Genomic DNA, 57671 nt, shown 5'->3' with positions numbered 1-57671 from the left:
TGAGAGCCGGCGACTGGAAGTCGATGAAGCCAATATCGAGCGTGAAAAACAGCGCCAGATTGAAAAAATCAAAGCGCAGACGGAACGACAGATTCGGACCATCGAAGACCGCATCCGCTGGTATGCGATCCTCTTCCCTCCGTTTCCGGCCATTTTGCTGGGGATCTGCTTCCTGTTTTTCAGAATGAAAAATGAAAACCAGAATATTTCTCCCGACCGGAGACTGAAGAAATAATGCATGCCTGCCATGCAGAAATCCGGTCAGGAAATAAATTTAGAATTCCCTTTAAATCACTGTTTAATAAGTAAAATCGTTTGCCATGAATGAAACGACCCGAACACTGACATTTGCAGGAATCGCGGCGGTTGCTTTAGTCGCCGCCTATATCACCGATCGTGCCTCACAGCCGGTGCAACTCACCGGTTATGAAAATGTAGGTAAAGAATTCTATCCCGATTTTACAGATCCGACGCAGGCCAAATCGCTGCGTGTAGTGAGCTACAATGAAGATTTAGCAACGTTGAAAGTCTTCAATGTCGAGTACAAAGATGGTTCCTGGATCATTCCTTCGCACCACGATTATCCGGCCGACGCTGAGGATGAACTGGCAGAAACCGCGACTTCACTGGTGGGCGTGGTTCGAGGTGCCCTGGAGAGTCGTCGCAAGAGTGACCACGAACGCTTCGGTGTGATTGATCCACTGGATGATTCCAATACCAATCTGAAGGGACGCGGACAGCGACTGACTCTCTCGAAAGAAGGAGGCGCCCCCCTGGTGGACTTCATCGTCGGTAAAAAAGTTCCTGAACAGTCTGATCAATATTATGTTCGCAAAGTGGATGAAGATGCCGTCTATCGTACGAAACTGAATGTCGATCTCTCGTCCGAATTCTCTGACTGGATTGAGCCCGATATTCTGAAAGTCGACCGCGATCGACTGGTGGAAATTCTGATCAGCCACTATTCGATTGATGAAGCACAGCAGAAAATCGTCTATGAAAGTGACAAACGAGAAGAAAACGTGACGGTGCTCACACGCAAAAATTCAACGACTCCCTGGGAGATGCAGGGGCTGGATACAGCAACGCAAAAGCTGAATACCGCTGACGTCAACCAGCTGGTGAATACCCTGACAGACCTGAAGCTCCAGGGGATCCGACCCAAGTCAGGCGATCTCGCAGCAGGTCTCAAAAAATCGGGATCTTTAAAACCAAAGACCCAACTCGATCTGTTCGACCTGCAGAGTAAAGGCTTTGTTCTGGCGCGAGGCCCCCAGGGAACTCCGCAGCTGGCTTCCAATGAAGGTGAAGTGGTTCTGGCCACCAACGAGGGCGTGGTATATTCCCTGTACTTCGGCGAAATTTTCACGGGTAGCACACTCGACATCGAAGTCGGTAACAGTAACGAAAAACAGGATGAGAAATCAGAAAAGAAACAGGATGATTCCAAATCCGGTGACTCAAAACCGGCTGAGAAAAAAGAATCCGAAAATGGCAACGACAGTGCGCTGAAAACCAGCCGTTATCTGCTGGTAACCGCTTCCTTTGACCCTTCCTTCCTCGGCGATCCTCCACAAAAACCGGAAGCACCGGAAAAACCGGCCGGACTGAAAGAAAAGCCAGACGCAGATAAAAAAGAAGCAGACAAAAAAGAGACCAAGGCAGATGAAAAACCCACTCCGGAAGCAGCTTACGAGAACGCCATGAAGGCCTATCAGTCTCAACTGAAGACCTATGAGCGAAAACTGAAAGAATACGATGACAAGGTGGTTAAAGGGAGTGAACTCGCGCAAGAGCTCAACGAGCGATTCGCAAACTGGTACTATGTCATCTCTGCAAACAGCTTCGAAGCATTAAAACTGAAACGTAAAGCGTTGGTGGAACCGATCGAAAAAACAGAAGGCGACCCGGCTAAACCGGGTGCTGCCACTCCACCAGCTGGTAAACCGGCTTCTCCGCCGACGGTTAATAAACCAGAACCGGCGCCTGCGAAAAAACCGGCTCCCACAAAGCCAGCCGTAAAGAAACCTGAGACCGGGACACCGGGAAAAGAGGCTGATGCCACGAAAAAACCCGAGGCTGAAAAACCAGCCAGCAAACCCGAGGCCCCACCCAAAGCGGCACCGACGCCGGAAAAGCCGGAAAAAACGCCCGACAACTGACCATAAGACCAGATCCAGCGATTTAAAGCCAAAGCTGCGACAGATTTCCCATCAATTCTGTCTGCGGCTTTGGCTTTTGCTGCTTTCTGAGTCAACTCTGTTCCGGTTAGGTAAACTTTACCGGCGATGTTCCTGTTATTCAGGTGATTCCGATCGAATCGGTCATAGAAGTTCCCCGCTTCACTCCGATAAAGCTTAATGAATGATTTATGACGATTCGACCTGAGTTAAGGCTGTTCGTCACGGCATACAGACATTTCAGATTGAGCAAAATCTGCGACTGTCCTGCCTTGAATCAATCAATTGCGTTCAGATCAGTTGCTCACTCTTAACCGGGTCATCACGTTTTTACTACATAAGTTCAGCTGTCAAGGATGACAGTTCAGGCTTGTGAAGGAGTCACAGAAATGAAAAGACTTCCCAAACAGATTCAATGGGGCATTATTGGTTTTTCGGTCGTTGCCCTCGTTGGCATCTCAATTGAATTATCGAAAGCCGAGACTAAGACAGCAGATACGATCAATTGGCATACTGATCTGGAATCCGCTCACCGGGCCTCACTCAAGAGCAACAAACCTGTTTTCATCGTGTTTGACGCCAGCTGGTGTACTTACTGCCGTAAACTGGAACAGGATACGCTTTCTGATCCCCGGATGTCCCGCTACCTCAATCAGGCTTTTGAACCGGTGCACCTGGATTTTGATAAAGACCGTAAGATTGCCGATGTTTTGAAGGTCAAATCGATCCCCTGCACAGTGGTTTTGAGTTCAGAGGCAGATCTGCTGGCCCGCCAGGTAGGGTATGCGAAGGTTCCCCGCTACCATTCCATGCTGGAAAAAGCGCGTAAATTGCAGGCTGTGATTCACCATATCGAATACTCAGACAGTCACTGATTTCCCTGAGATATAAAAATTCGGTACAGGCGCAAATCTTGAAAAAACTCTACGGAATGTGTACTTTGCGCATATGAATAAAAGCAAAGAGCCGTTTGGCATCAATCCGTCGGGTGAAGGTGACTCCTGGGAGTCTCTCGCAGGTGATCTGTTTGGTATCGATTTTGACCAGCAGGTTGAGCCGCTGCCCATCGACTTTGAAGATGATCTCGCAGAAGACGAGGAGACCTCGGAACAGGCTGAAAAGTCTGAACCCGTTGAAACGGAGCAAGTTGAAACTCCGGTAGCTGCCCAATCTGTGGAAAGCGACGACGACGACGACGATCAGTTCTTCGGTGCTTCGATCTTCGAAGATGACGATCCGGTACCTGCCTCTCATCGTGCAAACAAGGTCCCCGTCGAGCAGTTGGACTCTGGAATCGACTTCGACGACGAAGAAGAGGATGACGAAGACTTTGAAGAGGAAGAAGATGATGATGATGACATCATCGCTGCTTTTGATGACGACGATGAGGATGACGAAGAAGACGAAGTCGAAGAAGACTTTGCCCCCGCCGCCTCTCTGAAGGAAGAAACGTCAGCCGATTCGAGCGATGATGAGGAAGACACCTACTGGGACGCACTGGACGGCTGGAACTGGGACGAAGACGATTCCTCACATTCCCGAAAAGCCGTTGCAGCCAGCGATGATGATGACGAAGAAGACGAAGAAGACGAAGAAGACGAAGAAGACGAAGAAGACGAAGAGGAAGTCGCTGAAGTCCAAAAGCCTGCAGTAACAGAGCAGAAGAAACCGCGTCCTGAGAAGAAACCGAAAGCTGCCCCCCGACAGATCACTGCCCGGACTGATGAGCGACTTGATGATGACAATGAGTTTGGTTTCGGGCTCATATCAGAAGAGGTCGCATTCCAGCAGGAAGCGTTCGCTGCCGACGAAGACGACAACGAAGAAGAAGAGCAGAGTGAAGCGGTAGCAGAAACGGCTGCAGAAGCATCCAGTGAAACCGAGGGCGAAGAAGAAACAGGGGAAACCAAACGTCCCCGCCGCCGTCGACGCCGACGACGGTCTCGCTCCCGCAAGCCTGAAGAAACGACCGATTCTGCAGAAGAAGAAACGGACGACAGGAAGCAGGAAGTCCAGGCGGAAAGTAGTGAAACTGATGAGGACGAAGAAGAGTCCGAAAGCGATTCCGAACAGAAACCAAAACGTTCGCGCCGTCGATCACGTAGACGTAAGAGCGAAGTGACTGCGGAATCTGATGAAGGTGAAGCTGTTTCTGAAACAGCAGACATCGAAGAGGTGGAGTCTTCCAATCCGACAAAACAGGTCGTCGAAAACAAATATCCGAACGTCCCCAGCTGGGAAGAAGCGATTTCCTATCTGCTCAACCCGAAACTGGTTGGTGGTAGCAAAAGCGATAAGGATGAAGATCCTAAAAATTCGTCAGCAGCCGAGTCAGACGATCAGAGTCGCAGACGGCCCAAAAGAAGGCGATCTTCCAGCAAACGGAGCGGAGGCGGAAGCGGAAACCGAAGCCAGGCTCCTAAAAAAACATAATCAAAACCAAACAGTATCCAGCAGGTTGGGTCTCCAGGCCTGAAACGGTGCCTGGGTCCGTTCTGAAAGTTTTCGATCATGTCTGACCAGGCTCTGGAAACCGTCAGTGAAATTTCGGCCTTGCGGAAGCTGGTCGCATCACGCCGCCAGCAGGGTGCAACCATCGGCTTTGTGCCTACCATGGGAGCCCTGCATGCAGGGCATACCAGTCTCATTGAAGCCGCTGACGCTGACTGCGATTTTGTGGTCGTTTCCATCTACGTCAACCCGACCCAATTTGGGCCTGATGAAGACTTTGAAAGATACCCGCGCGTGCTGGAACAGGATCTGGCAAAATGTGCGGCGGCCGGCGCAAACCTCGTCTGGACTCCGGATACCAGTATCATGTACCCGGACGGGTATTCAACCGATGTGACGGTCAAAGCTCTCTCGCGCATTCTGGAAGGCGCCACCCGCACGAATCATTTCCAGGGCGTGACTACCATCGTCACCAAGCTGCTGTTAAGTTGCCTGCCGGACATCGCTTATTTTGGCGCGAAAGATTTCCAGCAACAGGCTATCATCAGACGGATGTGCCTCGACCTGAATATTCCGGTTGAAATTAATACCTGTCCCATTATCCGGGATACGGACGGACTGGCACTCAGCAGTCGGAATGCCTATCTCTCTGCGGAAGAACGTGAAGCAGGCTTATCCCTTTCACGGGCCCTGCGACTGGCGGAAGAAAAAGTCGCGGCCGGCGAAACCGATATCGCGCAGATCAAGGCCGCCATGCAGCAGTTGTTAAATGCGACACCATTGCTCAAACTGGATTACGCCACCATCGCTGATCCCACCACGCTGGAAGACATCTCCACAGTTCAATCCGAGATGGTCGCGCTGATTGCCGCCCGGGTAGGCACTACGCGACTGATTGATAACTGCCAGTTGGCCCCTGCTGCTACAGAAAAAACCTGAAACGACGACTGCACGCGCAGATTGACATTGACGTAAGCTACTGAAAAGTAAGAAGATAGACGTTAACCTAATCGTTTTTCGCGGAAAATCCCGGTTTTTGACAAACCACGGGAACTTCATTTCCCCCCGGATCGTCCAAGAGGTACTGTGACCAACAATGATCAATACCTGATTCAAGAATGTTTGGCAGGTCGTACCGAGGCGTTTGATCAACTGGTCCTGAAATATCAGGACCGCCTGTTTCGAACCCTGGTGCGAGTTCTGGGCTCCAGCGACGATGCGCGCGATGCCGCCCAGGAAGGGTTTACCCAGGCCTTTTTTAAATTGAAAACGTTCCGAGGAACTGCCGCCTTTTATTCCTGGCTGTTTCGCATTTCTTTTAATGCCGCGATTACTCAGAAACGAAAAACAAAACGAACTTCCGCAACGATCGATCCACAAGAGAACCCGGCCGGTACCTGGCTGGTTGATACAAACCCCGCCAATCACCCTCCCGAAGTCGCCGAACTCGCCGAGCGAAAAAAGCTCGTTCACCAGGCATTGAATGAACTACAGGAAGAATATCGCACGCCTTTGATCCTGCGGGAACTGGAAGGTATGTCGTACGGGGAAATTGCCGAAATTACGGAGATCCCACTGGGAACAGTCAGAAGCCGAATTTTCAGAGGAAGGAATGAACTAAAACAGAAACTGAACACGCTGTTTCAGGATGCCCCTGTCACACGTGTTTCCGAGTCTGACCATGAGTCATCGATAAGTGAATCAAAATGAGTAGCCAACCCCCCTTTAACGAAAATCTGTCCGCCTACTTCGATCATGAAGTTTCCCCCGAGGAACGTCTTGAGCTGGAGTCGCGACTGGAACAGTCTGGTGCCGCACGGCAGGAACTGCACGAGTTCGGTGAACTCTCCCGCCTGCTGCAGGAGACCGCGACGGAATCGGCGCCTCCCGAACTGGCGCCATCCATCCGTCGCCGTATCGAACAGGAAACCCTGCTGACTTCCCCTGAGACGGTCCCGGTCACACGCGTACCTTCGATGCTACGTTACCGGATTGCGGTTGCCATCAGCGCCTGCTCTTCCGTAGCTGCTCTGGTCTTATTTGTGTTGCTGTTGAATACCAGCCCCCCGGAAAGCAGTTGGCAACTCTCCCAGGCAGATCGCATGGTACTGCAGCCAGAGTCAGAACTATCCTTCAACACGCCAGCTGTCAAGAATGATAAGCTGGTTGCCGCTCGATCAAACCAATTCAATTACCAGGCAGGTACGGACATTGGAAAACCCGGCCAGCCTCATCCTGTTCCCTCAGTCGAACTTCAGTTGGACAAGCGGGGAATGCAGCCCAGCAATGTTGAATTAAAAGAGAAACTGGCGATGCGGCCTCACATGGAAAAAACGCCCGCCGACTTTTCCGTTCACAATACGCTGGCCGAACAGAATTCCGCGGCGAAACAACTCAAATTGACCGAGCAGGGTCTGGCCGCCTCCTCCGGGATTCCCAGTCATATTCCACTGGATTCAATCCGCATTGGGGATGTGCTGCCTTACTTCCGTGATATTGATGGCAAAGTGGCTGTAATTGAAGTCCGCGTCGTCGATGTCAAACAGGCTCTGGGTACGATGGAACTGCTGCTGGCACAAAATAATATCCCCGTCGATCAACAGAAACAGTCGGAAGTCGAACGTCAACTGAAAGTCACACAAACACTGACATATAATACTACTGACGCCAAGGCACTGCAGGGCCCAAGCAAAGCTGAAAAAGACCAGCAGTTGTTTGCCGTCTACGTGGAAGCCACCGATGCGCAACTGGCTTCCACCCTGGAAGAATTTCAACGCGGTCTCAAACAGGATCAGATGTTAAGCCTGGCATTGCAGCCAGCGATTACCGAACAATCTCTCAAAGAAGAAGTGGCCAGCCTGCCTCAACTGCTGGCACGACAGTCAGAGCCCCTCAAAGAACGTGAAGCAGCAAAATCATCTTCCCTGGCGGTGCTGCCGGAAGAAGAGAAGTCTGACCAGTACATTAAGAACCCGGCAGGCCGTAAAACAGTAACGGATGAACTTGCTCAAACCAAGCCTCGGGCCAAAGGTAGCTCGCAACGCTCTTACCAGATGCGCTATCGGATGCAGGTTCCTGCGGAGAACGAACCCGATCCCAAGCAGATGGCGCGATCCAACCTGCTTAAGAAAAAGGATTCCGCGCAGCCATTCAAATCAGCAACGGATGCGCCCCTGATGGCTTCTAAGCCTTTCGGCGACAGTCCTGCAAAGCCCCGCAAGGTGATGCATCAGTCCGCCGGGACATTGATCTCAGAGGCACCCGTTAAAGTCCTGTTTGTCTTTAAAAATCCGGAAACTCCCGCGCTCCCCACCGCTCCCCAGTAACGGGCAGCGGTGCAGCAGCGGAGAACTTCGTTTCTGAACGGGCTTATTTCGCAGGACCAACGCGTCCTTTGGTTTTTGTGGGAATCCGAACCAGGTAGGTGTCTGCGGTCAGATACAGAACCGTACCGTCGTTCCCCCAGGCACAGTTGGCTGTCCGTTCGCCCGTGCTGATGCGTCCCAGCAGTTTGCCTTCAGGAGTGAAGATGTAACAGCCTCCCGGTCCGGTGGCAAACAGGTTTCCATTAACGTCTGTTTTGAGCCCATCAGGCAGCCCTGGCAGTTTGCTGACCTTGTCTGTGACATCATAAAAAACTTTGCTGGCTCCCAGTGTGCCATCCTGGTTGACGGGGAACGCTTTCCAGAGTGCCGCCTCGGGATCAGACTGGGCAACGTACAATGTTTTTTCATCAGGTGAAAACGCAATCCCGTTCGGACGTGTCATTTCTTTGGTCAGCAAAGTCAGTGTGCCATCCTTCGCCAGACGATAGACGCCACAAAAATCCAGTTCGCGGCGCGGGTCGTCGTAGCGGTTGGGCAGCCCGTAAGGGGGATCAGTGAAGTACAGATCCCCGTTGGATTTGAACACCCCATCGTTGGGACTGTTCAACCGTTTGCCCATGTAGTTGTCGACCAGCGTTCGTTTGCCGCCTTTTTTGGTCAAAACAGAGACGCGGCGATCGCCGTGCTCACAGGAAACCAGACGTCCTTCGGGATCGAGAAACAGACCGTTGCAGCCCGGTTCATTTCCATAGGGAGTCACTCCTGTATAGCCTGACGGTTTCATGAACAGTGAGGCTCCTTCCCCTTCTTTCCATTTCATGACAGAGTTGCGGGGAATGTCAGAAAACAACAGAAATCCGTCTTTCGCACTTCCCATCCAGACCGGACCTTCCGACCAGTCGAAGCCGGACGAGAGAACCTCAATCCGGGCATCCTTGTCTATCAGAGCATCCAGCCCGGGATCGATACGGACGACTTCTCCCAGCGTGGGGTAGTTGGTGGAATCCTGAGCAGATAGCTCTGTCTGACAAAGGCTCAAAACGCAGGTTGCTAGAATCATGCAGGTGAATCTAATAGTTTTCATGCTTTTTCCCTGTTTTTCAGATAGATCAGTGTGACTTGATACGGGAACTAAAGAAGGTTCAATTCTACAGATTCTCCGCAGGAGATGCACGTATAGAGGAAATATTCCTGATTCCGGGGCTTGGAATACTTGCATCCCGAAAACAGCTTCGATAACGTAGCACATGCTCCAGTTGTCGCGAATCAGAGGCTTTTCAGCGGCACGACAATTGGTTAAAATCAGGTCGACCCTGATACAAAACACTGTTATGGTGGGTATAGCTCAGTTGGTTAGAGCGCCGGATTGTGATTCCGGAGGTCGCGGGTTCAAATCCCGTTACTCACCCTTTTCTTCTTCCGGTCTCAGGCTGCATACCTGACAGCTATCCGGCCCCCGAGAGTTTCTGTTCTGATGTCTGCCTCGCCAGAATTCTCATCACAATTCTGAATCCACGCGATTCCCTTTCTAGAGCGCATCACATTTAACCATGGCGTCTCTCAATCTGAGATACTCGGCCCAAATGGCTCTGGTGACGCTACAGTAAAACTGGGCACAGTCTAAACTCCTGCTTTGAATTGACTTATCAGTATCTGAAGACTCTCTTGAAATACGATCATGAAGGCAAATTTAGAGATCGTTCTCTCAAACACTTCACGCCAGCTCACCTGAAGAAACTGCTATTACCACAAAAAAAACAATAAAAGTGCACGCGCATCACAGATTACCCATCCGTTCACTAACAGACAGCCTGTTTTGCACTGTCGCCGCTGCCTCAACGTACAAAACTTATATTGCCCCTGTTTTTCGAAATGAAGTATACTGTCTGATCGATTGAAGTGATCACCATTCAAAGTGGCTCTCGGACGGTCCATAGGACGGACCGCTGCGGAATTTTCGTGATTTCGAAAGAGCATATACCAGGGACGGAGAGCTGATCTCATGCATCAAGCCAGAAAAATCATCTGCCGCAATTTGGAACGATCGATTGCTGCCAAAAAACAACTGCTGGAAAATGTCGAAATACAGCAGGAGTTTTCGAAAGCCGTAGATCTCATCCTGCAGAGCTATCAGCAGGGTGGCCGATTGTATCTCGCGGGAAACGGAGGTTCTGCAGCCGATGCTCAGCATCTGGCAGCAGAATTTGTCTGTCGACTGGGCAAGGATCGCGCTTCTCTGCCGGCAGAAGCATTGACGACCGACAGTTCGATCATCACTGCCATCGGAAATGACTATGGTTACGATGTGGTGTTCTCCCGGCAACTGGAGGGCAAGCTGACAGCCAATGATGTTTTCCTGGGAATTACAACTTCTGGCAATTCACCCAACATCGTAAAAGCAGTAGAGGCCTGCCGGGAAAAAAATGTTCCCAGCATTATCTTTACCGGGAACGAGGGGGGAACAGTCCGCCGGTTATGTGATGTGTGTGTGATTGCTCCCGGTCAGTTGACCAGCCAGATTCAGGAAGTACATCTCGTGCTGGAGCATACGCTCTGCGAATGTGTGGAAGCAGCCCTGTTCAATTTTGATCTGGATTGCGGCTCATCCGATCTGAATCAGACCAGTCGCCCCAGGCTGGCAGCCTGATTGAATCATGCAGATACCGTCATCACGTAAAAAGTCGCTGTTTCTCGACCGTGATGGAGTGATCAACGTCGAAAAAGACTATCTGCACCGCATCCAGGACTTCGAATTCATCGACGGCATTTTTGAATTATGCCAGGCAGCCTCAGAAGCAGGTTACGCGCTGATCATCGTCACGAATCAGTCAGGCATCGCCCGCGGTTACTACACAGAACGACAATTCCAGCACCTGATGACCTGGGTACTGGCCGAGTTTGCCCGACGCGGCTTGACGATTACCGATTATTTCTACTGCCCGCATCATCCCACTAAAGGGACAGGGCATTACCGGGTCGATTGTGACTGTCGAAAACCGGGCCCGCAAATGCTGCTGGATGCGGCACAGAAGTATGATCTGGACCTGTCACAGTCAATCCTCGTGGGAGATAAACGGACCGATCTCCAGGCAGGACACGCAGCCGGCATCGGCACGAAAGTGCTGGTGGGAACCGGACATGCTGTGAGCCCTGAAGATCAACAGGCGGCCGACATGTATGCGGAGACGCTCACCGCGTTGAAAACACTTTTATTTCCAGAATCACCTGGCAGTCACTGAAGGAAACCTCAAGACCATGTCAAACCCGACCCGTGTGATTGGAGTCATCGGAGCCCGGAGTCCGGTCGGACAGTGTCTGTTCTCAAATGAAATCCCCCACGCAACTGACCGCGTAGAACAGTTTGTGGCTTTCACCAGAGGAGATCTTCCAGAAGAACAGAATACTGGCACAACGGTTGAATGGCGAAGTTTAATCGATTCTTCCCGACAGCCTGCTCAAGCGGAGCCGATCACAGACTGGATCAGCCTGGCACCGATCTGGGCACTTTCTGAACATTTTAAGCTGCTCTCTGAATACGGCGCCCGCCGGATCGTCGTCTTAAGCTCTACGAGCCGCTTTACCAAAACAGAATCGATTGACGCCGGCGAGCAACAGATGGCCCAACAGTTGATAGAGGGGGAATTGGAACTGCAAACCTGGGCGGAAGCCAGTCAGATTTCCTGGATCATCCTGCGACCGACTTTGATCTATGGCTTTGGTCGCGATAAAAACATTGCTTCTGTCGCCCGATTCATCAGGCGCTGGAACTGTTTTCCCCTGTTAGGAAACGCACAAGGTAAGCGACAGCCGATTCATGCGGCTGATGTCGCAGTCGCCAGCCTGCAGGCATTACGAACAGAGACGGTCGCGAACCAGGCCTATAACATTTCCGGTGCGGAAACCTTGACTTACCGCGAAATGATCGTGCGTGTCTTTCACGCTCTGAAGCGAAAACCACGCTTTGTGCGGATCCCGTTGACACTGTTTCGTGTGGGTACCGCCATCGTTCGCATTTTGCCCCGTTTCAGGAATCTGACTGCGGGGATGGCCGAACGCATGAATGCGGATCTGGTCTTTGATCATTCTGAGGCAGTGCATGACTTCGGATTTCAGCCACGCCCGTTTGAACTGAACAGTGATGATGTCGCAGGCCCCTAGATCAAAGTGCAGGAATCCTGCTTAAGTTTCGAGCGAGACACCTTCCTGCAATTCGATTTTTTTAGAATGTTTCTGCTGATGCGGTTCGATATTTCCCGGTTTCCCTGCCCCGCAACTGACCGCCAGCAGAACGAGAGGTGACCAGGCGGCAGCGACTGTCAGCATTCCCCAGGCAGGCCAGTATAAAGCAATCACTGACAGCGGAAACAACCAGAAGACATTGATGCAGAGCGTTCCCAGGCTCACCCTGCGATGTGCACGGTGCCTTGCCCAGGTTCCGACTTGCGTTGCCTCCAGAAATCGTGAGAGTCTTTGATAGGCGTGGCACTGATGCGCCTGGTACCAGCAGTCGCGTCGCATCATCCGTCTGAGCAGTGTAAACGTGGCATCGACCCAGAAGACACCGGGTAGAATCAGCCAGACCCAGAGATTCAATAAACCGGAGTTGAGAGAACTCAAAGCGAGTATTCCCACCGTGAACCCCAGATAAGTACTGCCGGCATCACCCATGAAAATTTTCGCGGGAGGCCAGTTGAATGCCATAAACCCCAGCAGGGAAACGGTCAGCAGTAGCATGAGTGACTGTTCGGTTGTTGCAAAGGAGTCCACCTTGAAGGAAATCAGCAGCGTTGCAGCGACCAGAATACTGGTGGCCTCTCCCCCGGCAAGTCCATCGATGCCGTCCATGAAATTAAACAGGTTCAACCACCAGATCAGGGCGACGGTGACGATTCCCCAGGTGACCAGAGTAGCATCCAGCTTCCATCCCCAGAATTCCAAAGCAGGTAAGGGAGTCAGTGCATATACAGAGGCAGCGATAATCGCAGCCTGGGCAAGCAGTCGATACCTGACAGGGACATTATAGAGATCATCCCAAAATCCCAGAGCAGCAATCAGAGTACCGCCACAGAGTATGACTGGAATGGCAGCCCCAGAAAGGGAGCCTGACACATACAAAAACAGAAATGCGATCAGACTCGATACGACAAACGAGACCCCACCGCCTCGAGGCGTGGGCATCACATGAGAACAGCGACTGGTCGGAGACTTCACCAGACCCAGCACGGGAGCCAGTTTGAGCATGACACAGGTACAAATTAAAGATACCAGAAACACGCCGACAGCGATCAGGCATGGTACCATCAAGTTGCCGAACATCATTTGTCAACGATACCTTTTAGAAAATGACATGGACCTGATGCACATTGAAATACAGGCTACCGTAGAGCGCGGAAGAGTTATTGTATCCGAATTCTTTGAGCACGTTCCTGTTTACAGTTCTCCCAACTGAAGAGAGTACTGGTTTGTAAAATATTTGATACTCAACCGCGGCGGAGTATACAGGGAAGGGAAAAATGGGTCAATCCGTTATAAAACCCCTCTTTTTAAGGGATAAATTGAATGCAAATTACTCCAGTAAAGTACCGTCCTCCCGCCTGGCTGCACCAAACGCTGAACATTAAGCCAGCAAAAAGAATTGCTGGCGCTCGCTCTTTATTTGAACAGAGGTGATCTGTTCCCGGCTTGCAATCATTGATTTTGCCTCTCGCGAGAATTATCGTCGAACTGTAATGCGATACCTGTCTCGTCAACTTGCCTGGATCCTGGCAAGCCTGGGGCTGCTGGGGATGATCCTCCAGAGCCTGCAGGTTCAGGTGGAACATACGCACTCAGCTGGAAATGTGGACCACAGCCATTCACACGGTCACAATCATTCACACGGCCACGGTCACTCGCACAGCCACGGCCATTCGCATTCGCATGGACACAGCCATTCCCACAGTCATCAGGGGCATGCGCATTCCCCTCAGTCGGCTGCTTCCGGCATTCCCCAGACACACATTCACGTTTCACTGCTCTGGTGGGAATTCACGTTGAATGTGGATTCAGTTCAGAGCCAACCAGCGACTGTTGTCACCAGCCTGGAACAGCCAGGCGATGAGCCTTCAGAACCACGAATCCACGGGCATCAGACCAGGCGATCGACCGGACCACTCTTCACATCAGTCTCCTGGGGTCAGATCCTTGCGGAACTGTATGCGGGCTGGAACTCGGTCCTGCCCCCTGACAAAAACCGGATGCCTGCGCAACAGGGTCTGTTCTCGCTGCTGTCTCTCACCGCCTGCTGTTATGAATGGCTGGCAGAAGCGCCTCCTGTCCCCCCCCCTGAAACTCCACTTTCTGTCTCATTCACGTAATTCGCCCTGAAATGTCCACGTGCGACATTCCGGTCAAAGTGCGTATGCATTTTGCTGCGCCCATTTTCTACTCGAATGATTTTCAGAGACCGATCTCTGTCCGCGCAAATTTTACGGACTGAGCGAGTGTCTCTGTCAGAAAGTTGGATACCTTTCCATGAAAAATAAACGTTTTGTTTACAGGGGGTTCACTCTGATTGAACTCCTGGTGGTGATTGCCATCATCGCCATTCTGATTGCCTTACTGTTGCCTGCCGTCCAGCAGGCACGGGAAGCAGCCAGAAGACTCTCGTGTAAAAATAATCTGAAACAGCTGGGCCTGGGATTGCACAATTACCAGGAAACCCACGGCTGTTATCCCCCCGGTTATGTATATAAGCCGGGAACCAGTGGCAACCAGTCCGGCTTTGGCTGGGTGACAATGATTCTGCCGATGATCGATCAGGCCAATCTGTACAACCAGTTTGACCTGGAAGAACCGATCTTCAGCCCCGTGAATCTGGTTCCCCGCGAACGTCAGATTCCGGGCCTGCTTTGTCCCTCCGATCCGGTTTCCGAAAACGGTTTTATCGAAATGGGGAGTGCTGCCGAGCGTTATGCCATGGGCTGCTATGTTGCCAGTTTCGGTCCTCCCGATCTGGATGCGACACAGGAAAAACGCGCGGGCATGTTCAGCCGCAACAGTTCGACACGCCCCCGTGATGTGATCGACGGTCTCTCCAATACACTATGTGTGGGAGAACGGCAGAACGGCGTATTCAGAAATGGTGCCGCTCATGGAAACCATTTTGAATACGAGACCACCTGGGCCGGCGCCGTCCGTGAAATTACCGATGCCACCGATGACCACGGGCATATGATCCTGTTTCAGACAGGTCATGTCCCCAACAATCCGGCCAGTGATGACCGCGATGTCTCAGCTCCGCATGTGGGGTTCGCGCAGTTTTTGCTGGGAGATGGATCGGTCAGATTGATCGGCTCCAGCATCGATTTCGGGCTTTACAACGCACTGGGTACGATTGCCGGCGGTGAGGTGATCGGCGAGTATTGATTCTCACAAGTTAACAGGAGAAACGATGCAGGCTCACATCAAGGTGGTGTGAGCCTGTTTCTTTTTTAGTCTTATATGACCACAGCGGTCCGGAATTGAACCTGATCGAATTCGAGACTCTGCACTGAGCTTGAAACGCGACGCTGGCAGTTTCCTGTTGTCTGCGACAACCTCGAATTGCATTCGAGGCCACCCGGTTCTGGAGCATGACCGCCTGCGGAAAAGGTTTATTCTTCTGCGGTTTTTTCGAAGACGAGAATGTGCTGGCGGGGCAGAATGCCGATGGTTTCTTTCCACTTGAGATTCAGTTCTGGCCGGGCGACCTCTTTTTTGGCCTGGGTCTCCGACATCTTGTGGACGAGCTTAATAGGAACGGCCGGATCTTCTTTGCGGTATTCGACAAGCACAACGCGGCCCTGGGGTTTGAGGGCTTTGGAAATTTCCTGCATCATCTCATAGGGAAATTCGAACTCGTGGTAGACGTCGACCATGATCGCCAGGTCGATGGACTCGGGTTTAAGGCCCGGTGACTTCTGTGTGCCCAGCACGGGCACAATGTTGTCCACCCCCTGCTTCTTCATCTTCTTATCCAGCAGATCCAGCATCTCCTGCTGCACGTCGACGGCATAGACTTTCCCGCCTGGACTGACATGTTCGGCGAGGATCACGGAGATCACTCCGCTGCCGGCACCAATGTCGGCAATCGCCATACCGGGTTTGAGCTTGAGTGCTTTGGGAAGCAGTGAGAGTCGTTCTTCCTGCTCGCGGGTCCTGCGCTCCAGCCAGGGCGCACCCTGGTAACCCATCACGCGGGCGATTTCCCGCCCCAGGTAAAACTTGCCGATCCCATTCCGATCGTGATCGCGCAGGTTATAAAAATACCGGTCTTTCTCGTCTGCTGGTTTCGACTTCTCCGACGCCGGCTCGTCTGCCTGCAGAGAGGATGTCTGCAACAACACCATCAGCAGGCAAGTGAGAATTCCGATGAAACAGTTTTCAGACACGAATTTCTTCGACGCAGTTCTCATCAGAGCTCCTCAGGCGGGGAAACGTTTCAGGAGACGAGTTCTCCTGATTCAGGATTCCGCTGGTGACGCTGCATGATCTCGGCCCACTCAGACTGTGGGACTTCAACGGCTTCGTCAACCAGCATCACTGGAATTCCATCTTTAATCGGGTACTTGAGTCGTGTTTCAGGATCGACAGAAATCAGAAACTCACCTTCGCAGATCAGTTTCGCCTTGGTTTTCGGACAGGCAATAATATCCTGCAGATGCTGTGGATCAAATAACATTATTTTTACTCTCGAACAACTTTCACTTCATTGTAGCGATTGAGACAGCAAATCGACAGTTTTCTTATCAAGCTGACGTTCCTGAAACACGCAACCCACTCAGACTGTCTGTACCTCTCAATTAGAAACCACGCAATTCCTGGATATCTTTGAAAGTTCGCAGATCATAGTCGATGCCGACATAATCCAGCACAGAGCAGAGCGCCCGGACAGCCACACCGATTCCATCGGGACCGCTGAAGCCGCCAAATTGTCCGCCCCCCTTCAGATGGGGTTCGACTTCCAGGAAGACACCCGGCACGCCGAGCTTCTTCATTTTCTTTTCCATTTTGGGAAGCATCTCGCGTAGTTCACGCAGAACGAATTCATGACCGGCGTCACCCACGTTGGCGGGCACGAAATTCTTGAGGCGTTCTTCATCGACGACTCCCGTCCATTCCAGATCGTTATCGACGGCGTAATCTTTGATGTGCAGCCAGCCCATGGATTTCTTCATGTCGTTGAATTCGCTCAGGCACTGCATGGCATCTTTATTCTGAGCAGCAATGTTACCGCCATCATAAATGGTGACCATGTTCGGCCGCTTGACTTTGCGGGCCAGTTCTGCCAGCAGCGGGCCGGTTTCCCCGATCAGGTTGGGTTCGATTTCAAGACCGTACACAAGACCTTCCGCGGCACACAGGTCGACAATCTGGCCGATCTGGTCCACGGCCTGGTTCATGTAAGGTTTGGGGTCTTCGCCTTTGGGGGGATAGAATGAGAAACCGCGAATCAGTTTGGTTCCCAGGGTCGTCGCCGCGTTGATGGTGTTGGCGACTTCTTTTTTCAGGTACTCTTTGAAGGGGACGAAGACATTGTGTGAGCCATCGTCTTTGTCTACGAGTTTGATCTTACCCACGCGGGCACCAATGCTGGTCACGTTGATGCCATACTCGTCGTGCAGTTTGAGCAGTGACTTGTATTCGGATTTATTCAGATCGACCACATGCTTGATGTTGCCATCGCTGTTCACATCAATAAACCGGGGGCTGTAATAGCGCAGTCCTAATGCCGAAAGTGCTACCATCTGCTCAACGGCCGTTTTATGGTTTGCTGCTTCATCTGCAAAAGCACTTAAAATCACGCGTGGGTTATCTGACATGACGGATGTTTGCCTTTTAAATCTAAATCGTAAGCGAGTGAGAAGAGTCCAATGCATTGATGCATGCGGCATGGACTGTGCGGGAGTCATTTTTGACAGGTTCGGGTCAAGTTTCAAGAGCTACGCGAAGTTCGACGTCTCTTTTTCAAGTTCATTTCACAAATCATTCCTTAAAGCGAGCAGGAACGTGATTACACAATCAAACGATCAGGTCGCATACGGGACGCATTTCTGAGATGCATGGTCATCGCGGCGGCAGCAGTCTCGGCATCGTGCTGTTTCAGCGCATCCAGCAGCACCAGATGATCATACAGTCCCCGGGTCATGATCTCCGGCGTTTCCCCTGCTGCGGAATACGAAACCCGTTTGTAGCTCCAGCATTTATGAATGGCCTCTGAAATAGGGAGATTTCCACAGTGATCAGCGATGGTAAGATGCAGTGCATAATCGAAGGAACGGGAAGCGGTTCCCCATTTCTGCAGGTGTTCGGCTGACTGATCGCCGTCTTCATACTGTTGCTGACAGGCTTTGACTTCCGCCGCCATCTCCTGCAAACGTGTGATTTCTTCCTCACTGATGTGTTGCGCAGCCATGCCTGCGGCACTCGGCTCCAGCAGTAGACGCAGTTCGTGGATTTCGACCAGCCAGTTTTCCGCCCCTTCCCGCACGACCGCGCGGTGATTTTTCTGCTGAATGACGATCCCATCGGCCTGCAGACGGGCCAGAGCCTGCACGACAGGGGTACGGCTGACGCCAATTTCCCGGGCCAGACGCGTACTTTTCAGCTCAGATCCGCCAGGTAGCTCACAACGAATGATCCGCAGCAGCAGCTTCTGATAGACCTCATCCACCAGGGATAGACTATCGTCCTCCTGCTGAAGTTCCTGTTCCTCAGGTTCCGTTAATAAAGAGATCTCTTTTTTCACATGAATCTCGATTCAAGGGCTTGACAATTCTGCTCCCGACCCATAAAGTGAATTCACTTTTGAGCCATACGGACACATTCCACAGCAACATATTGCTCATTATAGCAATAAAACTGAAATCCACACCCATAAAACCAAACATTTTTGAATTCACTTAGGGATACTACTATGAGTTCTGCGGGAAACGAAAAAACCCTGAAAGCCGGCCTGGTCGGATTCGGCATGATTGTCGACGAAACCTATCGCCCTTTCTTTGAAACGGTTCATGAAACAGCACTTTACCAGAGATCCACGGGCCCGGTTGAGGTTTCCCTGGACGCCGTCGCGACCCGTACTGGGTCACGGGCGGAGAAGTATCTGGCAGAACGTGGTGACAAAGTGGGTGGCTTCCAGAGCTTCGCTGGCGAAAACGCGATCGAAGAGATGACATCGACCGGCTTGAACTTCGCCTGCGTTGCTTCTCCCGACGACCGTCACTTCGATTCCTGTAAAAGACTGCTGGAAGCGGGCACACACCTGATTGTGGAAAAGCCGTCTGTCCTCAAACTGCAGGAACTGGACGAGCTGGTCGCGCTGGCTGATAAAAATAATGTCACTGCCAAGGTGGTGTACCACAAACTGTTCGATCCCGATCACAAAAAGATGCGGACACTGGTCTATGACAACATCCTGAAGCACGTGAACAGCGGCTATTGTTCTCTGCTGGAGCCCAAGGCGATTTCCGGCAAACAGTTCGCGCAGTGGATTACCGGCCGAAACCCTGGAACCTATGTTGCCGTCCACTACATCAAGCTGATCGACTACACGTTCGGCGGAAAACTGAAGACAGTCACAGCCACTGGTCAGCGCGGCCTGGTCGGCGACAAGGATGGCCCCACCTGGGACAGCTGCCAGCTGCGGATGATTTACGAATACGATTCCGGCCGTGAAGCTGCCTTCGATATTCATACATCCTGGGTTACTCCAGACAACTTCCCCGGCTACGTCGAACAGGAAGTCTCTTTCCGTTTCGACAACGGCTTATGGAATGGCCATTCACGCAAGCGTGGTGTGGAATGTACGGTTGAAGAAAAAACGCCGTTTGAGCTCAAGAACTCCATGAACAACCACTTCAATGCGACCTTCATCGAACCCTGGAACGAACGTTCGCAGCGTGGATATGGGATTGAAGTGATTGAGCAGTTTGCCAAAGAAGTCGCGGAGATCGAATTTGGCGGCCCTGAATCAGAGCGTCAGGCACGACTCGAGAAGATTCGCTCGCTGGGCTACAACGATTTATCCGCCGACCGCCAGACGGTCGCCACCGTGCAGGCTCTGGAAGCGATTCTGGAACACCAGGCTGCCGGCGATCCTGACTGTGTCGTGCGTGTAAACGATGAAAAAGGCGGACTTGTCCTGTATCGTCCCGGTTCGGACGAGGCAGAAGTCCTTTACGACGGAACCGTGTAAGTAAAAAATCATGCGAATCACTTCGGAACCATTCTGACGTTGATTCAACTTCATTCAAACTGTTCATTACCTGATTTGTAAAAGAGAAAATCATGACCACAGCCATTCACTTCGACAATGAAAATCAATCCAACGCCGTCCGCGACGATCTGTTTCAGACCGAGCCACTGGCACTACGTACCTTTACCCCCAGCCAGGCTGTACTGGCGAAGTCCGCCGGCTGTTACCACTGGACTCCGGAAGGACGTCGGCTGTACGACTTCACATCGGGCGTACTGGTGGCCAACCTGGGACACAATCCCCGCAGCTGGATGAAACGCTTCAGCGATTACATGGGCTGGAAACCGGAACATGTAACTGGTGAAGGAGAAGGCGAGTACTTCGACGCTCTTACCCTGACTGCTTATAACGCCGTCACTCCGATTGAAACCGAAGCCAGCAAACGACTGATTGCCAGTATTCAATCGTTTAAAGGTGGCAATCGCTGCGACAAAGTCATGTGGGCCGCCTCCGGTTCGGAAGCCGTCCAGAAAGCACTCTGGGCCTGTCTGCATCGTGATTCGGAACGCGATATCATTCTGGCAACTCGCTATGGTTTCCACGGGAAAAAAGGTCTGGCCGGCGCTGTCACCGGTTCCGAAACCGATGCCGACCGTGATCCACGCGTGAAGTTCATCAGCTTTCCCCGCACGGAATGCGATGACATCAGCAAAGCCGATGATACGCTTGACGTTTCTGTCTATCAGAAAGAACTGGAAGAGATGTGGACCGAATATGGTACACGGATCAACTGCCTGATTACCGAGCCTTACCTGGGTGGCGGGGGCAGTTATCATCCTCAGGTCGCTTATCACAAAGTGCTGCAGGATTTCTGCCGTGCCCATGACATTATGCTGATCCTGGATGAAGTCCAGGCCAATTTCGGTCGCACCGGCTGCATGTACGCTTTCGAGAAATATCAGATCGAACCGGACTTTGTCGTCCTGGGTAAAGGCCTGGGGAACGGTGTACCTGTCGCCGCTGCCGTCGGTCGCAACGATGTGATTGCCAGCCTGAAATACGGGGAAGCGTCTGACACCTGGAGTGCCAACCCGCTCTCTTCTGCCGCCGTACTGGCAACTCTGGATGAGTTCGAAGGGACTGATGTGATGGACAACACCCAGAAACTGTCCCAGCTGTATATCGATGGACTGAATGCGTTGAAAGAAACCGGCATCATCGCCAAAGTGCGTGGCGAAGGCATGGTCTTCGGGATCGAGTGTGCCGAGCTGGGTGGCAAGACCAGCCAGGAAGTCGCCATTGAGCTGGTGAAGACCTGCTACCTGGGTGAAACGGACGGCGATGGCATCCATCTGCTGGGTGCATTGGCTGGAAACGTGTTACGCATCAGCCCGCCGATGACGATGACCGAAGCCGAAGCCGAAGCCTCGATCGCGCTGCTAAATCGCATGTGCGTCAAACTGGCTGAACAGTTGCAGGGTGCGACTGCATCTGCATAAGCAGCGTTGAAGTTCGAATTAAAAAAACAGGCCCCGGATTCATTCGGGGCCTGTTTTTTATTGATGACTTATTGTCTCGATCAACGATTACAGCTGTCGCTGGTTGCGCCACTGCTCCAGCTGTTCGGCAGTCAGATTCGCAGGTGCCTTCGCTGTCTGTGTGGTACTTGCTGAGGGCGAGACATTCGCTGCCTGCATGCCACTTACCTGGGCCCGGGTTTTGACAGCCGCTGTCTTTTTGGGTTTGGCCTGTGAATAGGAAGCCTGTTTTGCTCCCTGGTTCAGACCGGCGCTGGCATCGGAAGAGACACCGGCCAGCATCAGGCGGTTTTCTTTTTCGCGGCGGATTTCATCGAGCCAGTACTGAGCTTCGTTGAATTCCGGCTTGAGCAGTACGGCCTGCAGGAACTGAGACTCACTGGCCTGCAGTTCTCCACGATCCCGTAAGATGTAGCCAATGTTATAGTGTGCTTCCGCTTCACCGACCGCACGAATCAGGTGAGGCATGGCTGCCTGGTAATCGCCGGCAGAAGCCATCGCGATTCCCAGTTGATAACGGATATTTTTGTCGGCAGGTGCTGCTTTGCTGGCTTCACCCAGCAGGGCGATTGCCTGATCCCATTTTTTCTCAGCAGCATAGAACTGACCGATGCTGGCACGCACCTGGGGATCTTTGGGAGACATCTCCAGTGCTTTCTGGAATCCTTTTTCTGCTTCGATCTTGCGACCGGCAACCTGATCCAGGCGGGCCAGTCCCAGTACGGCTTCGACCGATTTGGGATTCTCACCCAGCGCAACTTCATACGAATTGCGGGCCGAATCCATATCTCCCATTTTTTCCTGAAGCTGTCCGTGAGTCACATAGAATTTATCCGGGTCTTTAAGTTTGTTTTTCGCGACAGAGATTTTGTCTTTCAATGTCGTGGGTGCTTCATCTGATTTTGCGACAAACTTATCCCGCATCGAGCTGCAGCCGTTACATAAAAGCAAGGCACAGGTGATGACAGCCATCCATGTCTGTTTGGTTAATAATCCGGACATTTTATTACCTCCATGAGGTCCACTTGTAAGACGTGATATGAGTACTTCTCACTTGACGCTCAAAAGAACACGCCTTTGAATTCTGCCAGTTCCGATTACAGCCTATCTGTGATATCACACGGATATTGCTGAAACGGTCATATTAGAAACGAGTGATCATGAGTGAATCAGGTTGCTTTTTCAGTCTGGTCCATTTCAGTCTGAAAAAGATATTCGGGAAAGGACTTTATAATTGACAGAAGAAACGTTGCGCTGCTTCTGAAATTAATTCAGCGGATAGAACGGGTTTCTTTCCTTTAAATCGACAAATTGATTGAATAATCTCCAGTAAATCTCGCGGGTCACTCGATCGGGGCGCTTTTCCCTGCTTGTAGAAATTGTCATACAGGTAATTTACAAAAACTGGGTCATATTCAATATCACGTTGCCGACAACAGAGTCTGGCAATCTCTGTGAACACATCTTGAGGCGGGGCAGTGATTTCGATCTTATGACGTATGCGTCTGAGGAACGCTTCGTCAACCAGTTCCTTCGGATCGAGGTTGGTTGAAAAGACGATTAATTGTTCGAACGGAACCGCAAATTTCTTTCCGGTAGCCAGTGTCAGGTAGTCAATCCGGTCTTCGAGCGGCATAATCCACCGGTTCAACAGGTCTTTTGGACTGACGAGTTGTCTACCAAAGTCGTCGATCAGGAACACGCCCCCATTGGCTTTGATGTGCAGGGGCGCTGTATAAAAGTTGCTGACTTTGTTGTAACGCAGGTCCAGCATTTCCAGATTGAGCTCTCCGCCGGTAATCACAACAGGACGTCTGATGCGTCTCCAGCGGAGGTCGGTTTCGGGCTTGGCCCAGTCCTTCATTTCCGGAATCCGACTCCCCTTCTGCAGATCGGTGGGTGCCCGATCCTGCAGTTCCAGATCGTCGGTGGTCTGATGAATGGTTGGATCGAACAGCGTGATGATGCTGTTTTCCATCTGCAGCGCGTAAGGGATATAAATTTCTCCCCCCTGCCGATTCAGAAAACGTCCCAGGCCTTTGGCAATTAAGGTCTTACCATTACCCGGAGGACCATAGATAAAGATGGAGCGCCCACTGCAGACCGCTGGTCCGAGTTCGTCCAGCAGCCCTTCTCGAATAATGAAGTCGGAAAAGGCAGCTTCGAGCCGCTCCGGAGTGCAGTCGATCCCGACCACGGTCTGAAGGGCACACTGTTTGACATACGCGTCTAAAGGCACAGGCGCCGGCCCCACATAACGGCATTGCTCGAATGCTTCCCGCGCCCGAATCCGTCCCAACTCGGTCAGATTGAAGCGGTACGAAGAACGTCCAATCAGATTGCCGGACGTGACTTCGATGCATTTATCATCTTTCAGAAACACCAGCGCTGTATCAATGATGGTGAACGGCAGATGGGCGCTGCGCGAGATTTCGATCCCCAGGGCACTGCCCTGCAGATACAGCTGCTTCAACACCAGATTGCACAGCTGGTTTAATGACAGGCCTGTTTGCTCCAGCGTATTGGGGGCCGGGATGGAATGATCCTGTTTCGCTGCAGCGGCAGAAGCATTTGCTTTTTTTTCCGGTTGCTTCCACTCCCCTGCCTGCGATCCGGGAAACAGATCACTATACAGGTCATTCAAATCATGTTGTGAGTCGGTTTCCCGGAATGCCTGCCCGGAGGCATCTTTTGATTCATCTTCACCAGGGCGATCAATCATGATGGCAGTTTACGTTCAAGCTGACTTGTTGAGAGAGAAAAAATCGAAATCGGCAGAAAGCAGATATCTACTTCAATTACTTCCGTTGGCTGCCGACCCGCCACCTGTCGTATACTGAATCCGGGGAGCCAGAATCGAACCAACGTAGGCGCGGTATTTCATATCTTCTTCACGTGCCGGACGACCATAGGTCGGACTGACCCGCAACATGGCGGAAGGAACATTTCGTCCATCAGACATCTCGGAGGCTGCATACTGGACATTGGCCAGTCGTTCCTGGCTGGAGATCGAATTGTTGGTCGTCTGCACAAAGATCATGCGACGTTCTTCCGGTGCGTGTTCCATAATCCAGCGCAGATGCAGTAAACCGGCTTCTGTCAACTTGTTACCATCTTTGTCGAAGTGGTAAGCATACAGTGTATTCTGTTCGGTCCAGCCATTGTGAATCTGCCGGTCCATGATATCCGCTACGTATGCCCGGTCCTGGCAGGTATAGGGATAAGGCCAGTAGTGGGCATGATGATAGCGGTTCCAGTAATGCTGTTTCGGTCCGGTGGGGCGAGGGTAAGGAGGCCAGAGTTCGCCGAACTTGTATTTCTGTCGAGAGCCCACCGGTCGCGAGGCCCGTTCGGCCCATTTGGCTTCCTTGGAATTGTCTTCCGAACAGGTGGCACTGGACCAGGGCCAGCCTGCTTCCGCCGTCACGCCATTCATCAGGCTAACTGCAAAAACGATAAGTAGATACGATTGCATTTTGACGGCAGTAGCCATGCCATCTCCCCCCTGTATTGATCGTGCCGGAATCGCCAGACCCTTCACGAAAGATTGATTTGCGCAAGTCAGAACAGACCTCTGTTGCGACAGTCCTTTGTCAAATTATCGGCTGCAGGCAGGTCTGGTCCTGACGAGAAAAACGATTCTAACGGGAGAATAAGAGAGATAATTTACAGCTGTTACCGCATGGCTATCCGCGGTCCGCATGCAAATACAATCGTTCTCTAGAACACCTGCATTCAGCGGCTGTGAGAGAATCCAGGCAGTTGCGCGATACGGCACCGCAACCGAACTCTTTGAAAACAGAGTTAATAAACCCTGCCCTGTCAAACGGACGTACTGGCCACTCGAATTTCGGTTGCCTGAGCCTGTTAATGTGTCGTCACTACCACTACACTTTCGAAAGCCGGGACAGAAGCGCTCCTGCCTCTGGCACCTGTGTCGTAACAAGACCATTTCTATTTTTTCTCAAAACGGTTATTCTTAAGTAACTGAAAAGTAGATCCTGTAACTTATCAAATTTCCAGACTCAGTTTTCGGGTCCTGTAACCGAAACGAATCGAGATCGAAATGGATGCGGTTGAGATACAAGCAAACGATTCCAGCGCCCGCTTCTCTGAGCGAGACGCAGAGCAGATTGCGTCGGAACTGAATCTCACATCACAACAGATTCTGAATGTCATTGCGCTGCTGGATGAAGGAAACACCGTCCCCTTCATTACCCGCTATCGCAAGGAGCGGACGGGCAATCTGGATGAAGTGCAGATCCGCGATATCCAGAAGCGCGTGCAGTCCAAACGTCAGATTTGGGAACGGGCTTCGACCATCCTGCGCTTGATAGAAGCACAGCAGCAGCTCACTCCCGAACTGAAAGCCGAGATTGAAAAAGCGGATACACTCAAGCGCCTGGAGGACCTGTATCGCCCGTATCGTCCCAAGCGTACTTCGCGTGCCGCAACCGCGCGGAAGCACGGCTTTGAACCACTGGCCAACGCCATCTGGGCCGGCGATGCCAGCATCGATAATCTGACAAACGCCGCATTACAATATACCAAGGCGGAAGACGGCGCCCGCACCACCGAAGATGTATTGAAAGGTGCCGCCGACATCCTGGTCGAAAAAATCGGCGAAGATCCCGACGTGCGTGAGATCTCGCGTAAGATCGCCTGGCGTTCCGGCAAACTGACCGTGAATGCCACCAAAAAAGCGGAAGAGTCCGGGCAGGAATATCGCGATTACTTCAACTACTCGGAACAGGTGGTCAAAGTTCCTCACCATCGCACGATGGCGCTGAACCGCGGCGAGAAATCAGGCGCGTTACGGGTCCGCTTTGAATGGGCCGACGATTCCGCCTGCATGTCGATTGCCCGTCACCTGAATCTCAACGGACATCGGTTCCATGAATTTCTGACCGAAGTGATTAACGATGCGCTCTCGCGACTGATCCAGCCCAGTCTCGATCGTGAAATCCGTCGCGAACTGACAGAAAAAGCAGAGAAACACGCGGTCTCCGTTTTTGCACAGAACCTGAAAAACCTGCTGCTGCAGCCTCCCCTGCAGGGACAGCGGATTCTGGCCATCGATCCCGGTTTACGAACCGGCTGCAAGCTGGCGGTTCTTGATGAGCTGGGATACTGTGTCGCGACAGACCTGGTGTACGTGACGGGTTCGGCTGACAAAAAAGAGTTCGCCCGCAAAAAACTGGCGGAAGTCATGACCGAACATCAGTGCCAGCTGGTGGCGATCGGCAATGGAACCGCCTGTCGCGAAACAGAAGAGATCATTACAGAGATGATTGAGCAGGACCTGCCCCAGGCCCGCTACCTGATTGTCAATGAAGCGGGTGCCAGCATCTATTCGGCCAGCCCGGTCGCCCGCGAAGAATTTCCGGATCTGGATGCGACGATTCGCGGTACGATTTCCATTGGCCGCCGCCTGCAGGATCCGCTGAGTGAGCTGGTGAAAATCGATCCTCAGCATCTGGGTGTCGGCATGTATCAGCATGACGTCAATTCCAAGCGGCTCAAAGAGTCGCTGGACGAAGTGATTGAATCGTGCGTGAATTACGTCGGCGTCAATCTGAATACCGCCAGCGCCTCGCTGCTGCGTCACGTTTCCGGCATGAATCAGTTAATCGCCCGCCGGATCACCGAATGGCGCGAAAAACATGGTTCGTTTCAGAATCGCAAACAATTACTGGATGTCGCAGGCGTCGGCGAAGCGACGTTCACCCAGGCGGCGGGCTTCCTGAAAATTGACCAGGGAAGCGAACCGCTGGATTCGACGTGGATTCACCCCGAAAGTTACGAACACGCTTACAAAGTATTCGAGCAACTGGAACTGCCCCCCGACAGCCTGAAGTCGTCGGCCCAGGATCGTGCCTCAATTATTGAAAAAGTCGGACAGATCGATAAAGGGGGCCTGAGTAAGAATCTGAAAATCGGTTTGCCCACGTTGGAGGATATTCTGGAGGCCATCGTCCGTCCCCGTCGCGATCCCCGTGCGGATTTACCCGGCCCCATTTTCAAACAGGGTGTGCTCAAACTGGAACAACTGACCGAAGGCATGGAACTGCAGGGCACGGTACTCAACGTGGTCGACTTCGGTGCCTTTGTGGATGTCGGCTTGAAAGACAGCGCCCTGATTCACGTCAGCGAAATGGCAAACCACTTCATTGAGAATCCTTACCAGTTTGTCTCGGTCGGTGATGTGATCACGGCATGGGTCCTGGGTGTAGATCTGGAACGGCGGCGGGTCTCACTGACGTTGATCAGACCGGGCACCGATCGTCAGCCCAAAAAAGCACAACGTCCCACCAAACCTGCTGAGAAACCAGCATCAGCGAAAACAGCAAAGCCGGCAACAGCATCCGCTAAAAAAACAGCAGACAGCGGAAACAACACAGGCCATCAGCAGAAAAAGCCGCCGCACCAGAATCGTAAACGGGCTAAAAATAAAGGTCCGCTTCCCAAGCTGACTGACGAAATGAAAACCGGAGAAAAGCCCCTGCAGGGCTTTGATCAATTGAAAGCACTTTGGAACCAGAAGAAGAAATAGGGAGTTTTCTCCCCCTGCTTTTCTGCTGGCTCACCCCTTGAACCATGATGCATACCAATCAGCGCACACGCACCTTTATCGCCATTCCCATCCAGCCTCCCCGTGGACTGAAAAAGCTGATGCCCCGCCTGGAAAAGCTGGCACCGGCTGTCAAACCCATTGATGTCGAACAGATGCATATCACGCTGAAGTTCCTCGGACCGACGGAACTGGAAGACATCATGCCCGTCAGCAGAATTCTGAAAGAGATGCGCAGCCGCTTCAAGCGAATCAAACTGGCCTTCAAAGGGCTGGGCGCGTTTCCCCGGGAAGACCATCCGAACGTCATCTGGGCCGGCATCTCGGATGCAGAGGCCCTGCTGGAAATGGTCGAATACCTGGAAGAAGAAACCCAGAAGCTGGGCTACCCCCGCGAGCGAAAAGGTTTTCATCCCCATCTGACACTAGCCCGCGTCAAAGCCAAACCTGCCGACGAACTGTTCGACATCCTGCGGGATCGTAAGCATGCCGAATGGGGGGAAGTGATTGTGGATACGATCAAGTTTTTCCAGTCAGAACTCAAAACGCCGCAGGCCCGCTATCACGAAATGCAGACGGTCAAACTGCCTCAGCGTTGATCGGCTTCGGCAGTGGTTTGGGTCGGAAGAACAGGAACCGGACGAGCAGCCCCAGAATGATCAGTGCACAACCAATAAGCGTATGCAGGGACACGGTCTCGCCCCAGAAGAGCCAGACCCAGATCGGGTTCAAAATCGGTTCGGTCAACACCAGCAGCGCCGCTTCTTGCGACTTGACGGTTTTAACCGCGTGGGAAAAGACCACGTAAGGCGTTCCCATCTGCACGACGCCGAGCAACGCGATCAGAAACAACTGCAGCCAGGTCAATGAGATTCCCAGCGCCATCACCCAGGGCGCGACGACCGCTGCGGAGACCAGCAGACTGAGTGCCACCAGCCAGGCCGGATGCTCATCGCGCAACACGCGAAAAAAGATCACGACCAGCGCATAAGAAATGCCGCTGAGCAGCGCGATCAGGTTGCCGGCGAAGTTTTCGCCCGACCAGTCGCCGACGACAATACAGAAAATGCCCACCAGCACAATAAACATGGCGAGAATCGAACCCGCTTCGATGCGTTCTTTCAGAAACAGAAAGCCGAACAGCATGGCCCAGACGACGCTCGTATTCTGCAGAAATATCGCGGCGGCGGCAGAGGTTTTCGTCATCGCGGTCACGAACAGGAAGTTCATCGATGCGAACGCAATCAGCAGGGGAATCAGAGCGGGACGCCAGCGGACATGTTGAAATTTCACAAACGGCAGCAGAAACAGCCCGGCGAAAAACGCACGATAACAGGCAAGGATCAGCCCGCGGTCGGCTTCGGGAATCGACTGAAACGGCGGGGACTTGATGAACACGCCGCTCAGGCTCCAGAGCACCGATGCCAGCAGCACCAGCAACCGCGCACGTAACAGCTTAGCCTGATCGACGTCTTCGGTCATACACTGTGTTCCGATCCTGCCCTGCTGGAAATGTTAAGAACCGGCGGCTTCAATGGCGGCGGGAACTTCGATGGTTCCCTCGTATAAAGCGCGACCGATAATCGCTCCCACCAGCTTAGGTTGAGTGCGGCTGACTTCTGCCAGTCGCGAAACATCTTTCAGCGTTGTCACGCCGCCAGATGCGATCACAGGCAGCCCCAGTTCGGCCAGCGCGATCATATCCTGGATGGTCCCTTCATCCACGCCCTGCATCATGCCGTCATTAGCGATGTTGGTGTAGATTACCGCCGCCAGTTCAACGCCGACATATTCTTTCGCCAGATCGATGGCGGAGGTTTCCGAAACATCGAGCCAGCCTTCTGTCGCGACTTTGGAATCGCGGGCATCCAGCCCCAGTGCCAGACGATTGGGATAACGTTGCACCATCTGTTTGAACCACTGCGGGTCTTTGAGTGCCTGGGTTCCGACGATCACGCGGTCGATGCCGACCTCATCCAGCATGAGTTGTATGGATGCTTCATCGCGAATACCCCCCCCCATCTGACAGGGAACCGAAACCGCTTCCACAATCTTGCGAACGACTTCATGATTCACAGGCTGCCCGGCTTTGGCACCGTCGAGGTCGACCAGATGCAGACGCTGCGCACCGCCGTCGGCCCAGCGACGGGCCATTTCGGTCGGATCATCGCCGAACACGGTTTCCTGTCCGTAATCGCCTTGTCGCAGACGCACGCATTTGCCTCCCCGGATATCGATGGCGGGCAGTATTTCCATAACTGAGCTGACTTTCTTTTCGCTGATGTGGTGGTTTTAAAAGGAAGCAAAATTCTGCAGGAGTTTGAGTCCCGCGTTCTGACTTTTTTCAGGGTGAAACTGAGAGGCGACAATGTTATCGCGAGCAACCATCGAAGCGAAGCGGCAACCGTAATCGGTATAGGCGGCGACGTCTGCTGCGTTATCGGGGGCCACGTAGTAGCTGTGTACAAAATAGAAATGTTCGTGAGCAGGAATGCCTGCCAGGATCGGGTGTTCGGCGGTCCGTTCGATCTGGTTCCAGCCCATGTGGGGGATCTTCAGACCGGGTTGATCTTCGAAGCGAACCACCTTACCGGGGATGAGGCCCAGCCCCTCGTATTCGCCGTCCTCGTAGCTGACATCAAACAGCAGCTGCAACCCCAGGCAGATACCCAGAAAGGGTTTGCCGGACTGCGCATGTTCCAGAATCGGTTCGACCAGCGACTGATCTTTGAGTGCCTGAATCGCATCGCGAAAGGCACCAACGCCGGGCAGAATCAGTTTGGAGGCTTTGGCAATTTTATCCGGATCGGCACAGATCTCTGCTTCCGCCCCGACCTTCTCAAAGGCCTTCTGGACGCTCCGCAGATTTCCCATTCCATAATCGACAATTGTAATCATAGTGGTTTCTAATTTAAGGTCTCAATTTCAGGCGTACCGCGACAGGGAGAGGACACATCCGCCCCGGCAAAGTTCAGTACGTGCGACCGATTCTAGTCTCTCCACCCGTTTTTGTGAATGATGCCCCCAAAAATGGCTGATTCAGCGGTTTTTACGCCCGCCTGGTCTGAGTTGAATGTTTTTTCTGTGCATACAGGTTCTGGTGAATTCTGGTTGACACTATACAAAATACTGGTAGATTCAACCTGGATTTAATCTGTTTATCAGTAGTATTGAGGCAGAACATAACATAATGGCAAAACTTGACTGGCAAACATCATCCTTCCTTCATAAACACGTGGAGCATTTCGAGGAGCACTCTAAACGTGTTGCATCTGTGGTTGATGAAGCCCGCAACCGATTCAATGATGACTACACTGGATATTCCGCCGCATTCTCTGCCGCTATCCTTACCGCGTCGTTAGTAGGCGGATTCTTCGGCATCAACCAAGGTATTGCGATTACTGGCATGGTCATTGGAGGTTTTGGCATTCTCGGTTCTCTTCTCTGCCATCACCTTAATCAGCGACAGCAAATCACATTTACTCGCGAGGTGATAGATCTTGAGCAAGAACGAACAAGAGCAGCTCAACGTGCAGCAACTATAAAAGAGTTCTGGCTCCACGGTATCCCTGATGGCACTCCGCTGGCACAAATTCAAGTTATCCTTGGTGACACCCCTACTACCGTTCACAATGACGGGGAGCCAATGAGATGGAAGGCGCTCCCGAAACCCAATCTTTCAGACGATGAAACTGATAATGAAGCATAATCTAGTATCAGCCAGACTACAAAGAAATGAACCAAGTCTGTTGGTTGGAATGTATCTAAAATCAACGTCACTAGGGACAACTTAGTGATTTGTGACTTTCATGTGCAATGTTTACTTTGATCACAAACTGAGACATTATGAATCGTAAGGAACAACAAGCTGAATTGATCTACAAACTTGGACTACTTCTACGCCCCATTCAAGATTTGATCGACTATCCAGATCGGCAAACCCCCCAGACCCGGTCACGTGCATGTGCAAAATTCGCTTCTGATCTTACTAGCTACTATAATAGCGTGATGGAGTTTACTCGCTCTGAACCAGGGCACCTGTATGACTATGAGTGGAATACTATTCACAACTGCCTTACACGATTTGGAAATGAACTAAATGGAAAACGCGATCAAACGGACGAACTCCAGGAATCCGTGGAAGCTGTTCGAACTGAAGCAACGCGACTCATCCTATCCATACCGACGGAAATTGAAACCGAAGTCTTAGAAGCTCACTCACCATTTCAAGCCTATTGCAAGCTTAAGGTGTTCTGCGAAGCCACCAAGCAGAAACTAATTTGGGCCGATCCATACATGGCTGCAGGCTTATTTCATCGGTACTTGAATGGATTGCCAGATTCAGTTGAGGTTGTCCTCATCACGAAAGAACGGAACAACAGCCCTGAATACCAATCCTTTTTGGATATCTCTAGACTATACGCGAATGAGCGTGGATCATCGAAGTACCGCTTAGTGGTCGAACCGACGAATCACGATCGATGGATGCGATGCGATGACCAAATTTATCACCTAGGCGGTTCAGCTAAAGACGCGGGAAAGAGAAGCAATTTCACAATAACAAAACTTGATACAACGCCAGAGAATCTACATAAACTAGATATTTTGACGGCGTCTGGCACGGAACTTTTTGGGCCGACGACTCCGGCTCATTTTTAGAACATTAGACAATTGGTAAATAAAACGGGGAAGCAGATGTCGAAAGAGCGTGTCGGCCAAGTCGAGGAGATCCCATGCGTACGTTGTGGATTTACACGACACACAATTCGCGGTTCGTTTGAAGCCTACTGGGAAGATAAAGACAGAGACATTAGTGCGGGAGCAACTTACGACTTGATGGAGTGTAATGGGTGCCAGAGGGGTACGCTCCGGGAGACCAGCTGGTTTTCGGAAGATCCTGGTGACTCCCAAGTGACGTACTGGCCACCACGCAAACATGACTCTCCCTTACGCGAGCCGCGCAACTTCAATGAATTGGACTTCGGCAGCCCAGTGGACTCGGTCTACCGTCAAACAATCACGGCGTTCAACGACGGGCTATCTACACTCGCGGGTGCCGGAGTTCGGCTACTGATTGAGGGGATTTGCCTCGACCAGAAGATTCTCAAGGGGAAAGTCTATACCGATCAGGGAAAGCTGGTCCGCGAGAGGGCTACAGGAAAAATCGTCCTTCGAAGTAACCTTGAAGGAAAGATTAACGGTTTGTGGATGAAAGGTCTTATCAGTAAAAATCAGTCAAAGGTGTTGCACCAACTACGAAGGCTCGGAAATGACTCCGCCCACGCACTCGATCAGCCGCCGCTCAAATTGATTGAAGAGTGCATCGAAGCCCTCGAACACCTTCTGATTCAAGTCTACGATCAGCCCGAACTACTTAAGAGGCTGATGAATCGAAAGAAGCCGGGGAGATAAAACGGATTCGAAGGAGCGGCGAACGAGAGCCATCGATGAGGCGTATTTTGAAATCAACGTCGCTGGCGGCAACCTGATGTTTTTGGACGTTATACGTCTAAGGTAAATTACCAAAAAATACTAAGTACATAGTAATCGGATAAAACCTATGCGTAAAAATGAGAAAAGAATGGCATTAATTTTTTTAATATCCCTTTTTGTCTTCAGTGCATTTTTTTACTTTTCATCCAGTTATCCTAATTCAGTGGTATGGGGGGCATTTGGTGGGTTACTAGCACTTTATGGTGTGATTCTAATGGCTCTTCCAGTTTTAAGGGTTGGTCCTTTTCAGTGGATCGCCAACCTCTACTTTGATGACCTGTTGATTAGGGATGGTTTAAAAGAGCCGCCAACTGCGGAAGAAAAGAAGCGAATAGAAGCGCAAAGAAAAAGTGACCTGGTTATACAACAAATATTTGGCCCCTACTTGATAGGTATAGGAACTTTCGTAAACGGTATTAGCGGTTTTTTTAGTGGATAAGTCCAAAAGAAGATTAAAAAGATGTCCACCGATTGGAATAGAAGTTCAACCATCCGGACTTGGTAATCGCTGACATTATCAAGGACACCGGAACATGAATCTGAATTAATTCGCACGAATTGTATTCTGTTCTATTTAGTCTATATCGGATTGAGTTTATGAAACGCCGGACGCCCCCAACAAACCTGTCTACCGACGATTTGCGAGATGAAAACTTCGGTTCAGAATTGGGTCGACTATTTTTTGACTCACCGGACTTTAATCTCAAACCAACCATAAATCATCTCAAAAAGATAGAACGACTCAACATCGAATCTCACAGTATAGATGCACCCGCAGATCAGAGCTCGATCTGGCACATTCGTTTTGAATACCACGGATTCCATTTTTTCGTTGATACTAATCACCACGGTGCTACATCCTTGTTTTTCGTAACCGAGGTAAACTGCCCCAACGATATATTATTAGATCTACTGAGAATATTTGGACAAATTGGCTCACTAACCTGGCAACAAGCGTAACTCTAATACGGCAACAGAATCCTGAAATGTATTCAGGAGCGGTTTTCGATTCTGGCACACTACTGTAAACACCATGAGCCATAAGACCATAGCTGCGGTTTATACGCATCTCGTGATACAACCGGGGCTAACGCCTAATGGCACTTACTTTAAATTAAGCTGGTTACCCCAGCCGTTTGGCATGGGATTTGCGCAGGATTCTATTCTTGAAAATAGACTGCCAATTTGCCAGGAGTAATCACGCTGTGAAACAATCACCGGAACAGATTCTTGAATTCGATCGTGCCTTCGAACAACTTAAAGATTTGGTGGACTTACGCCAAGCCGATCAGCTGCATCCCAGGCGACCCAATGCAATCTATACCGCCTGTGTTGTGCTGTGGATGTTGATTTTTCAACGCCTCAAACCAGATGCCTCACTCGAAGCGGCGGTGAAGCATCTGATTGAAAATCAACCTGACTACCTTCCTGAAAACAAACGATTAAGCCAGGGTACACTCTCGTCCAACAGTGCAGCATACAGCCGGGCTCGCAGCGAACTGCCGTTGGATGTTGTGAAATGGTTTTCCAATGAAATCACTCGTGCCATCGTCGGGCAATCTGAAACCCTGCTGGACGGTCGTCAAATATTTTTACTCGATGGAACCACGATCACATTAGCACCGGAAAAAGAATTACAAACGAAATTTCCGCCCGCCTCAAATCAGCACGGTGAAAGTGTCTGGCCTGTTGTCAATCTGACCGTTTTTCACGAGCTCAGTAGTGGATGTGCCTTGCTGCCACAGTTGGGGGCCATGTATGGACCTGAAGCGGTTTCAGAAACGGAACTTGCCCGAAATGGCATGCACTGCCTGCCAGACGAATCGATCATCATGGCTGATGCAGGATTTGGGATCTTTGGCGTTGCTCACCAGGCACAACTCCTGGGGCATGATTTTTTTCTACGCATGAAGAAGTTAAACTTTGAGTCACTTCGAGCCAAAGCAAAACTCGTATCGCAAAGCCCAAAACATAAGACCTACCAACACCAGTGGACTCCGACCCCCAAAAACCGTAAAACACAACCCGGGCTCCCCAGGGACGCTTCGCTGGCTGTTGTATTGCACGAAATCATCGTCAATGAAACCTTGACGCTGTATTGCGTTACCAGCCTGTCGCAAGACGCTGCCATCCTGAGCAACCTCTATAATCAAAGGGTCAATGTCGAAGTTGATATCCGTAACTTGAAGGTCGTATTAGACACCGAGAACATTCGCGCCAAGAAGGTAGACACGTTTTTGAAAGAGCTGTATACGTCAGTGGTTGCCTACAATTTAGTTGGTCAATTCCGCAGACAGGCGGCTGAACTGAATCAGGTTGCTCCGCGGCGGATGAGCTTTAAGCGAACCTGGACAACATTCCAAACGTTCCTGTTGAAGCACCTGCACACTGAGCCAGAATCATGGCGTGAATCCTTCGAGCGAGCACTGTTCTACGCGACCAAAGATAAACTACCCAATCGCGCTGCCAACCGAAGCGTAAAAAGAGAATGCTACGCCAAACGTTCAAAGAGAGACCATTTCGAAAAAAGAAAAAAGCCCCCAGAGAAATTGAAACACACTGATCTAAAGTAAGTGCCATTAGGCTAACGCCCAGCGGCTAATTTTTTTTGCGTGGCAGTTGATGAAGTGGGATGCATATGAATGATCAGCCACTGGCTTATTTCATTACGTTTACTGTGTATGGTACCTTCCTGCAGGGTGACTGGCGACTGTGGCGGTCTCGGCGCAAAGGTTCTCAGCCTCCTCAGCCATCACTGGAACATTGGCACCGCGATCGTCTCAAACACGACATCATTCTGCTCGGCAAACCGCAACGATCGGCCGTCGAGAATGAAATTGCACGACTTTGCGATTTCCGAAAATGGAAACTCTGGATAGCCAACGCCCGCAGTAATCATGTCCACGTTGTTGTTTCCGTTTCAGAACAGGCTGGTGCCAGAGTCCGAGATCAAATCAAAGCCAACTGCACGCGAGTCCTCAGGCAGGGTTTGCCTGTTTTCGTTGATCGACCTGTGTGGTCTGTCGGCGGGGATTGGAAATGTATCAATTCAGAGAGCGAATTAGAACAGGCAGTAATATACGCGGGCGAAGTTCAGGATCGAAAAGACAGAGATCATCAGTAGCAAAATTAGCCGCAGGGCGTTAGCCTAATGGCACTTACTTTAGATCAGTGTGTTTCAATTTCTCTGGGGGCTTTTTTCTTTTTTCGAAATGGTCTCTCTTTGAACGTTTGGCGTAGCATTCTCTTTTTACGCTTCGGTTGGCAGCGCGATTGGGTAGTTTATCTTTGGTCGCGTAGAACAGTGCTCGCTCGAAGGATTCACGCCATGATTCTGGCTCAGTGTGCAGGTGCTTCAACAGGAACGTTTGGAATGTTGTCCAGGTTCGCTTAAAGCTCATCCGCCGCGGAGCAACCTGATTCAGTTCAGCTGCCTGTCTGCGGAATTGACCAACTAAATTGTAGGCGACCACTGACGTATACAGCTCTTTCAAAAACGTGTCTACCTTCTTGGCGCGAATGTTCTCGGTGTCTAATACGACCTTCAAGTTACGGATATCAACTTCGACATTGACCCTTTGATTGTAGAGGTTGCCCAGGGTGGCAGCGTCTTGCGGCAGGCTGGTAACGCAATACAGCGTCAAGGTTTCATTGACGATGATTTCGTGCAAAACAACAGCCAGCGAAGCGTCCCTGGGGAGCCCGGGTTGTGTTTTACGGTTTTTGGGGGGTCGGAGTCCACTGGTGTTGGTAGGTCTTATGTTTTGGGCTTTGCGATACGAGTTTTGCTTTGGCTCGAAGTGACTCAAAGTTTAACTTCTTCATGCGTAGAAAAAAATCATGCCCCAGGAGTTGTGCCTGGTAAGCAACGCCAAAGATCCCAAATCCTGCATCAGCCATGATGATCGATTCGTCTGGCAGGCAGTGCATGCCATTTCGGGCAAGTTCCGTTTCGGAAACCGCTTCAGGTCCATACATGGCCCCCAGCTGTGGCAGCAAGGCACATCCACTACTGAGTTCGTGAAAAACGGTCAGATTGACAACAGGCCAGACACTTTCACCGTGCTGATTTGAGGCGGGCGGAAATTTCGTTTGTAATTCTTTTTCCGGTGCTAATGTGATCGTGGTTCCATCGAGTAAAAATATTTGACGACCGTCCAGCAGGGTTTCAGATTGCCCGACGATGGCACGAGTGATTTCATTGGAAAACCATTTCACAACATCCAACGGCAGTTCGCTGCGAGCCCGGCTGTATGCTGCACTGTTGGACGAGAGTGTACCCTGGCTTAATCGTTTGTTTTCAGGAAGGTAGTCAGGTTGATTTTCAATCAGATGCTTCACCGCCGCTTCGAGTGAGGCATCTGGTTTGAGGCGTTGAAAAATCAACATCCACAGCACAACGCAGGCGGTATAGATTGCATTGGGTCGCCTGGGATGCAGCTGATCGGCTTGGCGTAAGTCCACCAAATCTTTAAGTTGTTCGAAGGCACGATCGAATTCAAGAATCTGTTCCGGTGATTGTTTCACTGCGTGGTTACTCCTGGCAAATTGGCAGTCTATTTTCAAGAATAGAATCCTGCGCAAATCCCATACCAAACGGCAGGGGTAACCAACTTAATTTAAAGTAAGTGCCATTAGGCGTTAGCCCCGGTTATCGTCGAGGTGGAAAAAATGATCCCCAATGTCAATCAATTCCGACCAGCCACAAACATCGGCAATAGGCGTTCATACTCAAGGTAGTAATTGCCATTTTAGAAAACATTGATAGATTGATACCAATGAAATTCGAATTTGTTAAAGCGATTAACTTAGCGGTAATGCATTGCCAGTTAGTTGTCTCTATATTTCATTACACTGAATTAGGATTAATTTATGAAACGCGATATGAATCTGATCCGTGAGCTGCTTTTGTTCTACGAGAGTGATTGCACACTGCCATATCCCGACGCTCGTAGTGATGTGATTGATCAGCACATTATTTGGTTGATTGAGGCTGATCTTATTGCCGGACGCCTCGCTGACTCATCTCCCATTGGTAGCCCAAGGCGTTTCTTCCCAGTAGACGGCCGAGAGTTTGAAAATAATGGCCATTCATGTCTGTATTTTCCACTAACATGGAACGGTTGTGAATTTATAGCTGCCGCGAGAGACAATACACGATGGAGAAATGCCCTCAGTGTTGTCGGAGGTTTCACATTTGAAGTCATAAAAACATATCTGCAGGACCTCATCGTGGAGTCGGTTCCCGGTTTGCAGAGTTGACCAGAACGTGTTTCTAAATTCGAAGGGGGCTTTTCAAATCGGGACACAACCGGGGCTAAGGCCCTGCGGCTAATGATTACTAATGCCTGGCGTCTGATATGGTGGGATAGTGAGGCATGATCAACCGCTGGCTTATTTCATTACGTTTACTGTTTACGGTACCTTTCTGCAGGGAGAATGGCGACTGCGGCGAATCTGAAAAGGTTCCAGGAACCGATTGTCTGGTCTGGCTGATGCCCACAGTATGTCACAAAGAGCGAACATGAAAACGCGAGCCGAGTATGATGCTAATCTGAAACAACTGTTGGGTTTCGCTATTGAGCGTGTGGTCTATTTCGAACTCGACTACCAGAATGGCAGTCCCTGCTTTCGTGGCTATCCCGAGACAGGACATTTCCTGGATTTCGGAGTCGAGCTGATTGACGCCACGGGACGAACTGTGTGCCTCACCTGGGATGGCACTTTTTTTCAATACGGAATGGGCGTGTTCGTGGATGTTCCGTCTGCTGACGTGCTTGCGGGACTCTCATACGATGTGACGAACGATCCGGAATGGACACCCTTTCTTCGGCGGAAAATCGTCGCTGTCGATAGCTATTGGACAGGGGTCTTTGACAGCATGGCCCCCGACGCCACGGAGACTTCCTATCCACAAGACATACGAATCACCTTCGATAACAATCGCAGCCTCTATCTGTCGGCGGCCCAGTTTCTGAATGATTCCGGTGAACTCTTCGGTATGTCGGACAATGTACTGATTATCTTCCACGACGAAGTGGCACAGAAACACAAACTGGGACCATGGGCAGTCGGGTGAGTAATTCGCTATGAACACATGATCTGAAAAAGTTCCCAGGAACCGATTTCTGTTCATAAAGTAATCGTAAAAACATCAATTCCCGCTTGGTTCCTGCCCTGGAGTTTTAGTATCTTGTAAAGCCCTCTACTAAAACTGCGTTTCACTGCGGACAAAATAATAATCAGCTCTGAGGAGAACCGATGGCGGCGAGGAACTTTAAGCCGGTGAAAACAGGCGTCATTGGACTGGGTCGGTTTGGACGATTGCATGCATTGACGTTAGCGCGGCTGGCAGAAGCGGAACTGGTGGGAGTAGTAGCGCGTCGGCAGGAGAGCCTTGCTGCCCTCAGCAAAGAACTACCCGATGTGCCCGGGTGGACGACTCTGACTCAGGCGATTGAAGAGTCTGACGCAGAGGCGTGGGTTGTCGCCTGTACGACGCAGTCACATGTGACTGTCGCGCGAGAACTGCTCGAACGCGACAAAGTGGTGCTGTTGGAAAAGCCGATTGCAGAGAGTCTGGAAGAAGCGAAAAGCCTTGCTCCGCTGGTGAAGCCCGATTCCAGTAACCTGATGCTGGGACACATCGTGCTGTTCAACAGCGAGTATCAAGAGTTGCGGGATGTGGCACGCGAACGTGGCCCGATTTCTTATATTGATTGTGTACGACATCGACCGGCGAGCATTGTTGAGAACTTTCCGGGTGAGAATCCGTTACATGCTGCGATGGTGCATGACCTGTACGCGACGCAGGTGTTACTGGATCGCGCGGAACCGGATCATTTCAGTGCACAATTTCATCGAACATCCACAGGCGACATCGATCTGGCTCTGGCACAACTCAAGTGGAACGGCGGTCCAGTGGCAGCGTTTGCTGCCTCGTATTTAACTCCCGCAGGGATGCCGCCGCGCGGGTTTGACAGAATGGAAGTGTTTGGTGTGGGCTGGTCTGCGCGCATAGAACCGAACCCACGACCGATCTCTGTCTGGGACAACGCAGCCTCCTGGCCTCTGGCGTTGGAAGTGCGTGCCAACCCACCGAGTGGAATGATGGCTGAGGAATTGCGTTGCTTCTGTCGGGTTGTGCGTAACCTGGAAGCAGTCCCTACCGGAGCAACCTACTCAGATGCGATGCAGGTACAACGCTGGATGGAGAAACTGAACGCGTTTGTCTAACCAGTACCATGGCGATTCATTTTCCAGAGACGTAAAAGGAATCGGGACGACTGACAATTTTTAACAGAAAACATCAGCGGCAAGGCGTAAGCCGCGGTTCATGCATTTCTCGAGATAAGAACCGGGGCTAATTCCCTGCGGCTAATAGTCTTTTACTGGCAGTGTCCTGATCACATTGTCCGGCTGCCCTGTTTACATCGCATTTCCAGCGAACGGGAGAACCCGACGCTGTCCGACATGTAGGTCACGTTATCCTTTTACCCCATATTCTGGACGTTATTCTTACGCCGGTTCGATACTCTCAATGGTTTTCTCACCATGAAAAAACCGCCTCTCATCGAAAATGAGAGGCGGGTCTTACTTATTTCTTTTTGCCTTTCAGATCAAAATCGATCTCGTTCACTCCCTCTGTTACGGTAGCCGTTAAGGTACTTGCTGCGCCGTAAGAGTCAGGAACAAGACTTTCCTGAGGCAACTCGGGATCATCTCCATAGTGAAACACACGGACGATATAATCGCCGATGGCTGCACCGGAAGTGTCTCCATACATGAGTGTAAATTTACCCTCTTCGTCTGTGCCTCCTGAAGCGGAAACGGCTTGAAATTTAGGTTCAAAAATAACCGATGCTCCTGATACAGGCTTACCGTCGATGGTGACAGTGCCACTGACTTGAGCCAACGGAGGAATTTCCTTACCAGATCCACAACCAACAACAAAGAAAGTCATTATCAATACGACCCAGGCATCGCGAAGGATCGTCTTACTAAATAGCAAATTATAAAGTGATCTCATTGCTTGGTCCCTTAAACTCGTTCTCAATGATAAAAGAATGGTTCAGAGAACGAGTCTTCCAGTGAAGAAGAATTAATAATCTGTCAGGTCGATTTTAAGTCGCTATAAAATCATTAAGAAATCAGTTCAAGCACTCTCAAGTGGAATGATGATTTCCACCATTAAAATTCTGAAACGATTTCACCTCCGTCAATACTGACTAAGGCCCTGACCGTTGCTAAATCAACATTTTCACTGATGAAGCGAACAGCACCATCCCCCATCAGGATATGCATACCACCAACATGCGCGCTGCCAGCACGGAAAGCATACACGTAATCGTATTGAGTGGTCCCACTCACATAATTCACATTGATTCCATATGCACCAGGTGCAATACCTTGAGTGTAAGTCCATTGGTTCCATAAGGGACCATAGCTGGAACTGGTCTTGCGCAGAGGCGTTTCACACATAAACATCGTGTTACTGGTACCGTCTTTGATATGATTGATAATCGCAGCGCCATTCGTACCAAAGGCACCTTTAGCTGCTGTATTGCTCGAAGTATAATTCACCCTGAAGTTGTTGTCATAAGTATGCACGGCAAACGCGTAGCTTGTTCGTTTCCCGTTGATTCTGGCATAAGCTCCTGAGGAAACATTGGGAACGGGATTGGGCACATCACTGGGACAGACAAACACGGGCAATTCCACATCCGTGTTTGTCGGGTTGGTATTTCCTGTCATGACCGGATTACTGCCGGAATAACTTGAGGGCCCCATGGGTATACTGAAATTCAACTTATTATAAATGTTTGCCTGATCCAGATACGGAAGCAGTAACAGATGCCCCGTGATATTCCGGATCGTCAATGCGGGATCCAGCGGATTCCCACTCGAATCGACCCCATGCACGGCCGCTGTGTCTGTCACTCCCGGCATAACCACCTTTGGTGGCAGAACATTATGCGTATCATGGTAGTTATGAATTGCCAGGCCGATTTGTTTCAGATTATTTTTGCAGGTACTTCTGTGAGCTGCTTCACGCGCCTGCTGCACTGCTGGTAACAGGAGAGCAATTAGAATCGCAATGATGGCAATCACCACCAGCAATTCGATCAGAGTAAACCCCCGTTTTCGCTTGAGAGAATGAGACATTCAAAACTCCTTAAAAAATAAAATAAATTTTGATGAACTACAAGAGTTCTATGATTTCTGCCTTAAAATCCTCCACGGATGCATGAATTGAGCGCTGGAGGCAGAACAGATAAATCTAGATTAAAGGAGATATGTAAAACTTATTAAATCACAGCAAAATCGATGCCACATTACCAGCGATGCTAATTGTCATGCCATTCCAGAGATTTTGGCGCGCGTTCTCGCTCCTGGGAATTGATCGCTGCTTTCGGCAACAAAACGCAGGCGCTCATCGCCCCAACGTGAAATCAGAACAGGAGGCTACATCGCGTTGCCGGCGATCCAGGCTGTGGTCCAGGCGTTTTGGAAGTTGAAGCCGCCGGTGATGCCGTCGATGTCTCAATGGTGCCAGAGTCCGAGATCAAATCAAAGCCAACTGCACACGAGTTCTGCACCAAGATTGGCCTGTGTTCCAGGATCGCCCCGTCTGGACCGTCGGCGGCGACTGACAATGTATCAATTCCGAAAATGAACTGGAACAGGTCATCCTGTATGCGTCAGAAGCCCAGGATCGAAAAACCAGAGACATCCAATAACAATTAGAAAAATCAGCCGCACGGCGTTAGCCGCGGTTAGCGTCGATTGGTAACAGGGCGGCCTTCACGTATAAAATTACCGAACAGGCAGTAGACTAATCATTCTCAATCGAATAGGGACCACTCTATGAAACGCGACAGGAGTCTGCTCCGTGAACTGGCTTTTGTTTTAAGAGAGCGATTGCGCGCTGCCTTAATCAGACGACTGATAGCATTTCTAATTTTGACAGTCTTTTAGTCATCATTGTCCAACCGGGGCTAAGGCCCTGCGGCTAATGGCTCTCACTGACATTGCCCTGGTAACATTGTCTGGCTGGTCTTTTTCGCATCCAGCTACATCGCGTGGCCGGCGATCCAGGCTGTGGTCCAGGCGTTTTGAAAATTGAAGCCTCCCGTGATGCCGTCGATGTCCAGTATTTCGCCGGCGAAATGGAGGCCCGGGCAGATGCGACTTTCCATCGTGCGGAAATCGACTTCTTTCAGATTCACGCCGCCACAGGTTACGAACTCTTCCTTGAAGACACCCTTGCCGGCCACCTGGAATTCGCCGGCTGATAATTCGGTCACGAGTGCCTGAGCTCCCTTTTTGGAAAGTTCCGCCCAGCGAACGGGTTGCGAGCCGAGACTGTGATCGACGAGCGATTTCCATAACCGTTTAGGTAACGGCCAGGGGGACACTGCATCGACTGTTTTTTTGGGATGCGCCGCTTTGAAGGAATTCAGTTGTGAGCGAATCTCCTCGGCACGGGAACCCGCCAGCCAGTTGATGCGGAGTGTGGCGTTGTAACTGGAATCGTGCAGTTCCCGGGCCGCCCAGGCGGACAGCTTCAACACGGCAGGACCACTCAACCCCCAATGCGTGACAAGAATCGGTCCCGACTGTTGGAACGTCTTGGAGTCGGCGACTAACTGACAGTTTACGTGTTCCACCGCAACGCCGGGCAGGTCTTTGATTCGTGGATCGTCAACTTTAAAAGTGAATAACGAGGGGACCGGCGGAACGATCTGATGCCCGAGGCTGTTCGTTAATTCGAAACCGGCGCGGCTGCCGCCGGTCGCCAGGAGAATGCGGTCCGCCTGCAGTGTTTCGCCCGAGTGCAGAGTGACCAGAAAGTGTGAGTCTGTTTTCTGAATCGACGACACGTTGGCGCGCAGACGAGTCATCACTCCCGCGTCTTTCGCTGCACCTTGCAGACAATCGACGATGGTCGCGGAATCATCGGTCGTGGGAAACATGCGGCCGTCAGGCTCTGTTTTGGTCTCAACGCCTCGCGACTCAAACCAGCTGATCGTGTCGGACGGCTGAAACCTGCTGAAGGGACCCCGCAACGCTTTCCCGCCGCGCGGATAGCTGTTGACGAGTTCGCGAGGTTCAAAGCAACTGTGAGTCAGGTTGCAGCGACCTCCGCCGGAAACGCGGACCTTCGCCAATACAGACGCAGCTGCTTCGAGGATCGTCACGTTGTGACCGTTTTCGGCAGCCGCAATCGCTCCGAAGAATCCCGCTGCGCCGCCACCAATCACAATCACTTTCAATTTCTTCGCCTCGGGTGAAATGCCAGAATACGCGACCGACATCGTGTGGTCAAAAAACTCAGCCGAACGAAAAGCCTCTACGGATTTTTAACTTGCGGCAGATCAGAGTCTAGCATTTCAACCGCTTGATTTCACCTATGTGGCTTCCCTCTTTCCGTGTTTTCCATGACGCCTCGGAATCTGCTTGTTTCGCCGGGTGGCTGGTAGTAGGATGATGGGATAGATCTAATCGCGCACGATTTTGATATTCATTTTGATAAAGGCATGTCGTTTGACGAAATAAAGAACCAGGGTCAATTAAGTAGGGGATCCCCATGTCAAAGTTGAAAACCCAAAAGAACGATGCCAGCGTTGACCAGTTTCTTGCCGGGATTAAAGACGAACAGCAACGCACCGACTGCCAGGCTCTGCTGAAGTTGATGCAGGGGCTGACGGGAGAACCGGCCGTCATGTGGGGAAAGACCAAGGTTGGCTTTGGCAGTTTTCACTACCGGGGGAAAACGTCCGAGGGAGACTGGTTCCACGTCGGTTTCTCTCCGCGTAAACAGGACCTGGTCCTCTACCTGCACTGCGAACTGGAGAAGCAGGCCGCGTTGCTGGAAAAACTGGGAAAGCATCAGATCGGCAAGTCCTGTCTCTATATCAATAAGCTGGCAGACGCGCACCTGCCCACGCTCAAGAAGCTGATCACGAAGGCCTACAAATCCCCGGCGATTGCGGGTGCCACTATCGACTAGACTGTTGCAGGAATAAAAAAGCAGTCCGATTCGAATTTTACCGCCCGTTTTTCCATTGATGATAGTGCTGCGTTCCCCGCCCGGCACGGGTGTGTGCGTCTGTGTTCCGATCCCAGCGGCCCTGGGTCTCGTTGACGTTTTCGCCCGACTGATAGGTCAGTTGATCAGCGGACGTCCATTCTTCGATCCATTCTTCATCGTAATACAGGGGGATGCCCAGCATCCATTTGACCATTTGCGTGGTCATCAGGCAGGCCCCGAGCAGCAGCAGCATGACGATTGCCAGAATCGGCAGCAGCGGCCCAAGGTGGCAGATGCGTTCCATGAACGGCCAGATCTTCGGCCAGCCCAGCAGCACCAGCAGTGCGCCCAGACTGAGATACGGCCCGAACGGGATTTCGCGCGACTGTTTGAAGAAGATCGAAACGGCGACAACTCCCAGGGCACACAGAGGCGAAATGACAAACACGGTCACCGTGGCCTGCCAGCCGAGAAAGCTGCCGATCACCGCCATGAGAATCACATCACCGAAGCCCATCGCCTCCTGACGCAGCGTCCATTGGCCGATAATGCGGACGGCCCAGACCACGCCGCCCCCTACGACCAGGCCGACCAGGCTGACGGCCAGTCCGTGCAGATGCGGATACAGGTTGACCCACTGAGGCACTTTTTCGACGACGAAGGCACTGCGATACTGTTCGGGAAAATAGATGCCCAGCAACCGCACGACCGAGGGTTCCTGAAACCAGACCGGCACCAGGTAGAGCAGGCCGAATGCAAACGAGCCGATGACGCCGATAAACATGGCGGGCATCGTCGCGCCATCGGGAATGATTTTGAGATCGAAGTCGATGAACGTCGCGACCATTAACGATTCGATGAGTACCAGATGGAAGGCATACCGCAGGTTGAGCAGCATGACCGGCGTCATCCAGGAATTCACTGCCAGCGGATCGGGGGCGTAGAGTGAAAACAGGCCGCTCTGTTGCAGGGTCGCCTGACTACTCAACGGAACTTCCGCCAGATACAGGAGCACAAAGATTACGCCGTTCAACAGTTCGACGAGCGCTTCCCGCTGAGTACGCCGATAAGGAAATGTTGAGTGAGACGAGCGTGTCAGATAGACGCCGATAATGGGAAGATGATAGCGGGACCAGAGATGGCGCAGACGCCGACCGACGCGTCGCCAGGCAGGGCCGACCCGTTCTTCGCGGGGAATCTCTTCGATGCAGAGATTGACGATTCGTCCCAGGCATGTTCCCAGCAGAAACAGCAGCACGAGTAGAAAATAAGGATTGATGCCAAACGGAGTCATAGATGTTGAAACTTTCGTCGTGCCTTACGAGGGGGAATCCAGAGCGGAAATGATTTCATCGACGATTTGTGTCACCGATTTATCATCGGTTTGAATAATCATGGTGGCGGCTTCGCGATACAGGGGTTCGCGCTGTTCGAGCAGGTGTTGTATTTCTTCGCGTTGTGAAGCGCGCGTGGTCAAAGCAGGTCGGCGGCTGCCGGTAGTCGCATCCTGGTTGATCCGCTCTTCGAGTTTTTCCACACTGGCATTCAGCCAGACCACCGGACCGGCTTTTTGCATATCACTTCGCGTGTCTGCATTCAGAATTGCCCCGCCTCCGGCAGCGATGATGAGTGACTCCCGGGAAAGCAGATCCTGCATGACGGCCCGTTCGAGCTGGCGAAAATGCGGTTCTCCTTCGTCGGCAAAGATCTCGGTGATCGATTTTCCGGCGCGGCGTTCGATTTCGTCGTCGGCGTCGATCCAGTCTGCATGTTGCCTGGCGGCCAGGGGTGCGGCGATGCTGCTTTTGCCACTTCCCCGATAGCCGATCAATGTGATTACCGTCATGCCAGGCTCCCTACAGTTTTCCGACCGCGGAAATCCCTTTTCGCAGGGTATTCCGCATGACTTCCAGCGGGGCTTCTTTGCCGGTAAACAGTTTGTACTGGGCAGCTGCCTGGCGCACGAACATTTCAATTCCCGAAACCGTTTTGCAGCCCCGCTCGCGTGCCTGCTTGAGGAGCAGCGTGTTTTCCGGATTGTAAACGGTATCGAAAACCAGCATCTCTTCCTGCATGAAGTTCTGCGCGAAGGGGGTGTCGTTCACGTTGGGATACATGCCCACCGCGGTGCCGTTCACGAGAATGTCATAACGACCGCTGCCCCGGTTTTCCCAGGTGCAATGATTGCAGCCCAGATCTTTCGCCAGTTGTTCTCCGCGGGTACGACTCCGGTTGGAGATCGTCAGGACGCCACCCGCTGCAACAATGCCTGCACCAATGGCCCGTGACACACCGCCGGCCCCCAGCAGCAGTACCTGCTTGCCGTTAATCGGATCTGCTGTGGCTTTGCCCTGGGGATCGAGTCCCAGGCGAATGCTGTCGAGGGCGGCATCGTAGTCGGTATTGCGGGCCTGCCAGGCCTTTTTATCGTCTTTGAAGAGTGTATTGGCGACTCCCATTTTTTTCGAAGCTTCATCGGCTTCATCGGCCAGTTCCAGGGCGCCGGCTTTGTGGGGAATCGTCACGCTGTATCCCTGGACGTTGAGCCATTCGAATTCTTTGAGTGTTTCCTTGAGCCGGTCTTTGGGAATCCGGAACGGCAGGTAAACCGCATCAAGCTTGTCATGTTTGAAAGCGAGGTTATGAATCAGCGGACTCAAGCTGTGCGCGATCGGATCGCCGATAACGCCATAGACGGGGGTCTCGGGACCGATTTCATCATAGCGGTAAATTCGCGACATTTCCGAGAAAGCCAGCTGACCGGGGGCCAGTTCCCGCTCGCGGCTGAAGGTGGCATAGGTGAAGGGGGAACCATATTTCCCGCAGAGGATGCGACTGATCACGCCGTACTCGCCCATGCAGAACCCGATGGTGGGCACCTTGGCATTGGCGACCAGTTGCAGCATGCGGACCGAATCGCCGGGCGAATTGGCCATGGTGACCAGCTTGACAATATCCGGATCCTTTTTACACATCGCAGCGTGGATCTCTTCGAGGTCGTCGGGTGTTTCATCGAAATTGTGATGACTGATAATGCGTTTGGTTTTGCCGTAGCGGGGAATCGTCCCGGCGATGTCGTCTTCAATGTCGACGTATTCAACTTCAGAAACGATGGCGGTTCGCAGCAGCGCCTGCCGCTGTTCTTCCGTTTTATTCCAGCGGCCCTTGTCTTCCGGGCGACGGCAGGTGATGACCACCGGCGTCGGCCTGTCTTTGATCAGACGGTTTACATCGGGAGTCCGGGCGATCCAGTCCAGCCGCAGTTCTACCAGTTCCGCCCCTTTTTCCGCGAGGGAGCGGTGTTCCATCATTACCATTTTGTGTCGGGTTCGACCGATGCTGACACAAATCATTGAATCACTTCAGCTTTCTATAAGGAGCCGGACTGTCTGCGAACGTGACGTTTTAATGCAGGTTCCTGACAGGCGGACGTATGCACAACAGAGAGAGCGACCAGTGTACCCAATTTCTGACGCTGACTCAAACAAGAGCCTGTCTGTGAGATCCGTTTATTATAGCGAATCATCGTCGATTTCTACCGGTGATGTCATTCTGGATGGAGATGCCATTCAGAATGCACTGAAATCCCACCCGCGCCCCTTCCGATTACAGGGGCTGGAGGGATGGTGTGGATTCTAAAACGGGATTGACTTAATATAACGAACGTTATATAACGGTCGTTACATTAACAGTTCCAATCTGATTTCCAGGGAGAAACGTGATGAGTCAAGTGAGTGAAGAGGTCGTACACGGCCAGGGATATGACTGTTTTGCAGCGGGGCCCATGGAGAGCTGGATGCGGTTTCGTCTGTCGCCTCCCGAGACGCCGCTGCCGACGCGGGGAAAATATTTTCTGCGGAAGTATCTGAATTCTGATGGGCTGGAGATGTCGATCAATACGTTGCCCGCGGGTCGTGAGATGCCTTTCGTGCATCGGCACAAGGAGAACGATGAGATTTATTTCGTGATTCAGGGGCAGGGACAGTTCCAGGCGGGCACAGATGTGTTCGACGTCTCTGAGGGATTCTTCATCCGACTTTCGCCGGAAGTGCCCCGGGTCTGGAGAAACAATTCGGAAGAGCCGTTATACTATCTGGTAATCCAGTACCGCGCCGACAGTTGTGTGACCGGCACCATTCAGGATGGCGAACGCCTGGAGGATTACCCGATAGCCTGGAAAGCAGAATCTGATCATGACGCCCCCCACGGACCGTAAAACCCGCTCCCGCAAAAACATTCTGAACGCCGCCCTGCGGATGTTTAAGCGTCAGGGTTATGTGGGGAGTGGCGTGGACGGGATCATGGAAGAAGCGGGGATGACTTCGGGCGCGTTTTACGGGCACTTCGATTCGAAAACCGATGTGCTGGGCGCAGCGCTGGTGCAGTCGTTCATTGAAGACCAGGCAGCCATGGACGGGGCGCTCAGCGAAAGCGAAACTCCGGAGCAACTGATCGAAATCATGCAGCGGTACCTGTCGAGCAAACATTGCGAGCATGTGGAGGAGGGCTGTTCGATCCCTCCTCTGCTGTCCGATCTGGGCCGCGCCGATGAGGAAACGAAAGCGCAGTTCGAAGAAGTCATCCAGTGGATGGTCGCGCAATTCGAAGACCGCTCACAGAACGAATTTTCGCGACAGGAAATTCTCTCGACGCTGGCGCTTTGTTTTGGGGGCCTGTCCCTGGCGCGGGCCGTCAAGTCCCCTGCCCTGGCGCGACAGATTCTCTCCGCGTGTCGCAAGAATTTACCGATTCAGAAGAAAGTATAAGCTTCAATATTTATGAAGTTCAATCAACGGTCATGATTTTCCAGAAAACGCTAGTCATTTCCCAAGGAAAACAATTCAAATCATGAACACAATCGAATTCATTAAAGTCGGACTGGAAGAGAGCAAAAACTGGACATGCAGACTTCTCGACGATATGCGAGAAACTCCATTTGTTGAACCGACGCCTCGTGGCGGGAATCACCCCCTCTGGGTTCTGGGACATTTGATTGTAAACGAATCTGTACTACTGGATGAGTGGATTCAGGGAAAACCGAATCGCTTCCCAGAATATACAGATCTATTCGGCTACGGCTCTACTCCTGTTGCTGATCCGTCAAAGTATCCTGCATACGACGAGATACGTCCCCGCTTTGATGAAATCCGCCAGGATACTCTGGCATTTCTGGATCAGCTTTCTGAAGATGATCTGGACAAGCCAAGCTACTGTGTGAAGGACCCGTTTTGTAAAACTGTCGGTAATTGTTTCCAGTCGATGATTCTGCACACCATGAGCCACTCGGGGAATGTTACTGATTCTCGTCGCGCTGTGGGAAAACCTCCGCTCCTGTCTTGATTTTTCTCAGCTGAAAAGGGACTTCTAATGCCTTTCAGGTACAGGAAGTTTGTACCCTGCCTGATTCTCTCTTTTACACGAATGCCAGCAGTAATTCTCTAGTGTCATTCTGGTGGGAAGCATTGTATAATAAGCATAACAAAAAGATTGCTTTTCTCTTTCTGCCAACGCATCAATTAAGGATTGGCTCTCACCATGTTTGCATTCAGCTCGATTCTGTTGACACTTTCCATCGGCGCCCTGCCCGACGCACAGCCCACGACCGTTCAGATTCGCGAAACGGTACAGCGCGGCATTCCCTACATTGAAGAAAAGGGGCTGTGGTGGATTGAAGAAAAGAAATGCGTCACCTGCCATCGTGTTGGTAACATGGTCTGGAGCCTGCAGGCCGCGAAACGGAGTGGCTTTACTGTCAGTGAGCGCCTGGCGGAATGGAGGCAGTGGTCGATCGACAAGTCGCTTGCGGAAAACGACAAAGGGAAGATCACCGGTCTGGGCAATAAAGAAGGTGTGGCTCAGCTGCTGTTGAGCCCCGATCCGAATTTAGCGGACTCCGAACAGACAGAACTCCGCAAGAAACTGGCGGCGATTTTACTGGAAGAACAACGGCCCGATGGTTCCTGGAAAGCGGGCGGCCAGCTCCCGTTTCAAAAACGACCCGCCGCCGAAACAGACGCTGTTTCCACCATGTGGCTGACGCTGGCGCTGCTCGCTGAGGGAAAAAACGAAACTCGTGTTCCTGTGGTAGCGAACGCCCTGAAATTCATCCAGGCAACTCCACCAGGTAATAGTGTCGAATGGTATGCTGTCCGTTTACTGCTGGCTGTCCAGACGGGAGAGACCGAAGTGCGGGACCAGTTGGTGAAGCAGCTCCGCAGCCAGCAACATCCGGACGGCGGCTGGGGCTGGATGATCGCCGACAACAGCGATGCCCTGGGAACGGGCCTGGCTTTATACGCGCTCGTCTCGGCAGGCGTCGATCGAAACGATCCTGCCATCAAAGGGGCGCAACAGTTTCTGGTGAGCACGCAACGCGACGATGGTTCGTGGCCTGTGCGGGGAACCAAGGAAAAGAGAAAAGCGAGCATCCAGGAGACCGCCGTCTATTGGGGGACGACCTGGGCGGTCATCGGGCTGGTGGAGAGTTTGCCGCGGTAACTGCTTTTCTGAAACATTCTGCTCGCTTGGCCCGGTAGACTATTTTCTACCACGCAAGACACGAAAACACACGAAAGGGATGAGCCTGAACGTCTACATTGGAAAATCGCTGGAGAGTAAGCGGCGGGTGGCACCGAATGTAATTCGGTGTTGGCGCAGACAACAGGAGGTGGCGGTGTGAACTTGAGCTTGTGAGGAAGCGCGACTCATTTTAACTGCGGTTGAATCTATACTTAACCCGGATCTGGAGGAAACGCGAGATCTGCAACCTCCTGCTCGCTCCGCTCGGCCCGAATTACATTCGGGCCCACTCACATTTTTCTTTCGGGTGGTTTCGTGTTTTTTTTTGGTAGAAAATTCAAATTCGAAAAATTCAGCCACTCCCGTTGTGGTGTGGATCAGTTACTCCAGGTTCCAGGCGGTCATGTCATCCAGTAACAGTGTGTTGCCTTTCATGATGAAGCGGTAGCCGGTTTTGTTGACGTCGAGTGAAGGGTGCCGACCTTCCACGTTTAAACCATTGTCCAGTTGGGCAATGACTCGATCTCCCTGCATTTCCAGTTGCAGTGTGTACCACTTGCCCGGTTCCAGAGTGCCTTTGGCCTGTGCCAGGGTGATCGGTTTCGACTTGGGGTCTTTCTTGTTTTTATCGGTCCGCAGCGTCATGCCTGATTCGTCGAGGATGACGCGAAACAGATGCCCTTTGGGATGATTCAGGCTCAGATGAAAAAAGTCGGCGTCTTTCAACTGGAACGAACAACGGATAATCGAATTACGATGTGGCAGCTTCCAGGTCAAAACAGCCGCGTGTTTATCGGCTTTCAGTTCCTTGCCGGTCAGCACGCCGTCCGAAACCGTCCACTCTCCCTTCGCAGCGGCCCATTGTTTGCTGAGTTTGGGTTTGTCAAAGGAGTCAACAGCCGTCGGTTCACCGGTCTTACCCAGTACCGGTTTGATGTCCGAATTTTTCTCCGCCTGGAGCAGAGCGGGAATCAGTAATGTCAAAGCGAGACAGAAGCAGGAAACATGTTTCAACATGAGCGGAACCACTTTCTTGAAGTGAGTTGATCTGAAGGGGATAAACAACCGACTCCAGTTTAACAATCCGATCACCACAAGGGTTAACGAAATCTGGAAAACTTTTCTGCGACATTCTGGCGTTTTACTGACAAGAGGCGGACTAATTATTTTTCTACCACGAAAGGCACGAAAATACACGAAATGCATTGATTCGCTGCCAGTTTCTGTTGTCTGCGATAAGGCCGGATTGCATCCGGGACGACCCGATTTTCTTTCACATGAGCCGTACGGCGTTAGCCGCAGTTTCTGCGATTTCGTTTGGCCGTGCCGAGTATAGTAGCAGCCCCGTTTCGAATTGAACGTAATAGCTGCGACCTCCTGCTCGCTCCGCTCGCCCCGGATTACATCCGGGGTCACCCACTGTCTGGCTTTCGTGTCGTTTTGTGTTTTTCGTGGTAGTAAAAACAGGAAAGTCGGGAGACCGTCAGATCAACTCGTCGATCGGTTCGCGGATGTCGAGCATGTAATGCGGGCGGCCGGCGAAGTCGGGGACGGTGGTCGTCATGGGGTCGATGCCCAACTGGCGGTAAAGCGTGGCGAAGACGTTCTGATAATGCAAAGGGCGGTCCTGGGGGACTTCGCCGAGTCGGTTGGTGGAACCGATGACCTGCCCCATCCGCATGCCGCCACCGGCGAGCAGTGCACAGGAGGCTTGCGGCCAGTGATCGCGGCCTGCGTTGTCGTTGATGCGGGGCGTGCGTCCGAATTCGCCCCAGGCGATCACGCTGACGTCATCCTGCAGTCCGCGGTTGTGCAGATCTTCAACGAGAGCGGTGATGCCCTGATCGAGTTTATTCAGTTGCAGAGGCAGGCGGGCGAAGTTGGAATGATGCCGATCCCAGCTGCCGAACGAGAGCGTGACACAACGGACGCCTGCTTCGACCAGGCGACGAGCCATCAGGAACTGATCCAGCCAGTGCGGGCCGGCGTCTTCCCCGAAGGCGGGCGAGTCATTGCCTCTGCCATAACGGTCGCGGAGCGCGGGATCTTCTTTTTCCAGATCCATGGCTTCGACCAGTTTGCTGGAAGTGAGGACATCGAAGGCCCGCTGCGAGTAGGCGTCCAGTCCCTCGTAAGCGTTGTCGGCGGAGTTGCGGAACGCGTCAAAGCTGTTCAGCAATGCCTGGCGATCGCGGAGCCGCTCGAGTGAGATGCCCTGCAGACGCATGTTGTCCATGCCTTCGCCCGTCGGCTGCATCGGGGCGTGGGGTTTTCCCAGGAAACCGGGGAAGCCGGGATTGCCGTACGGTTCGTGGCGACTGGGGATGCTGAGACCGACGAACGGGGGAACTGCCCGGTCGACAGGGCCCTGCACTTTAGAAAGAACCGCGCCCAGGGAAGGATGACCCGACTGCCGACCGTCACCATTGATGGGCCAGCCACTCATGCAGAGATCGGACGCATGCTGATCGGGGCAGCCATGCAATGAGCGGATGATGGCGAACTTGTCCATCATCTTCGCCAGGCGGGGCATGTGTTCGCAGATCTGGATGCCGGGTACGTTCGTGTCGATGGGACGGAATTCGCCACGAATTTCCGAGGGGGCGTCCATCTTCAAGTCGTACATATCCTGATGCGAAGGGCCGCCGGACAGGAAGATCATGATGATGGCTTTGTGCCCCAGTGATCTGGCGGGCGTTGCGACTTGCGCTTCGGCCTGCAGGATCTGGGGAAGCGAAAGTCCGCCCAGGGCCAGGCCGCCGATCTTGAGGAACTGCCTGCGCGAGCCGTCACACTGTCGTTGTGGTGAGCCGGGGATCGAGAGCATCGTGTTCTACTCCAAAAAGGGCGGGACGGTAGTTCTGTCTGGCCGGTCGTTGTTGTTTCCCTGCGGACCGGCCTGGGTGAGTGGCGTCATTGTACCGGTCGCAAAACGCCTCGGCAAGCAGATTTGTCAGGCGTGAGACAGGGAAGCGGACGATTTTTGAAAACTAAATGATGTTAAGATTTCTGGATTTGAGGGAATGTCCGTCCGTGCCGAGTGATCAGGGGCAGCCCTGTTTCGAATTGAACGTTACAGCTGCGACCTCCTGCTCGCTCTGCTCGCCCCGGATTGCATCCGGTGGCACCCTTTCTTTTGCATGAGCTGTACGGCGCTAGCCGCGGTTTCTGCAGGCTGGGAGACAACCGGAGCAAACGCTCTGCGGCTAATTGGGTTTTGCGGATGAGACGGACTGGGATTGATTGAACGCGGCAGCTGCGACCTCCTGCTCGCTCCGCTCGGCCCGGATTACATCCGGGCTTACCCGATTTTACTTTCGTGTCATTTCGAGTTTTTCGTGGTAGGAAATTCCAGTTCGAGTGGTTCATCGGTTCCCGATGTGGGGTGAAACCGGTGCGAACCATGGCAGGCGGGTGGACACATGGGTACCACCCCTACGCCTTGGCAGGTCGGTAACATAAAACTTTAATCTGCGATTGCCCTGACAGTTTCCTGTTGTCTGCGACAACCCCGGATTGCATCCGGGGGCACCCTTTCTTTCACATGAGTCGTATAGCGTTAGTCGCGGTTTCTGCAGATCGGGAGACAACCGGAGCTAACGCTCTGCGGCTAATCTGGAATGTTCTACGGTGAATAGTAATGACACCTTTTGAACTTCCAGTGGTGCAGGATTTTCATCTGCGGGGGGTGGGAGCCGATCTTTATAATTTGTGGTGAATCACGTCAGGGAACCGTGAGCCACGATCTGGCTTGTGAGGCTGTGCCGAATGGATATAGGAATCCCGGTTCCGGGTGGTGCGTGGTAGCTGCGACCTCCTGCTCGCTGCGCTCGGCCCGAATTATATTCGGGCTTACCCCTGCATCAGGAGCGGGAACTGGTTTTTCGGGCAGCGTCAGGCAAGCGAGCTGTGCCACCGGCATGAGAGGACGTTGAGTTATGTTCGTTGTTGTAGTGTTCAATCTGCTTTTCTATCCGGGGTGTCTGGTGACTGTGATACCGTTGCATGGTGAACTATTTTCTGTAGAGGCGCGGGGGCGTCAAGGGGGGATGAACCGAATCGGGTGGCGATCTGCGTTGATACAGGGACGATGCTGGTGTGAACAGTGGCGGTTCCGGGGTGAAAGACTGCGAAGTGTGGCGACCCGCAGGCATACATTCGGAACAGGTGCTGTTCTGCGAACTGCTTATCTGGAAAAAAGGGGCTGTTTTATAGTGATGACTGCGAACAAGTGGCCCGTGTTTCAGTGCACTGTAAACTGGGCACGCGCGCGACCCAAAACAACGCTTATCGCTGTTGGCGTGGCGGGGTCAAGTCCAGTTTTTTCAGTAAGACACGTTTCAGCCCATGCGACCGAACTGGCGATCGAGCTCGGCGTGACTGAGAACCAGCGCAGAAGGGCGACCATGTGGACAGTGGTGGGCATCGTCAATCAGGTGCCTTTGTTCCAGCAGGCTGTAGATTTCTTCCTGCGTCAGTCGCTGGCCGGCTTTGATGGCGGCTTTGCAGGACATCATTGTGATCAGGTCATCCAGCAGATCGCGACGCGACGGCTGTTTGGCGTTGTCGAGATTGTCGGCGATGTCGCGGACCAGCTGTTCCAGATTGACCTTCTTGAGCATGACGGGATAACTGGTGATCAGCAGCGTGTTGCCACCAAATTCTTCAATGCCGAGACCGAAGCTGTTGAGCATTTCGGCGTGATCCAGCAGGAGCGCCGCCTCTTTGCCGCTCATTTCGAGGGTCAGCGGGACGAGCAGCTTCTGTGCTTCGACCGACTGCGCGAGGACGCGTTTGCGGAAGTACTCGTACATGATGCGTTCGTGCAGCGCGTGCTGATCGATGATGGTCAGCGCGCCTTTGTTCTCGACGACGATGTAGCAGTTCAAAACCTGAATCGGTCGCAGGTCAGAGGTCGCGACGTCCGCAAATTTGTCTGCGGGCCGATCGATGTCGGGGACGACCAGGTCGGCGGGTTCGTTTTCAGTTTCGGGCAATTCGACGGGCGACTGTTCCCGGTTCTGCTGGAAGTGGGAGAGGGGAATCGCGTCGGCGGCAGTAAAGGGAGCGGCGAGATCCGATGTGGGAGAAACCGACCGGGGCGCCGAGCTGATTTTGATGTCCGAGAGGTTATCGTGGACCTGGTTGAGCTGTTCTTTGGCCCAACTGGTCAGTTCCATCTGCGTCTGTTTCTGCTCGGGGGTGAGTGGTGGCGGCGGTGCTGTGACATCGAAGTCGGCTTTTTTGCCGAGCGACATCTGCGACTGCAGGTCCATGCTGAGAAACTGGCTGCGGAGCGTCGAAAGCAACTGGCGATACAGATGCTGCCCATCGCGGAAGCG

52 protein-coding genes, 1 tRNA gene and 1 pseudogene (2 of these 54 running past the window's edge) are annotated in these 57671 nt (G+C 52.1%); 32 read left to right on the top strand and 22 right to left on the bottom strand.

From position 1 onward, the window contains the following. The 7 genes from GmarT_RS05235 to GmarT_RS05205 all read left to right on the top strand — a co-directional run. On the top strand, window positions 1-235 hold the final stretch of the coding sequence (locus tag GmarT_RS05235; RefSeq protein ID WP_002645954.1) for a Gldg family protein. Its footprint begins 2414 nt before the window's first position; 235 of the gene's 2649 nt are visible here — the last part of the coding sequence; its start codon lies off the left edge, out of view; its stop codon occupies window positions 233-235. Between the two features lie 85 nt (window positions 236-320). Then, a complete protein-coding gene (locus tag GmarT_RS05230) occupies window positions 321-2162 on the top strand; it encodes a DUF4340 domain-containing protein (RefSeq protein WP_002645955.1) in 1842 nt (613 codons plus the stop codon). A 407-nt stretch (window positions 2163-2569) separates the two neighbouring features. Beyond that, window positions 2570-3055 (top strand): thioredoxin family protein, encoded by a 486-nt coding sequence (locus tag GmarT_RS05225; protein WP_002645956.1) that lies wholly within the window; start codon window positions 2570-2572, stop codon window positions 3053-3055. Window positions 3056-3128: 73 nt separating this feature from the next. Continuing rightward, window positions 3129-4613 (top strand): hypothetical protein, encoded by a 1485-nt coding sequence (locus GmarT_RS29700; protein ID WP_002645957.1) that lies wholly within the window; start codon window positions 3129-3131, stop codon window positions 4611-4613. 78 nt (window positions 4614-4691) lie between these two features. Next, the gene (panC, locus tag GmarT_RS05215; protein WP_002645958.1) at window positions 4692-5570 is read left to right on the top strand and encodes a pantoate--beta-alanine ligase; all 879 of its coding nucleotides are present in this window, start codon (window positions 4692-4694) and stop codon (window positions 5568-5570) included. A 147-nt stretch (window positions 5571-5717) separates the two neighbouring features. Further along, a complete protein-coding gene (locus GmarT_RS05210) occupies window positions 5718-6341 on the top strand; it encodes a sigma-70 family RNA polymerase sigma factor (RefSeq protein WP_002645959.1) in 624 nt (207 codons plus the stop codon). Next, window positions 6338-7957, top strand: coding sequence for an anti-sigma factor family protein (locus tag GmarT_RS05205; RefSeq protein ID WP_002645960.1), 1620 nt, complete (start codon window positions 6338-6340; stop codon window positions 7955-7957). Before GmarT_RS05210 ends, GmarT_RS05205 begins: the two co-directional genes overlap by 4 nt. Before the next feature lie 43 nt (window positions 7958-8000). Here the strand turns inward: GmarT_RS05205 and GmarT_RS05200 are convergent, their stop codons facing one another. Next, window positions 8001-9041, bottom strand: a complete 1041-nt coding sequence (locus tag GmarT_RS05200; protein ID WP_149302465.1) for an SMP-30/gluconolactonase/LRE family protein — start codon at window positions 9039-9041, stop codon at window positions 8001-8003. Between the two features lie 250 nt (window positions 9042-9291). Here GmarT_RS05200 and GmarT_RS05195 point away from each other — a divergent pair. The 4 genes from GmarT_RS05195 to GmarT_RS05180 all read left to right on the top strand — a co-directional run bounded on the left by GmarT_RS05195 (window position 9292) and on the right by GmarT_RS05180 (window position 12115). Then, window positions 9292-9365, top strand: a tRNA-His gene (locus tag GmarT_RS05195). Between the two features lie 594 nt (window positions 9366-9959). Next, complete coding sequence (locus GmarT_RS05190; protein ID WP_002645962.1) at window positions 9960-10604, top strand: D-sedoheptulose-7-phosphate isomerase; 645 nt, start codon at window positions 9960-9962, stop codon at window positions 10602-10604. Window positions 10605-10611: 7 nt separating this feature from the next. Then, window positions 10612-11196: a D-glycero-beta-D-manno-heptose 1,7-bisphosphate 7-phosphatase gene (gene gmhB / locus GmarT_RS05185; protein ID WP_002645963.1), complete on the top strand. Its 585-nt coding sequence runs from the start codon at window positions 10612-10614 to the stop codon at window positions 11194-11196. 16 nt (window positions 11197-11212) lie between these two features. Further along, a complete protein-coding gene (locus GmarT_RS05180; RefSeq protein ID WP_002645964.1) occupies window positions 11213-12115 on the top strand; it encodes an NAD-dependent epimerase/dehydratase family protein in 903 nt (300 codons plus the stop codon). A gap of 21 nt (window positions 12116-12136) precedes the next feature. Here the strand turns inward: GmarT_RS05180 and GmarT_RS05175 are convergent, their stop codons facing one another. Then, window positions 12137-13276, bottom strand: coding sequence for an MraY family glycosyltransferase (locus GmarT_RS05175; RefSeq protein ID WP_002645965.1), 1140 nt, complete (start codon window positions 13274-13276; stop codon window positions 12137-12139). Between the two features lie 410 nt (window positions 13277-13686). On the opposite strand from GmarT_RS05175, the gene GmarT_RS29395 reads away from it, so the two are divergent. Together GmarT_RS29395 and GmarT_RS05165 are read left to right on the top strand one after the other, a co-directional pair. After that, complete coding sequence (locus tag GmarT_RS29395) at window positions 13687-14313, top strand: hypothetical protein (protein WP_187782342.1); 627 nt, start codon at window positions 13687-13689, stop codon at window positions 14311-14313. 157 nt (window positions 14314-14470) lie between these two features. After that, window positions 14471-15364, top strand: coding sequence for a DUF1559 domain-containing protein (locus GmarT_RS05165; protein ID WP_002645967.1), 894 nt, complete (start codon window positions 14471-14473; stop codon window positions 15362-15364). A gap of 227 nt (window positions 15365-15591) precedes the next feature. Here GmarT_RS05165 and GmarT_RS05160 read toward each other — a convergent pair whose 3' ends face one another. The 4 genes from GmarT_RS05160 to GmarT_RS05145 all read right to left on the bottom strand — a co-directional run bounded on the left by GmarT_RS05160 (window position 15592) and on the right by GmarT_RS05145 (window position 18725). Further along, window positions 15592-16392 (bottom strand): class I SAM-dependent methyltransferase, encoded by an 801-nt coding sequence (locus GmarT_RS05160; protein WP_002645968.1) that lies wholly within the window; start codon window positions 16390-16392, stop codon window positions 15592-15594. Between the two features lie 26 nt (window positions 16393-16418). Next, window positions 16419-16658: a Trm112 family protein gene (locus GmarT_RS05155; protein ID WP_002645969.1), complete on the bottom strand. Its 240-nt coding sequence runs from the start codon at window positions 16656-16658 to the stop codon at window positions 16419-16421. 121 nt (window positions 16659-16779) lie between these two features. Next, window positions 16780-17799, bottom strand: coding sequence for a sugar phosphate isomerase/epimerase family protein (locus GmarT_RS05150; protein WP_002645970.1), 1020 nt, complete (start codon window positions 17797-17799; stop codon window positions 16780-16782). Between the two features lie 191 nt (window positions 17800-17990). Beyond that, the gene (locus GmarT_RS05145; RefSeq protein ID WP_002645971.1) at window positions 17991-18725 is read right to left on the bottom strand and encodes a GntR family transcriptional regulator; all 735 of its coding nucleotides are present in this window, start codon (window positions 18723-18725) and stop codon (window positions 17991-17993) included. A 168-nt stretch (window positions 18726-18893) separates the two neighbouring features. Between GmarT_RS05145 and GmarT_RS05140 the strand changes: the two genes are divergently transcribed. Then, window positions 18894-20174 (top strand): Gfo/Idh/MocA family protein, encoded by a 1281-nt coding sequence (locus GmarT_RS05140; RefSeq protein ID WP_002645973.1) that lies wholly within the window; start codon window positions 18894-18896, stop codon window positions 20172-20174. 92 nt (window positions 20175-20266) lie between these two features. Further along, window positions 20267-21673: an aminotransferase class III-fold pyridoxal phosphate-dependent enzyme gene (locus GmarT_RS05135; RefSeq protein WP_002645974.1), complete on the top strand. Its 1407-nt coding sequence runs from the start codon at window positions 20267-20269 to the stop codon at window positions 21671-21673. An 87-nt stretch (window positions 21674-21760) separates the two neighbouring features. Here GmarT_RS05135 and GmarT_RS05130 read toward each other — a convergent pair whose 3' ends face one another. From GmarT_RS05130 to GmarT_RS05120, 3 genes are all read right to left on the bottom strand, one after another. Continuing rightward, window positions 21761-22714 (bottom strand): tetratricopeptide repeat protein, encoded by a 954-nt coding sequence (locus GmarT_RS05130; RefSeq protein WP_002645976.1) that lies wholly within the window; start codon window positions 22712-22714, stop codon window positions 21761-21763. A gap of 226 nt (window positions 22715-22940) precedes the next feature. Beyond that, window positions 22941-24434, bottom strand: coding sequence for a DUF8689 domain-containing protein (locus tag GmarT_RS05125; protein WP_002645977.1), 1494 nt, complete (start codon window positions 24432-24434; stop codon window positions 22941-22943). Between the two features lie 72 nt (window positions 24435-24506). Next, window positions 24507-25205: a hypothetical protein gene (locus GmarT_RS05120; protein ID WP_002645978.1), complete on the bottom strand. Its 699-nt coding sequence runs from the start codon at window positions 25203-25205 to the stop codon at window positions 24507-24509. Between the two features lie 573 nt (window positions 25206-25778). Here GmarT_RS05120 and GmarT_RS05115 point away from each other — a divergent pair. Both GmarT_RS05115 and thpR read left to right on the top strand, forming a co-directional pair. After that, on the top strand, window positions 25779-28265 hold the full coding sequence (locus tag GmarT_RS05115; RefSeq protein WP_002645979.1) for a Tex family protein: 2487 nt from the start codon (window positions 25779-25781) through the stop codon (window positions 28263-28265). Between the two features lie 44 nt (window positions 28266-28309). Next, the gene (gene thpR / locus GmarT_RS05110) at window positions 28310-28882 is read left to right on the top strand and encodes an RNA 2',3'-cyclic phosphodiesterase (RefSeq protein WP_044237434.1); all 573 of its coding nucleotides are present in this window, start codon (window positions 28310-28312) and stop codon (window positions 28880-28882) included. On the opposite strand, the gene GmarT_RS05105 is transcribed toward thpR, so the two are convergent. Genes GmarT_RS05105 through hisH form a run of 3 tightly spaced genes read right to left on the bottom strand, consistent with a single transcriptional unit; the run spans window position 28863 to window position 31181 of the window. Then, the gene (locus GmarT_RS05105; RefSeq protein WP_002645981.1) at window positions 28863-29765 is read right to left on the bottom strand and encodes a DMT family transporter; all 903 of its coding nucleotides are present in this window, start codon (window positions 29763-29765) and stop codon (window positions 28863-28865) included. The genes thpR and GmarT_RS05105 overlap by 20 nt on opposite strands. A 33-nt stretch (window positions 29766-29798) precedes the next feature. Further along, window positions 29799-30539, bottom strand: coding sequence for a 1-(5-phosphoribosyl)-5-[(5-phosphoribosylamino)methylideneamino]imidazole-4-carboxamide isomerase (gene hisA, locus GmarT_RS05100; protein ID WP_002645982.1), 741 nt, complete (start codon window positions 30537-30539; stop codon window positions 29799-29801). A 36-nt stretch (window positions 30540-30575) separates the two neighbouring features. Then, window positions 30576-31181, bottom strand: a complete 606-nt coding sequence (gene hisH, locus GmarT_RS05095; protein ID WP_002645983.1) for an imidazole glycerol phosphate synthase subunit HisH — start codon at window positions 31179-31181, stop codon at window positions 30576-30578. 292 nt (window positions 31182-31473) lie between these two features. Here hisH and GmarT_RS05090 point away from each other — a divergent pair, with 292 nt between their 5' ends. The 6 genes from GmarT_RS05090 to GmarT_RS05065 all read left to right on the top strand — a co-directional run bounded on the left by GmarT_RS05090 (window position 31474) and on the right by GmarT_RS05065 (window position 36900). Continuing rightward, entirely contained in the window at window positions 31474-31992 is a 519-nt protein-coding gene (locus GmarT_RS05090; protein ID WP_149302464.1) for a hypothetical protein, read from the top strand. Between the two features lie 137 nt (window positions 31993-32129). Beyond that, window positions 32130-32942: a hypothetical protein gene (locus tag GmarT_RS05085; protein WP_149302463.1), complete on the top strand. Its 813-nt coding sequence runs from the start codon at window positions 32130-32132 to the stop codon at window positions 32940-32942. Between the two features lie 252 nt (window positions 32943-33194). Further along, a complete protein-coding gene (locus tag GmarT_RS05080; RefSeq protein ID WP_157159021.1) occupies window positions 33195-33695 on the top strand; it encodes a DUF4145 domain-containing protein in 501 nt (166 codons plus the stop codon). A 148-nt stretch (window positions 33696-33843) separates the two neighbouring features. Next, complete coding sequence (locus GmarT_RS05075; protein ID WP_002649843.1) at window positions 33844-34215, top strand: hypothetical protein; 372 nt, start codon at window positions 33844-33846, stop codon at window positions 34213-34215. A gap of 766 nt (window positions 34216-34981) precedes the next feature. Next, window positions 34982-36349 carry an IS4 family transposase gene (locus GmarT_RS05070; protein ID WP_149302462.1) on the top strand — a complete coding sequence of 456 codons (1368 nt, stop codon included), beginning with the start codon at window positions 34982-34984 and terminating at the stop codon, window positions 36347-36349. A 65-nt stretch (window positions 36350-36414) separates the two neighbouring features. After that, window positions 36415-36900: a hypothetical protein gene (locus GmarT_RS05065; protein ID WP_002646390.1), complete on the top strand. Its 486-nt coding sequence runs from the start codon at window positions 36415-36417 to the stop codon at window positions 36898-36900. 34 nt (window positions 36901-36934) lie between these two features. On the opposite strand, the pseudogene GmarT_RS05060 reads toward GmarT_RS05065, so the two are convergent. Beyond that, window positions 36935-38303, bottom strand: a pseudogene (locus GmarT_RS05060) (IS4 family transposase). Window positions 38304-38648: 345 nt separating this feature from the next. Between GmarT_RS05060 and GmarT_RS05055 the strand changes: the two are divergent. The 3 genes from GmarT_RS05055 to GmarT_RS05045 all read left to right on the top strand — a co-directional run bounded on the left by GmarT_RS05055 (window position 38649) and on the right by GmarT_RS05045 (window position 41012). Next, on the top strand, window positions 38649-39038 hold the full coding sequence (locus GmarT_RS05055; RefSeq protein ID WP_002646392.1) for a DUF2513 domain-containing protein: 390 nt from the start codon (window positions 38649-38651) through the stop codon (window positions 39036-39038). Between the two features lie 262 nt (window positions 39039-39300). Further along, window positions 39301-39855, top strand: a complete 555-nt coding sequence (locus tag GmarT_RS05050) for a hypothetical protein (protein ID WP_002646394.1) — start codon at window positions 39301-39303, stop codon at window positions 39853-39855. 182 nt (window positions 39856-40037) lie between these two features. Further along, window positions 40038-41012, top strand: coding sequence for a Gfo/Idh/MocA family protein (locus tag GmarT_RS05045; RefSeq protein ID WP_081459481.1), 975 nt, complete (start codon window positions 40038-40040; stop codon window positions 41010-41012). A 361-nt stretch (window positions 41013-41373) separates the two neighbouring features. Here the strand turns inward: GmarT_RS05045 and GmarT_RS05040 are convergent, their stop codons facing one another. The 3 genes from GmarT_RS05040 to GmarT_RS05020 form a co-directional block, all read right to left on the bottom strand. After that, on the bottom strand, window positions 41374-41805 hold the full coding sequence (locus GmarT_RS05040; RefSeq protein WP_149302461.1) for a carboxypeptidase-like regulatory domain-containing protein: 432 nt from the start codon (window positions 41803-41805) through the stop codon (window positions 41374-41376). A 161-nt stretch (window positions 41806-41966) separates the two neighbouring features. Next, on the bottom strand, window positions 41967-42941 hold the full coding sequence (locus tag GmarT_RS05035) for a DUF1559 domain-containing protein (RefSeq protein WP_002646397.1): 975 nt from the start codon (window positions 42939-42941) through the stop codon (window positions 41967-41969). Between the two features lie 908 nt (window positions 42942-43849). Then, the gene (locus GmarT_RS05020) at window positions 43850-45094 is read right to left on the bottom strand and encodes a BaiN/RdsA family NAD(P)/FAD-dependent oxidoreductase (protein WP_002646399.1); all 1245 of its coding nucleotides are present in this window, start codon (window positions 45092-45094) and stop codon (window positions 43850-43852) included. Between the two features lie 272 nt (window positions 45095-45366). Between GmarT_RS05020 and GmarT_RS05015 the strand changes: the two genes are divergently transcribed. Then, window positions 45367-45789 carry a DUF1801 domain-containing protein gene (locus tag GmarT_RS05015; RefSeq protein ID WP_002646400.1) on the top strand — a complete coding sequence of 141 codons (423 nt, stop codon included), beginning with the start codon at window positions 45367-45369 and terminating at the stop codon, window positions 45787-45789. Between the two features lie 37 nt (window positions 45790-45826). Here GmarT_RS05015 and GmarT_RS05010 read toward each other — a convergent pair whose 3' ends face one another. The 3 genes from GmarT_RS05010 to aroE are packed head-to-tail and all read right to left on the bottom strand — an operon-like array spanning window position 45827 to window position 49163. Further along, entirely contained in the window at window positions 45827-47104 is a 1278-nt protein-coding gene (locus GmarT_RS05010; protein ID WP_002646401.1) for a prepilin peptidase, read from the bottom strand. A gap of 24 nt (window positions 47105-47128) precedes the next feature. Then, window positions 47129-47656 carry a shikimate kinase gene (locus GmarT_RS05005; RefSeq protein ID WP_002646402.1) on the bottom strand — a complete coding sequence of 176 codons (528 nt, stop codon included), beginning with the start codon at window positions 47654-47656 and terminating at the stop codon, window positions 47129-47131. Between the two features lie 10 nt (window positions 47657-47666). Continuing rightward, window positions 47667-49163 (bottom strand): shikimate dehydrogenase, encoded by a 1497-nt coding sequence (gene aroE, locus GmarT_RS05000; RefSeq protein WP_002646403.1) that lies wholly within the window; start codon window positions 49161-49163, stop codon window positions 47667-47669. A 145-nt stretch (window positions 49164-49308) separates the two neighbouring features. On the opposite strand from aroE, the gene GmarT_RS29390 reads away from it, so the two are divergent. The 5 genes from GmarT_RS29390 (at window position 49309) to GmarT_RS04980 (ending at window position 52308) form a co-directional block, all read left to right on the top strand. After that, the gene (locus GmarT_RS29390; protein ID WP_155367927.1) at window positions 49309-49449 is read left to right on the top strand and encodes a hypothetical protein; all 141 of its coding nucleotides are present in this window, start codon (window positions 49309-49311) and stop codon (window positions 49447-49449) included. Window positions 49450-49531: 82 nt separating this feature from the next. Beyond that, complete coding sequence (locus tag GmarT_RS04995) at window positions 49532-50026, top strand: cupin domain-containing protein (RefSeq protein ID WP_002646404.1); 495 nt, start codon at window positions 49532-49534, stop codon at window positions 50024-50026. Further along, window positions 50004-50576: a TetR/AcrR family transcriptional regulator gene (locus tag GmarT_RS04990; protein ID WP_002646405.1), complete on the top strand. Its 573-nt coding sequence runs from the start codon at window positions 50004-50006 to the stop codon at window positions 50574-50576. Before GmarT_RS04995 ends, GmarT_RS04990 begins: the two co-directional genes overlap by 23 nt. 82 nt (window positions 50577-50658) lie before the next feature. Next, window positions 50659-51150: a DinB family protein gene (locus GmarT_RS04985; RefSeq protein ID WP_002646406.1), complete on the top strand. Its 492-nt coding sequence runs from the start codon at window positions 50659-50661 to the stop codon at window positions 51148-51150. Window positions 51151-51345: 195 nt separating this feature from the next. After that, window positions 51346-52308, top strand: a complete 963-nt coding sequence (locus GmarT_RS04980; RefSeq protein ID WP_002646407.1) for a prenyltransferase/squalene oxidase repeat-containing protein — start codon at window positions 51346-51348, stop codon at window positions 52306-52308. A 402-nt stretch (window positions 52309-52710) separates the two neighbouring features. Here GmarT_RS04980 and GmarT_RS04975 read toward each other — a convergent pair whose 3' ends face one another. From GmarT_RS04975 to mutL, 3 genes are all read right to left on the bottom strand, one after another. Beyond that, window positions 52711-53346 carry a hypothetical protein gene (locus GmarT_RS04975; RefSeq protein ID WP_002646408.1) on the bottom strand — a complete coding sequence of 212 codons (636 nt, stop codon included), beginning with the start codon at window positions 53344-53346 and terminating at the stop codon, window positions 52711-52713. Between the two features lie 466 nt (window positions 53347-53812). After that, entirely contained in the window at window positions 53813-55156 is a 1344-nt protein-coding gene (locus GmarT_RS04970) for a DUF1501 domain-containing protein (protein WP_002646410.1), read from the bottom strand. A gap of 1513 nt (window positions 55157-56669) precedes the next feature. Then, window positions 56670-57671, bottom strand: partial view of a DNA mismatch repair endonuclease MutL gene (gene mutL, locus GmarT_RS04960; RefSeq protein WP_002646412.1) — the 3' portion only. Its footprint extends 945 nt past the window's final position; 1002 of the gene's 1947 nt are visible here — the last part of the coding sequence; its start codon lies off the right edge, out of view; it ends in the stop codon at window positions 56670-56672.

Source organism: Gimesia maris (assembly GCF_008298035.1).
GTDB classification, from domain to species: Bacteria; Planctomycetota; Planctomycetia; order Planctomycetales; family Planctomycetaceae; genus Gimesia; species Gimesia maris.
Note: the sequence above shows the minus strand (reverse complement) of the source record. Positions and strands in the feature narration are given on the sequence as shown.

Excerpts from the sequence above, each read along its gene's own strand:
- GmarT_RS05225 (WP_002645956.1), top strand. The coding sequence starts at position 2,570 with ATGAAAAGACTTCCCAAACAGATTCAATGGGGCATTATTGGTTTTTCG.
- GmarT_RS05180 (WP_002645964.1), top strand. The coding sequence starts at position 11,213 with ATGTCAAACCCGACCCGTGTGATTGGAGTCATCGGAGCCCGGAGTCCG.
- GmarT_RS05115 (WP_002645979.1), top strand. The coding sequence starts at position 25,779 with ATGGATGCGGTTGAGATACAAGCAAACGATTCCAGCGCCCGCTTCTCT.
- aroE (WP_002646403.1), bottom strand. The coding sequence starts at position 49,163 with ATGATTTGTGTCAGCATCGGTCGAACCCGACACAAAATGGTAATGATG.
- GmarT_RS05155 (WP_002645969.1), bottom strand. The coding sequence starts at position 16,658 with ATGTTATTTGATCCACAGCATCTGCAGGATATTATTGCCTGTCCGAAA.
- GmarT_RS05125 (WP_002645977.1), bottom strand. The coding sequence starts at position 24,434 with ATGATTGATCGCCCTGGTGAAGATGAATCAAAAGATGCCTCCGGGCAG.
- GmarT_RS05035 (WP_002646397.1), bottom strand. The coding sequence starts at position 42,941 with ATGTCTCATTCTCTCAAGCGAAAACGGGGGTTTACTCTGATCGAATTG.
- panC (WP_002645958.1), top strand. The coding sequence starts at position 4,692 with ATGTCTGACCAGGCTCTGGAAACCGTCAGTGAAATTTCGGCCTTGCGG.
- GmarT_RS05130 (WP_002645976.1), bottom strand. The coding sequence starts at position 22,714 with ATGTCCGGATTATTAACCAAACAGACATGGATGGCTGTCATCACCTGT.
- hisH (WP_002645983.1), bottom strand. The coding sequence starts at position 31,181 with ATGATTACAATTGTCGATTATGGAATGGGAAATCTGCGGAGCGTCCAG.
- GmarT_RS05140 (WP_002645973.1), top strand. The coding sequence starts at position 18,894 with ATGAGTTCTGCGGGAAACGAAAAAACCCTGAAAGCCGGCCTGGTCGGA.
- gmhB (WP_002645963.1), top strand. The coding sequence starts at position 10,612 with ATGCAGATACCGTCATCACGTAAAAAGTCGCTGTTTCTCGACCGTGAT.
- GmarT_RS04970 (WP_002646410.1), bottom strand. The coding sequence starts at position 55,156 with ATGCTCTCGATCCCCGGCTCACCACAACGACAGTGTGACGGCTCGCGC.
- GmarT_RS05165 (WP_002645967.1), top strand. The coding sequence starts at position 14,471 with ATGAAAAATAAACGTTTTGTTTACAGGGGGTTCACTCTGATTGAACTC.
- GmarT_RS04985 (WP_002646406.1), top strand. The coding sequence starts at position 50,659 with ATGAACACAATCGAATTCATTAAAGTCGGACTGGAAGAGAGCAAAAAC.
- GmarT_RS05045 (WP_081459481.1), top strand. The coding sequence starts at position 40,038 with ATGGCGGCGAGGAACTTTAAGCCGGTGAAAACAGGCGTCATTGGACTG.
- GmarT_RS05120 (WP_002645978.1), bottom strand. The coding sequence starts at position 25,205 with ATGGCTACTGCCGTCAAAATGCAATCGTATCTACTTATCGTTTTTGCA.
- GmarT_RS05065 (WP_002646390.1), top strand. The coding sequence starts at position 36,415 with ATGAATGATCAGCCACTGGCTTATTTCATTACGTTTACTGTGTATGGT.
- GmarT_RS05050 (WP_002646394.1), top strand. The coding sequence starts at position 39,301 with ATGAAAACGCGAGCCGAGTATGATGCTAATCTGAAACAACTGTTGGGT.
- thpR (WP_044237434.1), top strand. The coding sequence starts at position 28,310 with ATGATGCATACCAATCAGCGCACACGCACCTTTATCGCCATTCCCATC.
- GmarT_RS05200 (WP_149302465.1), bottom strand. The coding sequence starts at position 9,041 with ATGAAAACTATTAGATTCACCTGCATGATTCTAGCAACCTGCGTTTTG.
- GmarT_RS29700 (WP_002645957.1), top strand. The coding sequence starts at position 3,129 with ATGAATAAAAGCAAAGAGCCGTTTGGCATCAATCCGTCGGGTGAAGGT.
- GmarT_RS05105 (WP_002645981.1), bottom strand. The coding sequence starts at position 29,765 with ATGACCGAAGACGTCGATCAGGCTAAGCTGTTACGTGCGCGGTTGCTG.
- GmarT_RS05085 (WP_149302463.1), top strand. The coding sequence starts at position 32,130 with ATGAATCGTAAGGAACAACAAGCTGAATTGATCTACAAACTTGGACTA.
- GmarT_RS04980 (WP_002646407.1), top strand. The coding sequence starts at position 51,346 with ATGTTTGCATTCAGCTCGATTCTGTTGACACTTTCCATCGGCGCCCTG.
- GmarT_RS05175 (WP_002645965.1), bottom strand. The coding sequence starts at position 13,276 with ATGATGTTCGGCAACTTGATGGTACCATGCCTGATCGCTGTCGGCGTG.
- GmarT_RS29395 (WP_187782342.1), top strand. The coding sequence starts at position 13,687 with ATGCGATACCTGTCTCGTCAACTTGCCTGGATCCTGGCAAGCCTGGGG.
- GmarT_RS05010 (WP_002646401.1), bottom strand. The coding sequence starts at position 47,104 with ATGACTCCGTTTGGCATCAATCCTTATTTTCTACTCGTGCTGCTGTTT.
- hisA (WP_002645982.1), bottom strand. The coding sequence starts at position 30,539 with ATGGAAATACTGCCCGCCATCGATATCCGGGGAGGCAAATGCGTGCGT.
- GmarT_RS04975 (WP_002646408.1), bottom strand. The coding sequence starts at position 53,346 with ATGTTGAAACATGTTTCCTGCTTCTGTCTCGCTTTGACATTACTGATT.
- GmarT_RS05020 (WP_002646399.1), bottom strand. The coding sequence starts at position 45,094 with ATGTCGGTCGCGTATTCTGGCATTTCACCCGAGGCGAAGAAATTGAAA.
- GmarT_RS05005 (WP_002646402.1), bottom strand. The coding sequence starts at position 47,656 with ATGACGGTAATCACATTGATCGGCTATCGGGGAAGTGGCAAAAGCAGC.
- GmarT_RS04995 (WP_002646404.1), top strand. The coding sequence starts at position 49,532 with ATGAGTCAAGTGAGTGAAGAGGTCGTACACGGCCAGGGATATGACTGT.
- GmarT_RS05150 (WP_002645970.1), bottom strand. The coding sequence starts at position 17,799 with ATGTCAGATAACCCACGCGTGATTTTAAGTGCTTTTGCAGATGAAGCA.
- GmarT_RS05040 (WP_149302461.1), bottom strand. The coding sequence starts at position 41,805 with ATGAGATCACTTTATAATTTGCTATTTAGTAAGACGATCCTTCGCGAT.
- GmarT_RS05190 (WP_002645962.1), top strand. The coding sequence starts at position 9,960 with ATGCATCAAGCCAGAAAAATCATCTGCCGCAATTTGGAACGATCGATT.
- GmarT_RS05055 (WP_002646392.1), top strand. The coding sequence starts at position 38,649 with ATGAAACGCGATATGAATCTGATCCGTGAGCTGCTTTTGTTCTACGAG.
- GmarT_RS04990 (WP_002646405.1), top strand. The coding sequence starts at position 50,004 with ATGACGCCCCCCACGGACCGTAAAACCCGCTCCCGCAAAAACATTCTG.
- GmarT_RS05090 (WP_149302464.1), top strand. The coding sequence starts at position 31,474 with ATGGCAAAACTTGACTGGCAAACATCATCCTTCCTTCATAAACACGTG.
- GmarT_RS05135 (WP_002645974.1), top strand. The coding sequence starts at position 20,267 with ATGACCACAGCCATTCACTTCGACAATGAAAATCAATCCAACGCCGTC.
- GmarT_RS05230 (WP_002645955.1), top strand. The coding sequence starts at position 321 with ATGAATGAAACGACCCGAACACTGACATTTGCAGGAATCGCGGCGGTT.
- GmarT_RS05015 (WP_002646400.1), top strand. The coding sequence starts at position 45,367 with ATGTCAAAGTTGAAAACCCAAAAGAACGATGCCAGCGTTGACCAGTTT.
- GmarT_RS05160 (WP_002645968.1), bottom strand. The coding sequence starts at position 16,392 with ATGAGAACTGCGTCGAAGAAATTCGTGTCTGAAAACTGTTTCATCGGA.
- GmarT_RS05075 (WP_002649843.1), top strand. The coding sequence starts at position 33,844 with ATGCGTAAAAATGAGAAAAGAATGGCATTAATTTTTTTAATATCCCTT.
- GmarT_RS05205 (WP_002645960.1), top strand. The coding sequence starts at position 6,338 with ATGAGTAGCCAACCCCCCTTTAACGAAAATCTGTCCGCCTACTTCGAT.